General features: G+C 59.0%; 57 protein-coding genes (1 of these 57 only partly in view). 24 read left to right on the top strand and 33 right to left on the bottom strand.

Annotated elements, in window-relative coordinates; all coding sequences use genetic code 11:
- The 4 genes from pyrC to AB1A64_RS12315 form a co-directional block, all read left to right on the top strand.
- On the top strand, window positions 1-513 hold the end of the coding sequence (gene pyrC, locus AB1A64_RS12330) for a dihydroorotase (protein ID WP_366551683.1). 768 nt of this gene lie to the left of the window's left edge; only the last 513 of its 1,281 coding nucleotides appear in the window; its start codon lies beyond the left edge, outside the window; it ends in the stop codon at window positions 511-513.
- Window positions 513-1,118: a glycerol-3-phosphate 1-O-acyltransferase PlsY gene (plsY, locus tag AB1A64_RS12325; RefSeq protein ID WP_366551682.1), complete on the top strand. Its 606-nt coding sequence runs from the start codon at window positions 513-515 to the stop codon at window positions 1,116-1,118. Before pyrC ends, plsY begins: the two co-directional genes overlap by 1 nt.
- Entirely contained in the window at window positions 1,115-1,384 is a 270-nt protein-coding gene (locus tag AB1A64_RS12320; RefSeq protein ID WP_366551681.1) for a hypothetical protein, read from the top strand. Before plsY ends, AB1A64_RS12320 begins: the two co-directional genes overlap by 4 nt.
- A gap of 179 nt (window positions 1,385-1,563) precedes the next feature.
- Window positions 1,564-2,043 (top strand): YHS domain-containing (seleno)protein, encoded by a 480-nt coding sequence (locus AB1A64_RS12315; RefSeq protein ID WP_366551680.1) that lies wholly within the window; start codon window positions 1,564-1,566, stop codon window positions 2,041-2,043.
- Between the two features lie 66 nt (window positions 2,044-2,109).
- Here the strand turns inward: AB1A64_RS12315 and AB1A64_RS12310 are convergent, their stop codons facing one another.
- The gene (locus AB1A64_RS12310; protein WP_366551679.1) at window positions 2,110-3,093 is read right to left on the bottom strand and encodes a quinone oxidoreductase; all 984 of its coding nucleotides are present in this window, start codon (window positions 3,091-3,093) and stop codon (window positions 2,110-2,112) included.
- A 191-nt stretch (window positions 3,094-3,284) separates the two neighbouring features.
- Here AB1A64_RS12310 and AB1A64_RS12305 point away from each other — a divergent pair, with 191 nt between their 5' ends.
- On the top strand, window positions 3,285-4,142 hold the full coding sequence (locus AB1A64_RS12305; RefSeq protein WP_366551678.1) for a DUF2189 domain-containing protein: 858 nt from the start codon (window positions 3,285-3,287) through the stop codon (window positions 4,140-4,142).
- Between the two features lie 31 nt (window positions 4,143-4,173).
- On the opposite strand, the gene AB1A64_RS12300 is transcribed toward AB1A64_RS12305, so the two are convergent.
- Window positions 4,174-5,160 (bottom strand): NAD(P)H-quinone oxidoreductase, encoded by a 987-nt coding sequence (locus AB1A64_RS12300; RefSeq protein ID WP_366551677.1) that lies wholly within the window; start codon window positions 5,158-5,160, stop codon window positions 4,174-4,176.
- A 55-nt stretch (window positions 5,161-5,215) separates the two neighbouring features.
- Window positions 5,216-5,908: a COQ9 family protein gene (locus AB1A64_RS12295; protein WP_366551676.1), complete on the bottom strand. Its 693-nt coding sequence runs from the start codon at window positions 5,906-5,908 to the stop codon at window positions 5,216-5,218.
- 111 nt (window positions 5,909-6,019) lie between these two features.
- Between AB1A64_RS12295 and rpsU the strand changes: the two genes are divergently transcribed.
- The 3 genes from rpsU to AB1A64_RS12280 all read left to right on the top strand — a co-directional run bounded on the left by rpsU (window position 6,020) and on the right by AB1A64_RS12280 (window position 9,148).
- The gene (gene rpsU / locus AB1A64_RS12290) at window positions 6,020-6,226 is read left to right on the top strand and encodes a 30S ribosomal protein S21 (RefSeq protein ID WP_005614280.1); all 207 of its coding nucleotides are present in this window, start codon (window positions 6,020-6,022) and stop codon (window positions 6,224-6,226) included.
- Between the two features lie 295 nt (window positions 6,227-6,521).
- Window positions 6,522-7,805 carry a CAP domain-containing protein gene (locus AB1A64_RS12285; protein ID WP_366551675.1) on the top strand — a complete coding sequence of 428 codons (1,284 nt, stop codon included), beginning with the start codon at window positions 6,522-6,524 and terminating at the stop codon, window positions 7,803-7,805.
- Window positions 7,806-8,008: 203 nt separating this feature from the next.
- On the top strand, window positions 8,009-9,148 hold the full coding sequence (locus AB1A64_RS12280; RefSeq protein WP_366551674.1) for a CAP domain-containing protein: 1,140 nt from the start codon (window positions 8,009-8,011) through the stop codon (window positions 9,146-9,148).
- A gap of 56 nt (window positions 9,149-9,204) precedes the next feature.
- Here AB1A64_RS12280 and ppk2 read toward each other — a convergent pair whose 3' ends face one another.
- Complete coding sequence (gene ppk2, locus AB1A64_RS12275; protein WP_170350719.1) at window positions 9,205-10,122, bottom strand: polyphosphate kinase 2; 918 nt, start codon at window positions 10,120-10,122, stop codon at window positions 9,205-9,207.
- 291 nt (window positions 10,123-10,413) lie between these two features.
- Between ppk2 and AB1A64_RS12270 the strand changes: the two genes are divergently transcribed.
- A complete protein-coding gene (locus tag AB1A64_RS12270) occupies window positions 10,414-11,253 on the top strand; it encodes a CPBP family intramembrane glutamic endopeptidase (RefSeq protein WP_366551673.1) in 840 nt (279 codons plus the stop codon).
- Between the two features lie 3 nt (window positions 11,254-11,256).
- Here AB1A64_RS12270 and AB1A64_RS12265 read toward each other — a convergent pair whose 3' ends face one another.
- The gene (locus tag AB1A64_RS12265) at window positions 11,257-11,715 is read right to left on the bottom strand and encodes an Lrp/AsnC family transcriptional regulator (protein ID WP_366551672.1); all 459 of its coding nucleotides are present in this window, start codon (window positions 11,713-11,715) and stop codon (window positions 11,257-11,259) included.
- Window positions 11,716-11,853: 138 nt separating this feature from the next.
- Here AB1A64_RS12265 and ald point away from each other — a divergent pair, with 138 nt between their 5' ends.
- Entirely contained in the window at window positions 11,854-12,972 is a 1,119-nt protein-coding gene (ald, locus tag AB1A64_RS12260) for an alanine dehydrogenase (RefSeq protein WP_226689294.1), read from the top strand.
- Window positions 12,973-13,143: 171 nt separating this feature from the next.
- Here the strand turns inward: ald and AB1A64_RS12255 are convergent, their stop codons facing one another.
- Window positions 13,144-13,950 (bottom strand): mechanosensitive ion channel domain-containing protein, encoded by an 807-nt coding sequence (locus tag AB1A64_RS12255; RefSeq protein ID WP_366551671.1) that lies wholly within the window; start codon window positions 13,948-13,950, stop codon window positions 13,144-13,146.
- Window positions 13,951-14,164: 214 nt separating this feature from the next.
- Here AB1A64_RS12255 and AB1A64_RS12250 point away from each other — a divergent pair, with 214 nt between their 5' ends.
- Window positions 14,165-14,863, top strand: coding sequence for a glutathione S-transferase N-terminal domain-containing protein (locus tag AB1A64_RS12250; RefSeq protein ID WP_366551670.1), 699 nt, complete (start codon window positions 14,165-14,167; stop codon window positions 14,861-14,863).
- Window positions 14,864-14,933: 70 nt separating this feature from the next.
- Here AB1A64_RS12250 and AB1A64_RS12245 read toward each other — a convergent pair whose 3' ends face one another.
- The 9 genes from AB1A64_RS12245 to AB1A64_RS12205 all read right to left on the bottom strand — a co-directional run bounded on the left by AB1A64_RS12245 (window position 14,934) and on the right by AB1A64_RS12205 (window position 24,524).
- Window positions 14,934-15,383, bottom strand: a complete 450-nt coding sequence (locus AB1A64_RS12245; RefSeq protein WP_366551669.1) for a YtoQ family protein — start codon at window positions 15,381-15,383, stop codon at window positions 14,934-14,936.
- A gap of 158 nt (window positions 15,384-15,541) precedes the next feature.
- Window positions 15,542-17,938 carry a phenylalanine--tRNA ligase subunit beta gene (pheT, locus tag AB1A64_RS12240; RefSeq protein ID WP_366551668.1) on the bottom strand — a complete coding sequence of 799 codons (2,397 nt, stop codon included), beginning with the start codon at window positions 17,936-17,938 and terminating at the stop codon, window positions 15,542-15,544.
- An 88-nt stretch (window positions 17,939-18,026) separates the two neighbouring features.
- Entirely contained in the window at window positions 18,027-18,434 is a 408-nt protein-coding gene (locus AB1A64_RS12235) for a cupin domain-containing protein (protein ID WP_366551667.1), read from the bottom strand.
- A 69-nt stretch (window positions 18,435-18,503) separates the two neighbouring features.
- Window positions 18,504-19,298 carry a polyhydroxybutyrate depolymerase gene (locus tag AB1A64_RS12230; protein WP_366551666.1) on the bottom strand — a complete coding sequence of 265 codons (795 nt, stop codon included), beginning with the start codon at window positions 19,296-19,298 and terminating at the stop codon, window positions 18,504-18,506.
- A gap of 539 nt (window positions 19,299-19,837) precedes the next feature.
- On the bottom strand, window positions 19,838-20,911 hold the full coding sequence (gene pheS / locus AB1A64_RS12225) for a phenylalanine--tRNA ligase subunit alpha (protein ID WP_366551665.1): 1,074 nt from the start codon (window positions 20,909-20,911) through the stop codon (window positions 19,838-19,840).
- An 83-nt stretch (window positions 20,912-20,994) separates the two neighbouring features.
- On the bottom strand, window positions 20,995-22,365 hold the full coding sequence (locus AB1A64_RS12220) for a glutamate--cysteine ligase (RefSeq protein WP_366551664.1): 1,371 nt from the start codon (window positions 22,363-22,365) through the stop codon (window positions 20,995-20,997).
- Between the two features lie 64 nt (window positions 22,366-22,429).
- A complete protein-coding gene (locus AB1A64_RS12215; RefSeq protein ID WP_366551663.1) occupies window positions 22,430-22,957 on the bottom strand; it encodes a hypothetical protein in 528 nt (175 codons plus the stop codon).
- Entirely contained in the window at window positions 22,954-23,802 is an 849-nt protein-coding gene (locus AB1A64_RS12210; protein ID WP_366551662.1) for a GNAT family N-acetyltransferase, read from the bottom strand. The genes AB1A64_RS12215 and AB1A64_RS12210 overlap by 4 nt, the downstream gene beginning before the upstream one ends.
- Window positions 23,799-24,524 carry a 16S rRNA (uracil(1498)-N(3))-methyltransferase gene (locus tag AB1A64_RS12205; protein ID WP_366551661.1) on the bottom strand — a complete coding sequence of 242 codons (726 nt, stop codon included), beginning with the start codon at window positions 24,522-24,524 and terminating at the stop codon, window positions 23,799-23,801. The genes AB1A64_RS12210 and AB1A64_RS12205 overlap by 4 nt, the downstream gene beginning before the upstream one ends.
- Window positions 24,525-24,536: 12 nt before the next feature.
- On the opposite strand from AB1A64_RS12205, the gene ubiA reads away from it, so the two are divergent.
- From ubiA to AB1A64_RS12185, 4 genes are all read left to right on the top strand, one after another.
- Window positions 24,537-25,499: a 4-hydroxybenzoate octaprenyltransferase gene (gene ubiA / locus AB1A64_RS12200; RefSeq protein ID WP_366551660.1), complete on the top strand. Its 963-nt coding sequence runs from the start codon at window positions 24,537-24,539 to the stop codon at window positions 25,497-25,499.
- 64 nt (window positions 25,500-25,563) lie between these two features.
- Window positions 25,564-27,480 (top strand): OmpA family protein, encoded by a 1,917-nt coding sequence (locus AB1A64_RS12195; RefSeq protein WP_366551659.1) that lies wholly within the window; start codon window positions 25,564-25,566, stop codon window positions 27,478-27,480.
- Between the two features lies 1 nt (window position 27,481).
- Window positions 27,482-27,802 (top strand): hypothetical protein, encoded by a 321-nt coding sequence (locus AB1A64_RS12190; protein ID WP_366551658.1) that lies wholly within the window; start codon window positions 27,482-27,484, stop codon window positions 27,800-27,802.
- A gap of 68 nt (window positions 27,803-27,870) precedes the next feature.
- A complete protein-coding gene (locus AB1A64_RS12185) occupies window positions 27,871-28,689 on the top strand; it encodes an isocitrate lyase/phosphoenolpyruvate mutase family protein (RefSeq protein WP_366551657.1) in 819 nt (272 codons plus the stop codon).
- A gap of 36 nt (window positions 28,690-28,725) precedes the next feature.
- Here AB1A64_RS12185 and AB1A64_RS12180 read toward each other — a convergent pair whose 3' ends face one another.
- From AB1A64_RS12180 to pgsA, 3 genes are read right to left on the bottom strand one after another with little or no spacing between them, the layout of a single operon-like run.
- Entirely contained in the window at window positions 28,726-29,169 is a 444-nt protein-coding gene (locus tag AB1A64_RS12180; RefSeq protein ID WP_366551656.1) for a molybdenum cofactor biosynthesis protein MoaE, read from the bottom strand.
- Window position 29,170: 1 nt separating this feature from the next.
- Window positions 29,171-29,416 (bottom strand): molybdopterin converting factor subunit 1, encoded by a 246-nt coding sequence (gene moaD / locus AB1A64_RS12175; RefSeq protein ID WP_366551655.1) that lies wholly within the window; start codon window positions 29,414-29,416, stop codon window positions 29,171-29,173.
- 3 nt (window positions 29,417-29,419) lie between these two features.
- Window positions 29,420-30,088, bottom strand: coding sequence for a CDP-diacylglycerol--glycerol-3-phosphate 3-phosphatidyltransferase (gene pgsA / locus AB1A64_RS12170; protein ID WP_366551654.1), 669 nt, complete (start codon window positions 30,086-30,088; stop codon window positions 29,420-29,422).
- Between the two features lie 181 nt (window positions 30,089-30,269).
- Between pgsA and AB1A64_RS12165 the strand changes: the two genes are divergently transcribed.
- On the top strand, window positions 30,270-31,154 hold the full coding sequence (locus AB1A64_RS12165; RefSeq protein ID WP_366551653.1) for a DMT family transporter: 885 nt from the start codon (window positions 30,270-30,272) through the stop codon (window positions 31,152-31,154).
- Here AB1A64_RS12165 and uvrC read toward each other — a convergent pair.
- The 6 genes from uvrC to AB1A64_RS12135 all read right to left on the bottom strand — a co-directional run bounded on the left by uvrC (window position 31,151) and on the right by AB1A64_RS12135 (window position 37,847).
- Window positions 31,151-33,025, bottom strand: a complete 1,875-nt coding sequence (uvrC, locus tag AB1A64_RS12160) for an excinuclease ABC subunit UvrC (RefSeq protein WP_366551652.1) — start codon at window positions 33,023-33,025, stop codon at window positions 31,151-31,153. The genes AB1A64_RS12165 and uvrC overlap by 4 nt on opposite strands.
- Before the next feature lie 290 nt (window positions 33,026-33,315).
- A complete protein-coding gene (locus AB1A64_RS12155) occupies window positions 33,316-34,095 on the bottom strand; it encodes an SDR family oxidoreductase (RefSeq protein ID WP_366551651.1) in 780 nt (259 codons plus the stop codon).
- A 21-nt stretch (window positions 34,096-34,116) separates the two neighbouring features.
- On the bottom strand, window positions 34,117-35,079 hold the full coding sequence (locus AB1A64_RS12150; protein WP_366551650.1) for a calcium/sodium antiporter: 963 nt from the start codon (window positions 35,077-35,079) through the stop codon (window positions 34,117-34,119).
- A gap of 168 nt (window positions 35,080-35,247) precedes the next feature.
- A complete protein-coding gene (locus AB1A64_RS12145; protein ID WP_170412557.1) occupies window positions 35,248-36,045 on the bottom strand; it encodes a S49 family peptidase in 798 nt (265 codons plus the stop codon).
- Window positions 36,046-36,159: 114 nt separating this feature from the next.
- Complete coding sequence (locus tag AB1A64_RS12140) at window positions 36,160-36,921, bottom strand: ABC transporter permease (RefSeq protein WP_170377866.1); 762 nt, start codon at window positions 36,919-36,921, stop codon at window positions 36,160-36,162.
- A complete protein-coding gene (locus AB1A64_RS12135) occupies window positions 36,918-37,847 on the bottom strand; it encodes an ABC transporter ATP-binding protein (protein WP_366551649.1) in 930 nt (309 codons plus the stop codon). The genes AB1A64_RS12140 and AB1A64_RS12135 overlap by 4 nt, the downstream gene beginning before the upstream one ends.
- A gap of 171 nt (window positions 37,848-38,018) precedes the next feature.
- Between AB1A64_RS12135 and AB1A64_RS12130 the strand changes: the two genes are divergently transcribed.
- Window positions 38,019-39,146: a CaiB/BaiF CoA-transferase family protein gene (locus AB1A64_RS12130; protein WP_366551648.1), complete on the top strand. Its 1,128-nt coding sequence runs from the start codon at window positions 38,019-38,021 to the stop codon at window positions 39,144-39,146.
- Window positions 39,147-39,186: 40 nt separating this feature from the next.
- Here the strand turns inward: AB1A64_RS12130 and hemE are convergent, their stop codons facing one another.
- Window positions 39,187-40,221: a uroporphyrinogen decarboxylase gene (gene hemE / locus AB1A64_RS12125; protein WP_366551647.1), complete on the bottom strand. Its 1,035-nt coding sequence runs from the start codon at window positions 40,219-40,221 to the stop codon at window positions 39,187-39,189.
- A gap of 107 nt (window positions 40,222-40,328) precedes the next feature.
- Here hemE and hemC point away from each other — a divergent pair, with 107 nt between their 5' ends.
- Window positions 40,329-41,288, top strand: a complete 960-nt coding sequence (hemC, locus tag AB1A64_RS12120) for a hydroxymethylbilane synthase (RefSeq protein ID WP_366551646.1) — start codon at window positions 40,329-40,331, stop codon at window positions 41,286-41,288.
- Window positions 41,289-41,510: 222 nt separating this feature from the next.
- Here the strand turns inward: hemC and AB1A64_RS12115 are convergent, their stop codons facing one another.
- From AB1A64_RS12115 to AB1A64_RS12080, 8 genes are read right to left on the bottom strand one after another with little or no spacing between them, the layout of a single operon-like run.
- The gene (locus AB1A64_RS12115; RefSeq protein WP_366551645.1) at window positions 41,511-42,788 is read right to left on the bottom strand and encodes an aminotransferase class III-fold pyridoxal phosphate-dependent enzyme; all 1,278 of its coding nucleotides are present in this window, start codon (window positions 42,786-42,788) and stop codon (window positions 41,511-41,513) included.
- A 1-nt stretch (window position 42,789) separates the two neighbouring features.
- Window positions 42,790-43,893, bottom strand: coding sequence for an enolase C-terminal domain-like protein (locus AB1A64_RS12110; protein WP_366551644.1), 1,104 nt, complete (start codon window positions 43,891-43,893; stop codon window positions 42,790-42,792).
- On the bottom strand, window positions 43,890-44,996 hold the full coding sequence (locus AB1A64_RS12105; RefSeq protein ID WP_366551643.1) for an enolase C-terminal domain-like protein: 1,107 nt from the start codon (window positions 44,994-44,996) through the stop codon (window positions 43,890-43,892). The genes AB1A64_RS12110 and AB1A64_RS12105 overlap by 4 nt, the downstream gene beginning before the upstream one ends.
- On the bottom strand, window positions 44,993-45,277 hold the full coding sequence (locus tag AB1A64_RS12100) for a cupin domain-containing protein (RefSeq protein ID WP_366551642.1): 285 nt from the start codon (window positions 45,275-45,277) through the stop codon (window positions 44,993-44,995). Before AB1A64_RS12100 ends, AB1A64_RS12105 begins: the two co-directional genes overlap by 4 nt.
- Window positions 45,274-46,380 carry an enolase C-terminal domain-like protein gene (locus AB1A64_RS12095; RefSeq protein WP_366551641.1) on the bottom strand — a complete coding sequence of 369 codons (1,107 nt, stop codon included), beginning with the start codon at window positions 46,378-46,380 and terminating at the stop codon, window positions 45,274-45,276. Before AB1A64_RS12095 ends, AB1A64_RS12100 begins: the two co-directional genes overlap by 4 nt.
- The gene (locus AB1A64_RS12090; protein WP_366551640.1) at window positions 46,377-46,949 is read right to left on the bottom strand and encodes a dimethylsulfonioproprionate lyase family protein; all 573 of its coding nucleotides are present in this window, start codon (window positions 46,947-46,949) and stop codon (window positions 46,377-46,379) included. Before AB1A64_RS12090 ends, AB1A64_RS12095 begins: the two co-directional genes overlap by 4 nt.
- A gap of 2 nt (window positions 46,950-46,951) precedes the next feature.
- On the bottom strand, window positions 46,952-48,034 hold the full coding sequence (locus tag AB1A64_RS12085; RefSeq protein WP_366551639.1) for an alcohol dehydrogenase family protein: 1,083 nt from the start codon (window positions 48,032-48,034) through the stop codon (window positions 46,952-46,954).
- On the bottom strand, window positions 48,031-50,487 hold the full coding sequence (locus tag AB1A64_RS12080; protein WP_366551638.1) for an FAD-dependent oxidoreductase: 2,457 nt from the start codon (window positions 50,485-50,487) through the stop codon (window positions 48,031-48,033). The genes AB1A64_RS12085 and AB1A64_RS12080 overlap by 4 nt, the downstream gene beginning before the upstream one ends.
- Before the next feature lie 68 nt (window positions 50,488-50,555).
- On the opposite strand from AB1A64_RS12080, the gene AB1A64_RS12075 reads away from it, so the two are divergent.
- The 6 genes from AB1A64_RS12075 to AB1A64_RS12050 all read left to right on the top strand — a co-directional run bounded on the left by AB1A64_RS12075 (window position 50,556) and on the right by AB1A64_RS12050 (window position 55,424).
- Window positions 50,556-51,443, top strand: a complete 888-nt coding sequence (locus AB1A64_RS12075) for a MurR/RpiR family transcriptional regulator (RefSeq protein WP_366551637.1) — start codon at window positions 50,556-50,558, stop codon at window positions 51,441-51,443.
- On the top strand, window positions 51,440-52,528 hold the full coding sequence (locus AB1A64_RS12070) for an aromatic ring-hydroxylating dioxygenase subunit alpha (RefSeq protein WP_366551636.1): 1,089 nt from the start codon (window positions 51,440-51,442) through the stop codon (window positions 52,526-52,528). Before AB1A64_RS12075 ends, AB1A64_RS12070 begins: the two co-directional genes overlap by 4 nt.
- A gap of 19 nt (window positions 52,529-52,547) precedes the next feature.
- Complete coding sequence (locus tag AB1A64_RS12065; RefSeq protein WP_366551635.1) at window positions 52,548-53,366, top strand: hypothetical protein; 819 nt, start codon at window positions 52,548-52,550, stop codon at window positions 53,364-53,366.
- A 20-nt stretch (window positions 53,367-53,386) separates the two neighbouring features.
- A complete protein-coding gene (locus tag AB1A64_RS12060; protein WP_366551634.1) occupies window positions 53,387-54,127 on the top strand; it encodes a sulfotransferase family protein in 741 nt (246 codons plus the stop codon).
- A 17-nt stretch (window positions 54,128-54,144) separates the two neighbouring features.
- Window positions 54,145-54,528, top strand: coding sequence for a carboxymuconolactone decarboxylase family protein (locus AB1A64_RS12055; RefSeq protein ID WP_170350759.1), 384 nt, complete (start codon window positions 54,145-54,147; stop codon window positions 54,526-54,528).
- A 425-nt stretch (window positions 54,529-54,953) separates the two neighbouring features.
- On the top strand, window positions 54,954-55,424 hold the full coding sequence (locus tag AB1A64_RS12050) for a YbaK/EbsC family protein (RefSeq protein ID WP_366551633.1): 471 nt from the start codon (window positions 54,954-54,956) through the stop codon (window positions 55,422-55,424).
- The last annotated feature ends 292 nt before the right edge of the window (window positions 55,425-55,716 follow it).

The raw sequence follows: 55,716 nt of genomic DNA, 5'->3' as shown, positions 1-55,716 counted from the left end.
GGCACCTCGATCCACCATCTGACGCTGAATGAGCTGGACGTGGCCGACTATCGCACCTTCTTCAAGGTTAAGCCGCCGCTGCGGTCCGAGGATGACCGGCAGGCGGTGATCGAGGCCGTGCGCAGCGGCTTGATCGACATCATCAGCTCGATGCACACACCTCAGGACGAGGAAAGCAAACGCCTGCCGTTTGAAGAAGCCGCCTCGGGTGCCGTTGCGCTGGAAACGCTGCTGCCCGCAGCCCTGCGCCTGTATCATTCGGAACAGTTGGACCTGCCTACCTTGTTCCGGGCCATGGCGCTGAACCCGGCAAAACGGCTGGGGCTGGACAGCGGCCGGCTGTCGATCAGCGCGCCCGCCGATCTGGTGCTGTTCGACCCGGATGTGCCCTTTGTGCTGGACCGGTTCTCGCTGAAATCAAAATCGCAGAACACACCGTTTGACGACCAGCGGATGCAAGGTAAGGTCACCGCAACCTACGTGGCTGGACAAGAAGTTTACCGGAGACCCTGATGCCGCCATTTGACAGTTCGATGACCCAGCTAATCCTCTGGGCTGTGCTTGGTTATCTGATGGGGTCTGTTCCCTTTGGCATGATCATCGCCAAGGTCATGGGGCTGGGCAACCTGCGCAATATCGGGTCGGGCAATATCGGAGCCACCAATGTACTGCGCACCGGCAACAAGGCCGCCGCCGCGCTGACGCTGATCTTTGACGCTGCTAAGGGCGCGGTGGCCGTTCTGTTGGCCCGCGCGTTAGCTGGGGAAGACGCCGCCCAGATCGCGGCGCTGACCGCGTTTCTGGGCCATTGCTTTCCGGTCTGGCTGGGCTTTAACGGCGGCAAGGGCGTGGCCACCTTTCTGGGCCTGTGGCTGGCGCTGGACTGGCGCGTAGGTGTGGCCTGCTGCCTGACATGGCTGGTAGCCGCCGCGATCTGGCGGATCTCATCGCTGGGCGCGTTGGTGGCGGCGGCAATGTCGGTTGTCTGGGTGCTGGTGCTGACAGACAGTTCGACCTTTGCGCTGAGCATCGTCCTGACCCTGTTGGTCTATTGGCGCCACAGCGCCAATCTGGCGCGGATCAAGGCCGGGACCGAGCCGAAAATCGGCAAGTCGTGACCGCACCAACCGACTTTCTGAACCGCTATTTCGCCCTGCCCGAGGGCACGTTTACCGGCCACACCAACGGGCGGCGCTATATTGTCAGCCGCTCGGTTTTTGGTGCGGGGAAATCCCATAAGCTGGTGGCCCATGAACTTGGCGGTTCGGACTACATCAGCCTGAACCTGTATCTGACGCAGAGCAGTGGCGCCCTTCTGCGCCCCTGCGAAATGCCTGCCGCCAAGGTTGTGTCTTTCGTCACGGCTCTGGTCCCGGAAGCGTAATTAAAATCACCAAAACTTGAGTTACCGCACCTTCACAATTGATTGTCTTGAACGTGATCAGGGTGCTGCCCAACTGAGGTCCTGTGACGGCCAATTAGAGGCGTCGCAAAAACAAAATCCGGTTTGCCCGGGCAAAATTCAGGTGCTCTTGAGCGAGCCTATTCACGAAAGGTGAAACCATGAACAAGTTCAAATCCATTCTGGGCGGCGTTGCGCTGTCCGTTGCAATCGCAAGCTCGGCGCTGGCCGCTGGTGTTGAGATCAACGCAAGCTCGACCGGTCTGGCCATGCAGGGCTATGATCCGGTTGCATACTTCACCGTAGGCGAGCCGACCAAAGGCGATTACCGCATCTCGACCCTGCACAACGACGCGCTGTACCGTTTTGCTTCGGAAGAAAACAAAGCTGCCTTTGAAGAAAACCCAGAAGCGTACTTGCCCGCATATGGCGGTTACTGCGCATTCGGCACCGCGATGGGTTTCAAGTTTGACGGCGACCCGACCTATTGGAAAATCGTTGACAACAAACTGTACCTGAACCTGTCGAAAGACATTCAGGAACGCTGGGAAGGCGACATCCCGGGCTTCAACGAGCGCGCTGACGCAAACTGGAAAGATATTGCTGAAAAAACTCCGGCTGAGCTTCAGGCCGATCAGTAATCATCTAAGCCAGACTTGGATGAGTGGCGACGGGGAAACCCGTCGCCATTTTGCTTTGAGCATGGGTCAAAGTTCCAGCACCGTGCTGCCAGTAGTCTGCCGTGCCTCAAGCGCACGATGCGCATCGTCCACCTGATCCAACGGAAAGCGCTGGTCGATGTGGATTTTAACCTCTCCGCCCTCGACCTTACCGAACAACCGTCGGGCCATTGCCTGGCAAACCGTGTGATCAGCAATATGGGTAAACAAGGTCGGGCGGGTAATCTTCAGCGAGCCCTTCTTGGCCAGCATCCCAATATCGATCAGTGGCACAGACCCCGATGCATTGCCGAAGGAAATCATCATCCCCAGCGGCTTGAGACAATCAAGCGACCCGGTGAACGTATCCGCCCCGATGGAATCCATCACCACATCCACCCCCTTACCGCCGGTGATTTCGGCCACGCGTTCGACAAAGTTTTCGGTGCGGTAATTGATGCAATGCGCAGCTCCGTTGAATTTGGCAAGGCTGCATTTTTCGTCGGTCCCGGCGGTTCCGATCAGGGTAATCCCCTCGGATTTGGCCCATTGGCACGCGATCAGCCCCACGCCCCCGGCGGCCGCGTGAAACAAAACGGTATCGCCACGTTTCAACGGCGTCGTGCGTTGAAACAGATATTCGACCGTCATCCCCTTTAGCATCATCGCCGCCGCCGCATCATAGGGGATTCCGTCAGGCAGCGGACAAACCTGCGCTGCGGGCATCACCCGGGCTTCGGAATAGGCGCCTGCCGGTGCCGCCGCATAAGCTGCGCGCTGACCGGGTTCCAGATGGGTCACACCTTCGCCAACGGCTTCGATCACGCCTGCGGCCTCCATCCCCAGAGCGTGCGGTAGATCCATCGGATACAGCCCGATCCGCTGGTAGATGTCGATAAAATTCAATCCGCAGGCATGATGGCGGATACGCACCTCGCCGGGGCCGGGGTCCCCGACGGGGCGGTCTTCGATCCTCAGAACTTCGGGGCCGCCGTGTTCGTGAATGACGACGGTTCTTGCCGTTTGCTGCATGCTGACCTCCTGTTGCCTGCGACCAAGCTAACACGCCTGAAAATCAGGGCAATCGGCACATTTCCGCGTCACGCAACCGTAACGTGAAAAAATGTGCTATACTGCTATCTGGGCGTTGCCGGCTGGTCCGGCCTCAGGCAATCGATGCCGGATCCACCCTGCTGCGCGATACGCAAAGGGAGGGGAAATCAATGGCTAAAACGATTGGAAATCCGATTAGCTGGGCCGCCCAGAATATCGGTGCGACCGGTGATCACATAGCTGAAAGCGTCAACCATATCGGCAGCGCAGATACGCGGCATCTGCCGGTGGTGCAGAACCTGACGATGCAGGACATAAGGGCTTGTTTGCAGGCAGGGTACAGTGACTTTCTTGAAACGCGGGCGGATGCCATATTCATCGTGCTGATCTACCCGATCGCGGGATTGTTGATGTTCGGGTTCGGGCTGAACCGCAACATGGTGCCGCTGCTGGCGCCGCTGATCATGGGGTTTGCTTTGATCGGCCCAATCGCCGCAGTGGGTCTGTACGAGATCAGCCGCAAACGCGAACAAGGGGGCGAGGTACATTGGCTGGATGCGTTCGGCGTGTTCCGATCGCCATCTTTCGGTGCCATTTTGATGTTGGGTTTCTATCTGGTCATGCTGTTGCTTGTGTGGCTGATGGTAGCGCAGAGCATCTATGTCCACACGCTGGGCCCTGATCTGCCCACATCCTTAGGCGCCTTTGTCACGCAGGTGTTCACCACTGGTGCGGGCTGGACAATGATCATCTTTGGCAACGCGGTAGGATTCCTGTTTGCTCTGGTCGCGCTGGCCATCAGCGTGGTCAGCTTTCCGTTATTGCTGGACCGCAAAGTGGGTCTACCAGTGGCGGTTGTGACCTCGGTCCGGGTGTTGCGGCAAAACCCCGGAGTTATCCTGACATGGGGTTTCATTGTCGCCGCCTTGCTGGTGATTGGCGCAATCCCAATGCTGCTGGGGTTAATTGTGGTGATGCCAGTACTGGGCCACGCCACATGGCACCTGTATCGCCGGGCCGTCGCCTAAAGCGCGCGGCCTGAACCGCGCGCTGGTCAGCTTATCCGGCGACGTTCAAAACGATCTTGCCGATGTGATTTGAACTTTCCATACGTGCATGCGCAGCGGCGGCATCAGCCAGCGCGAACTCGCTGTCCATCACGGGCGCCACCCTTCCGGCGTCCAACAATGGCCAGACCGCCTCGCGCAGATCCTGCGCAATTTTTGCCTTGGCCAGATCACTTTGTGGGCGCAAGGTGCTGCCGGTCAGGGTCAACCGTTTGACCATCATCAGGGCAAAGTTCAGTTCGACCTTTGGCCCCTGCAAAAAGGCGATCTGCACCAGGCGCCCGTCTTCAGCCAGTGTCTTGACGTTGCGCGGGATATAATCGCCCCCAACCATGTCGAGGATCAGGTTCGCCCCACCTTCGGCGCGCAGGACACCCACGAAATCCTCATCGCGGTAATTGATCGCCTTTTCGGCCCCCAGTTTGACGCAAGCCTCGCATTTATCGGCCGAACCGGCGGTTGCAAAGACCCGTGCGCCAAACGCATTGGCCAGTTGGATGGCCGTCGTGCCAATACCACTGGAACCGCCATGAACCAGAAAACGCTCACCCGCTTTCAACCCACCGCGCATGAAGACGTTGGACCAGACGGTAAAGAAGGTCTCGGGCAGGCAGGCGGCCTCTTTCATCCCCATACCTGTGGGAACCGGCAGGCAATGTGCAGCGGGTGTGGCGACATATTCGGCATAGCCGCCACCCGGCAACAACGCACAGACCTTGTCGCCAACCGACAGACCGTCGACACCCGCGCCAATGGCCGCGACCTCGCCCGACGCCTCCAGACCAGGCAGGTCGCTGGCACCCGGAGGGGGATCATAAGCCCCTGCGCGCTGCAACGCGTCCGGGCGGTTTACACCGGCATATGCCACTTTGAGGATCACTTGACCGGCTTGGGGTTCCGGCACGGGACGGTCGGACAGTTGCAAAACCTCCGGTCCGCCGGGTTTGGTGATCTCAACGGCGCGCATTGTCTGGGTCATGGGCAAATCTCCTTTGCCCAATGCCTAGCAGGCAATTTCTGGAAGGCCCAGATGCTTACTTGCGCGGATTCAGCATCCCGGGCAGGTCGACCCGCATTTTCACTGGCGGTTTCACCTGGCTGGCAAACCAGTTCGGCACTGCCAGAAACGGTTTGAACAGCGGATTGCCATTCACCTGCGCCTTGAGCTTTTCGAATTGCATGACGTTGTCGATGCGACGGTCCAGAAACTCCCACGTTTTCTGATGGTCCGGCGAATCATCCCCCAACCAGAACAGCAGGGTCGAGGAATAGACCCCAGACAAGGTCGCGCGCTTGGTGTACCAGTTCACATCGTCCGAGGTATCGCCCAGCGTGTCCCAGATCAGATCGCAGGTCTGCCACAGCGCCTTGGCCCCATCCGCCGCATGGGTTGGCAGCGAAAATAGCGTCATGCCCCGACGCACCAATTCCTTGTCAGGCACAGCCTCAAGCCGGAACCGAACGGCGGCGGCCACACGCTCGCGGAATTTCAGCTCGCTCAGGTCGGTGGATTTCAGACGCTCTACCATGGCCGCATCTCCGCGAGCATGAAAAGCCAGCGCCAGATCAACCGCCCCTCGGGGGCAAATCGCGCGCGCCAAACCGTCATCCAAATCGCAATCAATGATCGCGGCGCGAAAGCTGGTTTCAGACCAACCGTCAAAGGGCACGTGGGTCAGCATTGCGTCCAAAAGCTGTTGTTTTGCATCTTCATAGGTAACGGTCATGGCGGTTCTCCGGTTCTCGGGGCCAGTACTAGACAAGATAGACCGGCTTTGCTATACGGCCAACTCCTGCAATTTCCTTGCAACTCTATCTAGAAAGGTGGTGACAACCACATGCAGGTTAGTGTTCGCGACAATAACGTCGATCAGGCGCTTCGTGCCCTGAAGAAAAAGCTGCAGCGCGAAGGCGTGTTCCGTGAAATGAAGCTGAAGCAACATTTCGAGAAACCGTCCGAGAAAAAAGCGCGCGAGAAGGCTGAAGCGATCCGTCGTGCCCGTAAACTGGCACGTAAGAAAGCACAGCGCGAAGGTTTGCTCTAAGCACCTCGCTCGTCCAGCTTTGGATGACACTATTTGACGACCCCCGAGGCATCGCCCGGGGGTTTGTCGTTTCTATCACCGGTTGCAATTCGCCGAGTCCGCCACACCCCTAGGCGACAACCTGCTAAATCGGGCCAAGCAACATTTTGCCCGGCATTTTGCAGCGCAGCGAATCCCGTACCGGTAGCATGCCCCTGCTGAAATTCGCCTGAAATCTGAACCGCTCTGTCCGTCCGTTCAACGCCCCCTGTAACTGGCCTCGTCTACTCAGACGACCACTTAAACGGAGGCTACCATGTCGACTGCAAGTACAATCGAGCAAGAAATGCTGGCGCTGATCAATGATGAGCGCACATCCCGCGGGCTAACCCCGCTGCAACTGGAAACCCGCCTAAACGCATCGGCCGAGGATCACAGCACCTGGATGCTGAACGCGGATATATTCAGCCACACCGGTTCGGGCGGCTCAAGCGCGACCGAGCGCATGGAAGATGCCGGGTTCGACTTCACCGGCGGCTGGCGGTCGGGTGAGAACATCGCCTGGCAATCGGAACGCGGTGCCGCGGGCATCAGTGATGATGTCGAACAACTGCACGAGAGCCTGATGAACAGCCCCGGCCACCGCGCCAACATCCTGAACCCTGACTACGAATACATCGGAATTGGGGTTGAGGAAGGTGACTACAATGGGTGGGACGCCGTCATGGTGACCCAGAACTTTGCCACCACCGACGCCGCGGTGGTGCTAGACAACGGAGCCGCCCCGACACCGCCTTCGGACGACGTGGCAATGCCCGATGACCCTGTGACTGAAACCCAAGACCCTGTCGAAGATACGCCAGACAACGACGTCACCGAAACCGAGGACCCGGTTGAGGAAACACCGGACACCGACGTCACCGATACCGACAACCCGGGAGAAGAAACGCCAGACACTGACGTCACCGAGACCGACGACCCGGATGAGGAAACGCCAGACAACGACGTCACCGAAACCGAAGACCCGAGCGAGGAAACACCGGACACCGATGTCACCGAGACCGACGACCCGGTTGAGGAAACGCCAGACACCGATGTCACCGAGACCGAGGACCCGGGCGAGGAAACGCCAGACAACGACGTCACCGAGACCGACGACCCGGTTGAGGAAACGCCAGACACCGATGTCACCGAGACCGAGGACCCAGGCGAGGAAACGCCAGACACCGATGTCACCGAGACCGAGGACCCGGGCGAGGATACGCCAGACACCGACGTCACCGAAACCGAGGACCCGGAAACACCTGAACCGGATGTCACCGATACGACTGCAGGCGTTTGCTTCGACGTGGAAGAATTCCTGGCAGCAATCGAGGATTTCGTGAACGACCTGTTGGCGCTGGTCGACGATTTCAGAATGAACGACGACCCGATGGTGACCGATGCGGACACCACCGAGGACGATTTCATGCTGACCCTGGATATGTGCGACGACACTCCGGCGGCGAATGACGATGCCCCGGTCATGGAGGCGGACGCACCGGATGATTTCTTTATCCTGATACCGGCCGACAGCGGATGCATGATGGACTTTGTCTAAGGTTCGACGCCGCGTGTGAGGCACTGAAACGGTGCCTCACACCGCTTTCACAGCGCACTTGCGCAGTTTTTCGCACAAACAATGCGAATCAGGCGGTGGCAATTCGCCGAACGGGTCGGGGTGTCCAGATTGTGTCTGTATCCCGTCAAATTCTCGCCATTAATGTCACGCCAAAATAACTCAATTCAATTGGAGGCAGAATCATGTCAACGGCCAGCAATCTAGAACGGCAGATGCTTGCATTGATCAATGACGAACGCACAAGTCGGGGGCTGCAACCCCTCAAGCTTGAGCTTCAGCTGAACGACTCGGCCGAAGATCACAGCGAATGGATGCTGCAGACAGATATCTTCAGCCACACTGGTCAGGGCGGCTCGAGCGCGACCCAGCGGATGAGAGATGCCGGTTTCGATTTCACCGGCAGCTGGAGATCGGGTGAAAACATCGCCTGGCAATCCGAACGCGGGCCCAATGGTGCCAGCGATGATGTGGTACAGCTTCACCAAAGCCTGATGAACAGCCCCGGTCACCGGGCCAACATACTGAACCCCGATTTCGAATATATCGGGATCGGCATTGAAGAGGGCAATTTCAACGGTTGGGATGCCGTGATCGTGACCCAGAATTTTGCCACGACCTCGGCACCGGTTCAGTTGGACACCGGCGGGTCAGGTGGCGGTTCAGGCGGTGGTTCGGGTGGTGGCACACCTACCCAGCCCGGCCAACAGGCCGTGGACGCAGGCACAGTCGGCGATGCATCAGATAACTGGTTCATTCTGAAGGCCGGTCAGGCTGGCGCGTTGAACGGCGGCGACGGCGATGACATTCTTGGTGGCGGCAACGGCCGCGATACGCTGACCGGCGGCACCGGCGATGACACGCTGAGCGGCTTTGGCGGCAATGACGTCCTTCTGGGTGGTCAAGGCGTCGATTTGTTGATGGGTGCGACCGGGAATGACTGGCTGCAATCGGGCATGGGTGCCGACAGGTTGCAAGGCGGCTCTGGCGACGACGTGCTTAGAGGTGGCCGTGGCCGCGACACCCTGATCGGAGGCGACGACGACGATACTCTGATCGGTGCCCGCGGCATTGACACCATGACCGGCGGCAACGGGGCGGATACGTTCGTTTTCACCATCGGGCCGGACACCGTCACGGATTTCACCTCTGAGGACTTCATCGACCTCAGCCTGAATGGCGCGATCACCGGATATAACGATCTGATGAACAACCACATTTCGCAATCCGGCAATGATGTGATCATCGATGACAATGCGGGCAATACTCTGACCCTGCAAAACACGCAGATCGCAGACCTGGCAAACGAACATTTCATGTTCTGAGACCCCAGGTTTTCCAAATTTATAACGCCCCCGATTTTGGGGGCGTTTTCTTTTGATCAATAGATTTTAGGAACGTGCAGCTCATCCGGCAGGACGCGCCGTTCATATTCCGGGTTGTATCTTCGATCCGGTAATTCGACCTTTTCCTGTGGAACATCCGTATAGGGAATCTTGGTCAGAAGATGCTCGATACAGTTCAGGCGCTCGCGTTTCTTGTCATTGCCTTCGACGATATACCAGGGCGCCTCGGGAATGTTTGTGCGGAACAACATGTCTTCTTTGGCCTTGGTATAGGCCTCCCAGCGGATGCGGGATTCCAGATCCATCGGCGACAGCTTCCACTGCTTCATCGGGTCGTGAATGCGCATGAGGAACCGCAACTGCTGTTCTTCATCGGTGATTGAGAACCAGTATTTCAGCAAAATGATCCCCGACCGCACCAGCATCCGTTCGAATTCGGGAACGTCCTGAAAGAACTGTTCGACCTGATCCTCGGACGCAAACCCCATCACCCGCTCGACCCCAGCACGGTTGTACCAGGACCGGTCGAACAACACGATTTCGCCGGCCGCTGGCAAGTGTGGAACATAGCGCTGAAAATACCACTGGCTTTGTTCCCGACGGCTGGGCGCAGGCAAGGCGACCACGCGTGCGACCCGCGGGTTCAGCCGCTGGGTGATCCGCTTGATCACGCCGCCCTTGCCGGCGCTGTCGCGCCCTTCGAACAGGATGCACACTTTGGCCCCGGTATGCTGTACCCAGTCCTGAACCTTGATCAATTCGGCCTGCAAGCGCAGCAGATTGCGGAAATAGACTTTGCGATCCAGCATGTCGGGATGCTGGTCCTTATAGATCTTGCGGACTTCCATCGAGAGCATGGGTTCGCTGAACTCGATCTCGAAATCTTCGTCCAGCGTGTCTTCCAACTCGGCTTCCAGCCAATCTTTGGGGGCATCGTTATGTTCGTAAGCCAAGGTCTTATCCTTATCGTCTATCAGGTCCGGACCATACAACACGCGTGTAACCGCCTGATGTCATCAGAAGAATTGAAAAAGCCCTTCTCCAAGCGAAACCGCTTATGGCAGCAAGGTCAAGGCGATGCGAAAAGAGGTTTGGTCCTTTTTTAAATCTGAACCTACACACCCAGGGATACAAGCGGCAGATTTGCCGCATTACCAACAGGTTGGCATAAATCCGCCCCAAACCTACTTGCCAGACGGATTATTCTGTCGGCACAAGTACCCTTCAACCCCCCTGAGGTGAATGTGGCGCATTTCATTTCCCTACTGCCTGCGATCTGGCCCTGGTTCATCCTGATTGCCGCACAAATAAGCATGGTATCAGGCCGACAAGGGCTGGGGCTGGCCCTGTTGGCAGTGTTCATGGGTTCAACAACAGTGCTTGGCCTGCTGACCCCGCTGGCCTTGGCAATTACGGCAGCCGGCCTGCTGGGCGCGGCTGGGTTGCGCCGTCTGACCGGTGTGCCCGCCGTTTTCGGGCATCTGGTGTTGATCCTATGGTGTCTGGCTCTGGGGGCGCATCTGGTCCCCGGGTTTCACAATCTATTGGTTCTGGATCAGGTACAGGCAGGCCCGGGCAGCGCTGCGTTCACAATGTATCTCAACCTGGACAAACCAATGGTCTTGTTTGCCGTCCTGCTGGCTTGGCCGGGCATGATCCATGGCGCGCGGCCGGTCAGAACCGGGCCTTTGCTGATCGGGTTGGCGGCGCTGCCCGCCCTGTTTGCGTTGGGGCTTTCCTTGGGTGCTGTGCGGCCCGAGATCGGCTTGCCCGCATGGTGGCTGATTTTTGCGCTTTCAAACCTGTTCCTGACCTGCCTGACTGAAGAGGCTTTTTTCCGCGGCTATCTGCAATCGGTCCTGACGTCGAAAATCGGCGCGGCGCTCGGGATCGCAGCTGCCAGCCTGTTGTTCGGTCTGGCCCATGCGGGTGGCGGTCCGGCACTGGTTGTCTTCGCTTCGATCCTCGGGGCCGCCTGCGGATTGGGATACTACGCAACCGGGCGTCTTTGGGTACCGGTTCTGATGCATTTCGGCTTTAACGCCCTGCACTTGGCCCTGTTCACCTATCCCGGCCCGGGCTGAACGTCACACCGGCAGCGCCGTGGTCTTAAACACCGTACGCAGCGCGAAGGAACTTTGCATCTGCGCCACCCCCGGCAACCGCGACAAATACTGGCGATGGATACGGGCAAAATCCTCGGTGTTCTCAGCGACGACCTTCAGGATATAGTCCGCCGTACCGGCCATGAGATGGCATTCAAGCACATCAGGAATGCGCGCCACGGATTTTTCGAACGCATTCAAAAGCTCTTCGGCCTGCCCTTGCAGCGTGATCTCGACAAACACCGTCGTGGGCACATTCATCTTGCGCGCATCCAGCAGCGCCACATAATTGCGGATATAGCCGTCAGCTTCTAGCCGCTGAACGCGCCGGTGACAGGCCGAAGGCGACAGATTCACCTGCTCGGACAGTTCCGCATTTGACATACGGCCATCCCGCTGAAGGGCAGCCAGAATCTTTTTATCCGTCGCGTCCAAGCTCATTCGCGCAAATCCTTTGCGAGTTTCCGACTATATAACGAAGAATCTCCTGAAAAAAAGCAATTTCGCAGGCAGAGTTTCACAGAAATTGCGCTCTGGATCGCCCATTATTTAGGCAGTTTATGAATGGAGGAGCGAAAAATGAAGATCGGTTGCCCCAAGGAAATCAAACCACAGGAATTCCGCGTCGGCATGACGCCCAACGCGGCACAAGAAGCCGTCGCGCGCGGACACGAAGTTGTAATCGAAACCGGTGCCGGGATCGGTTCGGGCTTTGACAACGAATCCTACATCGCTGCTGGCGCCCAGATCCTGGACACCGCAGAAGAGGTGTTCGCCACTGCCGACATGATCGTCAAGGTCAAGGAACCCCAGGCGGTCGAGCGCAAGATGCTGCGTGAAGGCCAGTTGCTGTTCACTTACCTGCACCTGGCACCCGATCCAGATCAGACCCACGACTTGCTGGCATCGGGCTGCACCGCGATTGCCTACGAAACCGTCACCGCACCTGGCGGTGGTTTGCCGCTGCTGGCCCCGATGTCCGAAGTTGCCGGTCGTCTGGCGCCGCAGGTTGGCTCGTGGACCCTGCAAAAGGCAAATGGCGGTCGTGGCGTTCTGATGGGCGGTGTTCCCGGCGTTGGACCGGCCAAGGTCGTTGTGATCGGTGGCGGCGTAGTTGGTACGCATGCCGCGAAGATCGCGGCGGGCATGGGCGCGGATGTTACCATCCTTGACCGCTCTCTGCCGCGTCTGCGTTACCTCGATGACGTGTATGGCGGAACCTTCAAGAACCAGTACTCGACCGCTGGTGCCACTGCGGAACTGATCCAGGATGCCGACATGGTTATCGGCGCCGTTCTGATCCCGGGCGCGGCTGCTCCTAAATTGGTGACACGCGAACAGCTTTCGACCATGAAGCCCGGCGCGGTTCTGGTTGACGTTGCGATCGACCAGGGTGGCTGCTTTGAAACTTCCAAAGCAACAACCCATGCTGATCCGATCTACGAAGTCGACGGCATCATGCACTACTGCGTTGCCAACATGCCGGGTGCCGTTGCGCGCACCTCGACCATCGCTTTGGGCAACGCGACCATGCCGTTCATGCTGTCGCTGGCCGACAAGGGCTGGAAAAAGGCTTGCCAGGACGACCCTCATCTATTGGCCGGGCTGAATGTTCACGCTGGTCAACTCACCTATGAGGCCGTTGGTGTAGCACTGGGTCTGGACGTTGTATCGCCCAGCGACATCGTCAACGCCTAAGGCAGACACATAGAAATCGTTAGGCGCCCTTTTCTGAAGGGCGCCTTTTTTTTGTCGCTACGCAAAGGTTCATCGACCCGCGCGCGACATAGAAAAACGCCGCGCGATCAGCGCGGCGCCGGGCCCAACCGGAGGAGGGCAATTCAATTCCCGATCGACGGGCGGGAGCCTTCAGGCCTGTTTGTGAATCTCTACCGAATGCGGATACGGGATCGACACGCCTTTTGCGTCGAACGCCTCTTTCACCGCTTTTGTGATCTCAAACTTCACATCCCAATAATCCGCCGCCGCGCACCACAGGCGGGCCGTTAGGTCGACCGAACTGTCGCCCAGGTTGGTCACGCGCACCCAGGGTTCGGGATCGCTGTGAATACGCTCATCTGACTTGGCGACATCCAGAATGATCTTCATCGCTTCGTCCGCGTTGTCGCCATAGTCGATACCAAACACCAGATCGACACGCCTTGTGTCATGCGCCGAATAGTTGGTGATGATCGACCCCCAGGATTGCCCGTTAGGGACGATGATCTGCACATTGTCCGGCGTCACCAGTTCGGTGGTGAACAGGTTCAGGTCTTTCACCGTTCCGGCCGTGCCGCCGATATCCACGTATTGACCCAGCTTATAGGGGCGAAACACCACCAGCATGACACCGGCCGCCAGATCGCTGAGTGTCCCTTGCAGTGCCAGACCAATGGCCAGTGACGCGGCACCCAGAATGGCAACGATACTTGTGGCTTCGATCCCGAAGATCCCCAGAACGGCCACCAGAACCATCGCCAGGATGACCCATTTCACCAGGCTGGCCGAGAAGTTGCCCAACGTCGGATCAATCTGCGGGGTCGAGTTGATCCGGCGGCGCACCAGGCCGCCTACGGCCCCGGCCACGATCCAGCCAAGGATCAGAACGATCAGCGCCTTGACCGCGTTCATGATCAGCGGGGCAAACGCGCCCACCTGTGTTACGACCTCATCCACGGCCATCTCCTTTCAACAACAAGAAACCCGCGGCTTTCGCGCGGGAATTGCCAAAGTCTGAGGCAAAAACACGCTTTGGTCTAGGTGCCAGTTCCACCAGATTTCCCCGTTGTTCGCCAGCAAACACGCGCTGACCGGTCGCGCACAGCATTGGGGGCTTACAAGATGGCCCCTTGCCCCCTACGTTCTGGGGGTATCCACTCAGGAGCCCCCAATGCTGGACACCAAACCACACCCGATCATGAATCGCTGGCCTGCGCAGTTCCCGGACCGGATTCAACTGTATTCCTTCCCCACGCCAAACGGGGTCAAAGCCTCGATCATGCTGGAAGAAACCGGTCTGCCGTATGAGGCGCACAAAGTCACCCTGTCGGACGCGGATGTCAAAAGTCCCGAGTTCCTGTCGCTGAACCCCAACAACAAGATCCCCGCAATCATTGACCCCAATGGCCCGGACGGTGAGCCCATCGGATTGTTCGAAAGCGGTGCCATCTTGCTGTATCTGGCCGAAAAGTCGGGCAAGTTTATTGGCAAGACCCAGGCAGACAAGCACCAGATCACCCAATGGCTGATGTTCCAGATGGGCGGCATTGGTCCTATGTTCGGCCAGCTTGGCTTTTTCCACAAATTTGCTGGCAGCGAGATCGAAGACCCCCGCCCCCGCGAGCGATATGTGAACGAGGTCAAACGACTGCTGAACGTGCTCAACCAGCAGCTTGAAGGACAGGACTGGGTCGCCGGAGAGTATTCGATCGCCGATATAGCCATCGCGCCCTGGCTGCGCGGGCTGGATTTCTATGGTGCCAAGGACGTGGTCGGATGGGATGACCACACCAATGTAACAGCGTATCTGGACCGCTTTCTGGAACGCCCCGCCGTTCAGAAAGGTCTTGTGACACCGCCGCGGGACTGACCGCCGACCCCTCGAGCCTGATCGGGCTTGCGGCCACACTATGCTGCAAGCCCAATTTCAATGGGTTAATTCAGCCCGGCAACTTGCCGGTCAGCACATAGCGCAGAACCTCAACCACTTGCGAGGGTTGTTCGGCCACGGCCAGAGCAGCGGCATCCACTTCTTTCAGTGCGTGCTGGTGATCGGGGCCGTGTAGCACAATCAGCGACTTGCCCAGCGCTGCCGCATAGCCCGCATCAAAGGCGGCGTTCCACTGTTTGTATTTCTCACCGAACCGGACGACGACCACATCCGCATCCGCGATCCCTTTGCGCGTCCGGATCGCGTTGACCATCGCGCCTTTGTGGTCGTGCCAGTATTTGTTCGGCTCTTCGCCCAAAATAGCCACACCGCAATCGTCGCTTGCATCATGATCGGTCACGGGGCCGTTGAATGTGATGTCCAACCCCTGTGCGCCGTCGATAATTTGCTCACGCCAATCGGTGTGAATTTCCCCTGATAGGTATACGTTCAAGCCCATGTCGACCTCCGGTATTGATTTAGAACCTACTTAAAGCGCCTTTGCGGGAAGCCCAATCAAGAAAAACCAGAAACACTTATCCCAAACACGCCTTAATCCCCGTAGGTGAAACGAAAAACGCGCCCGGAGGCGCGTTTTTGAAGTCTTATGGCAGGCCCCTATCCGCGCAACACTCCGCCCGTCGCCTTGGAGACCTTGGCGATGATCTTCTCGGCCACCGCCTCGATGTCTTTTTCCTTCAACGTGGCGTCGGTTGGCTGCAGGCGCACGGTGATGGCCAGCGATTTCTTTCCTTCGCCCAGACTGCCTCCGATGAATTCATCAAAGACACGCACATCCTCGATCAGCGCCTTGTCAGCACCGGCTGCGGCATTCACCAGCGTCAGCGCCTCGACCCCTTCGTCGACAACAAAGGCAAAGTCGCGTTCAACCGCTTGCAGGTCACGCAGTTCCAGCGCAGCACGGGTGGCACCGGATTTACGCGGCAGAGGCACCTCGTCCGGCCAGATCGTAAAGGCCATCGCCGGGCCTTTGATGTCCAGCGCCTGCAACACGCGTGGGTGCAGCTCACCGAAGACACCCAGCACCTTTTTCGGGCCAAGGCAGATCTTGCCGTGACGGCCCGGATGCCACCAGGCATCGCCGTCACGCAGGATCTGCACCTTGGCGGGTGCGCCAATGGCAGCCAGAACAGCCTCGGCATCCGCTTTGGCATCGAATATGTCGACCGGGCGCGAGGCCCCGTGGACGTCCTTGGGACCATTACGACCAACCAGCAGACCGGTGATCTGAATTTTCTGATGGCCCGGTTCGCCATCGTGGAACACCGGGCCGACCTCGAACAGGGCCACGTCGGCATAACCGCGCGCCTGATTGCGGGCGGCGGCCTGCAACAGACCGGGCAACAGATCGGGCCGCATGTGGCTCATCTCGGTCGAGATCGGGTTTTCCAACTGGGTCGCTTCGTCCCCGCCACCAAACAATGCTGCCGAGGCCTGATCGATGAAAGTATAGGACACGCATTCATTGTACCCCAGCGCCGCACAAGTGCGCCGCGCCATCGATTGACGGCGTTGTGTCGGGGTCATCACCGGTTTTGGGATGCCATCGGTGATACGCGGCAACGGTTTACCCTGCAGCTTGGTCAAGGATGCAATCCGCGCGACCTCTTCCACCAGATCGGCCTCACCCATGATATCGGGGCGCCAGCTGGGAACATGCGCCATCTCGCCCTCCAGACGGAAACCCAGACGAGTCAGGGTCTGGCGTTGTTCGCTTTCGGGGATGTCCATTCCGACCAGAGACTGCACCCGCTCGGCATCCAGTTTGAAGGCGCGCGAATGATCCGGCGCTTTGCCAGCCTCCACGACCTTGGACACTTCGCCGCCGCAGATATCCAATATCATCTGCGTTGCCTGCTCCAACCCTTCCAGTGTGTATTCCGGGTCTACCCCACGCTCGAACCGATAGCGCGCGTCCGAGTTGATCTTCAACGCACGCCCCGTCAACGCGATCTGCACATGGTCCCAGAACGCGCTTTCCAGGAAAACATTCACGGTCTCATCCGTACAGCCGGTTTCCGCGCCCCCCATAATACCGGCAATGGATTCCGGGCCTTTGTCGTCGGAAATCACCATCATGCCGGGCTGCAGCGTGTATTCTTTCTCATCCAGCGCAACCAGCTTTTCACCGCCCTTGGCGCGATGTACCCGCAGATTGCCCTGCACCTTGTCCGCATCGAAGACGTGCAGCGGTCGATTGTGGTCGAAAGTCATATAGTTGGTGATATCCACCAACGCCGAAATCGGACGCAGACCGATCGCCTTCAGCTGATCCTGCAACCATTGCGGGCTGGGTCCGTTTTTAACACCCTTGATCAGCCGTCCGGTGAAATGGGGCGCACCGTCCAGCGTATCCTCGTCAATCGTCACCTTGATTGGGCTGTCAAAATCACCCGGAACCGGCGAGTAGTCACGCTGTTTCAACTTACCAATGCCACGCGCGGCCAGATCACGAGCGATCCCTTCGACGCCCAGCGCATCGGGGCGGTTCGGAGTGATCGCGATTTCGATCATCGGGTCAACCTTCGACGGCTCATTCTCGGCCAACCAGTCGATGAATTTGTCGCCCACCGCGCCCGAGGGCAGCTCGATAATGCCGTCATGCTCGTCCGACAGCTCCAGCTCGCGCTCGGATGCCATCATGCCAAAGCTTTCGACGCCGCGGATCTTGCCGACGCTGATGGTCAGGTCCAGACCGGGGATATACATGCCCGGTTTGCACACCACGACGGTGATGCCGTCGCGCGCGTTGGGGGCACCGCAGATGATCTGCAGCTCACCCTCATCGGTGTCCACCCTGCAGACGCGCAGCTTGTCGGCGTCGGGATGCTTCTCGGCGTGTTTCACATACCCAAGAGTAAAGTCCTTCAGCCGGTCCGCCGGGTTCACGATCTCTTCGACCTCAAGGCCCAGATCAGTCAGCGCCTCAGCAATCTCATCCACCGAAGCGTTGGTGTCGAGGTGGTCTTTCAACCAGGAAAGAGTGAATTTCATCGGTCGGTTTCCGCCAGTAAATCTCGGGTCAGACCGCGTTTACCGGATAATGCGCAGAGGGGAAAGAGGGCGCGTAAGGCCGCCGCGCCTACTTCGCGGTCACTGTGTTGCTAACGCTGTCCGATCCGGCAAACACCGCCAGAATCCGCGCGATCCCCTCGCCGGTATTCTCACCCGCATGGGGTGACCGGAACGCCTCGACCAGCGCATCACCTTCCTTATAGGTCCGGCTGCCTGCATCGCCGTAGTCCACAGTAATCTCACCTTCGAGGATATAGGCCGCCAGCGGCGCGTCATGCCGGTGCAGGCCGGTTTTCTGACCGGGCTGCATGGTGACGATGGCCATGGTGATCTGCGGGGTGCCGTCGGGATATTCCAACGCCTCACCAATGACCGAGGTTTCGGTCTGCAACAGCACTTCGACCGGCGGATAGGTGTCACGTGCAAAGACCGGTGCGGCGGCAAGGATCAGAGCGAAAGGCAAAAGCAATTTCATGCGGCAAGGACTCCCGTGTCAGATCGTTTCGCCTAACAGGAGGGTCACCGTGCGGCGATGTCAAACAGTTCAGGGATAGCTCGGGACGCGGCCCAGCAATTCATCCAACTGCCGCCCGATCCAGCCGTGGGGGATGAAATGCCCGCCCGGATGCGTATCCAGCACCACTTGCCCCTGCGCGCAATCGGTCCACTCCATCCGGCTGAGCGTCAGGATCGGCACCACGCTCCAATCCCCACGCGGGGTGGCGTCGTGACAGCCGTATTTCTGCCGCCACAGCGCCACCGGATAAGTAGTGTCACCATCCTTGCCATAGGGGAAATCCATCACCGTATCGCTCAGGCCATGCACATGGCGCACCTGACGCGGGGCCTGTGGGCAATCCTCGGTCTGGCGGATACTGCCGGCAACGGCAAGCAGCGCCGCCGTGTCATTGCCCGACTGGCAGACATAGCGCCACGCCATCGCGCCACCAAAGGAATAGCCCGAGACATAGATGCGCTCCGGGTTAATCGGATAGCGTCTGGCCACATCCTCTAACACCCGATCAGCAAAAGGCACGTCACCCGTGTCCGAGGTCCAGAAATCCCAGCTTTTGCCCAACCCGTTTGGGGCCACCAGCAACACACCGCGCAGCTTCGTGGCACCGGCGATGCGTTCATGATTCACCACTACGGTCCCCTGCCGCGCCCAACCGTGGAAATGCAGCAACACCGGCAGAGGCGTTTCGCCATCCCACCCGTCCGGTTCCAGCACATGATACGAGCGGTCACCAACCTGACAGGCGGTATCGCCGTGGCAGGTATCGATAGCGATGGCTTGAGTGGCGGTCAGCAGGAAGAGGCAGAGCAGTCGGTAAATCATCCGTTGAACCCTAGCGAGCCTGCGCCCGCTGTCACGTCACAACCCCGTGGGCGCATGTAACAAGCCGCGCCATCGCCAGGCCGCGGGATGGCGATCCTCGGGGAGTGACGGGCACTTTATGGCAACCAAATCCGTGTACTTTTCGAGCGTTGCGCTGGTGGAGACAAATCGCCAGCCCGTGCGGGCGGTCTGGCGATGGCGCGGCGGCCTATCGGCCTTTGCTCCGCGCCCAGAAAACGCAGACCCAACCCCAATCAACTAACGGTAGTTGTAGTTTTGCACGGCGCTCTCCCAATCGCTCTGCAATCGCTCAGCTTCAAAAATCGCATCATCATGCTCGTTCTCTAAGCACTTTAGGTAGTCCGACATATCACGAAGATACCTCTGTACGTCATCTTGAGCACTTTCCATTTCCCAATGATCTTCATAGTGACCTGAAGGTAAACGAGGCTGATTTGGTCGATCACAGTAGTAAAATTGTGCGAAGAGGGGCGCAGGGAACACGACGCCAATCAAAACAAGCACAAATCTTTGAAAACTCACCGAGACAAACCACCATGCAGGTTCGGCATATCCAGCGCCGCAAACCCGTAGTGGCGCAGCCAGCGCAGGTCGGAATCGAAGAACGCCCGCAGGTCAGGGATGCCGTACTTCAGCATCGCCAGACGGTCGATGCCGATGCCAAAGGCAAAGCCCTGATAGACCTCGGGGTCGATGCCACCGGCGGCGATCACCTTGGGGTGGACCATGCCGGAACCCAGAATCTCCATCCAGTCGTCGCCCTCACCGATTTTCAGCTGACCGTTATCCCAGGAACAGCGGATATCGACCTCGGCCGACGGCTCGGTGAAGGGGAAGTGAGAGGCGCGGAAGCGCAGTTCGACATCCTCGACCTCGAAGAAGGCCTTCACGAACTCTTCCAGAACCCATTTCAGGTTCGCCATCGAGATGTCCTTGTCGATGGCCAGCCCCTCGACCTGATGGAACATCGGCGTGTGGGTCTGGTCATAGTCGGCACGGTACACGCCGCCGGGACAGATCACGCGGATCGGCGCGCCTTGTTTCTCCATCGAGCGGATTTGCACCGGTGAAGTATGGGTCCGCAGCACATGCGGCGGGCGGTTGTCGCCCTCGGCGCGGTGCATATAGAACGTGTCCATCTCGGCCCGCGCGGGGTGGTGGCCGGGGATGTTCAGGGCGTCAAAGTTATACCAGTCGTCTTCGATCCGCGGCCCTTCTGCCACCGAGAAACCCAGTTCAGCAAAGATCGCGGTCAGTTCCTCGGTCGCCTGGCTGATCGGGTGGATCGAGCCCTGACGGCGCGCACGGGTCGGCAGAGTAACGTCCAGCCATTCGGTACGCAGACGTTCATCCAGCGCGGCATCGGCCAAAGCGGATTTCTTGGCAGAGAGGGCCGAGTTGATCTCGTCCTTCAGGGCGTTCAGCGCGGGACCTGCGACTTGGCGTTCCTCGGGCGTCATCTTGCCCAGCTCGCGCATCTTCAGCGCGACCTCGCCTTTTTTGCCCACGGCGGCGACGCGGATCGCCTCAAGCGCGTTTTCGTCGCCTGCTTCGGCAATCTGCCCCAGATATTTTGACTTAAGATCGTCCATGACGCTTTCCGAAACTGGCCCCTGAATTTGGTCCAGAACCTGCTATCGGCCAATCCCGGTGAATGCAAGCCGCACGGCGCGGATCAATAGCTGTATTCCGGGAACACCCGCGTCAGATCGCCATTCCAGTCGCCATTGTAGTGGTCCAGCAACTCATCCGCCGGCACCTTGCCGGTTTCGATACTGTCCTTCAGCGCGTTGAGGAAATGCGTTTCATCCGGGACCAGACCGCCTGCACCGGGGAAGGCGCGGGATTTCAGACCAGCCTCAGAGATCGCAACCACCTCGCGCGCCAGATCGTGCATGTTAATGTTGCCGACCTGCGCCTGCAGCCCGTCTTTTGCGGCCTCGACCCGCAGTGCCTCGCGGGTTTCCGCATCCCAGCCTTTGACCAGATCCCAGGCCGCATCCAAAGCCCCCTGATCATAGGTCAGGCCAACCCAGAACGCAGGCAACGCGCACAGACGACGCCACGGGCCACCATCGGCGCCGCGCATCTCCATGAACTTCTTGATCCGCGCTTCGGGGAAGGCGGTGGTCAAGTGGTCGGCCCAATCCGACAGTGTCGGCGTTTCGCCCGGCAGCGCGGGCAGTTTGCCCTGCAGAAAATCCCGGAAAGACTGGCCCAGCGCGTCGATATACTGACCGTCGCGATAGACGAAATACATTGGCACATCCAACGCGTATTGGACCCAGCGTTCGAACCCGAACCCGTCCTCGAACACGAAAGGCAGCATCCCAGTACGCGCATCATCCAGATGCTGCCAGATATAGCTGCGCCAGCTTTTCTGGCCGTTGGGTTTGCCATCGAAGAACGGAGAGTTGGCGAACAGTGCCGTCGCCACCGGCTGCAAGGCCAGCGCGACGCGCAATTTCTGCACCATGTCGGCCTCGGACCCAAAGTCGATATTCACCTGAACCGTACAGGTCCGGCGCATCATCGACCGACCCATGGTGCCGACTTTCTCCATGTAGTCGTTCATCAGCTTGTAGCGGCCCTTGGGCATCAGGGGCATATCGTCGTGCGACCATGTCGGCGCGGCACCAAGACCGATGAAGCCGACGCCGATCTTGTCAGCAATATCCTTCACGTCGCGCAGATGCGCGTTCACCTCGTCACAGGTCTCATGGATGGTTTCCAAAGGCGCACCCGACAGTTCCAACTGTCCACCGGGTTCCAGCGAGACATTGGCGCCATCTTTTTGCAGACCGATCAGCTTGCCGTTTTCTTCCAGCGGCTCCCATTCGTGCAGGTCGCGCAGGCCCTTGAGCACGGCCAGAATCGAGCGCTCACCCTCATAGGGCAGCGGTTTCAGCGTGTCCTTGCAATAGCCGAACTTTTCATGCTCGGTCCCGATGCGCCAATCCTGTTTGGGCTTACAGCCCGATTCCAGATATTCGGCCAGTTGCTCATGGCGTTCGATCGGTCCGCCGCCGGACTGAGGGATGGACATGAGTCGCGCTCCGATCCTGATGTGTCTATCTTTTGGTCAGTCGTGGGGGCAAACCGCGCCAGTGTCAATGCAGCCTGAGATGCGCCGGGCGCGAGGGCGTTCGTTCCCAGATGACCACCTGATGTGCCGTGCCACTGTTAAGTTCCGCCAGCATTTGTTCGGTTTTCAGCCCCGGCAGCGCCGAGAAGACATCGAACAGCGCCTCCGCCCCTTCGGCATTCACAGGAATGTGAAGCACCGGCTGACCCGGTTGTTCCAGCACCCAATGCGCAGGCGACGACGTCGGGTCCAGCGCCAGACGCTCAATTTCCCGCGCGGCAACCATGCCGCCGTCCAGCGGGCCCAGATAAGTGATCTGGCCTTCGTCAATGGTTACCACGCCCGGCCCACCGGCCCCGGTGCGAAAGCGGGCACGCTGAATGCCGATGACGGCAAGCGCGACTGAGACCAGAACCAGCACCCAACCGAGCCAGCCCAGCAACCCACCGGGGCCGCCGATCCAGCTGAGGCCCACAAGCAGGACAGCCCCGGCCACCAACACTTCGCGCCAGCGCCACAGGGTCAGTTTGGCTTCAGGTCGGATGAAACTCATGCCGTGTCCTCGGGGTTTGTGAACAGGATCAGTGAATACTGCCCCGCCGGTTGAAATCCGATTCCGATATAGGCACGCGCGGCGGAATCGGAAGCCGCGAACAGAACTGCACGGGTCGCTCCGGCGTTGCGCGCCTCAAGCAGGTGCAGCGCAACCGCTAAGCGGGCGTAGCCACGGCCGCGCAAATCGGGCGGAGTATAGACGCCACCGATTTGCACGATCTCGGGCAGGCGGGCGTTGAATCCAGTCATGGCCACTGGCTGCCCGTCGATCAAAAGAACTCGGTGAGAATCGCGCGATGTATAGGCCAGATAATCTTCGCCCGCCTGTTTCTGCGCCCGGCCTGGGGCGAAATCCATTGCCTCGATCAGATAGCTTTCGCGCCAGCCTTCGGTGATCGCTCTGGCAACTTCGCCCAAGGGCACAAGTTCGGCGCCCTCGGCATTAGGCAGCACAAGCTGGTCCAAATCCAGCGAGAAACCCGGCTCATCACTGTTCAGCGTCGCGGGGCGACCTTCCCACCCGGCCAGCCGCATGATCCTGCGTGCCTGCACCGCCTCGGCAGCCAGCCCAAACAGCTTGCGGCCACGGATCAGAGCAATCGCGTCTGCAAGTTCCTGATCGGAACAGTCGGGACATTGCGGCAGGACCATGCCTTCGTTGGTGATGCCAAACACGGCCCGTGGTTCATTCCCCAGAACCCAGAAATTCACGGCACGCGGGTGAGACCCACACAAACCATGATCCCGCAGATTGGCCAGCGGGAACATCGAGGTCTGCATATACCCGGACAGAAATGCGTCGATCTTTGGCGCATCAGCGGCTTGCGCCAATCGCCATGTCACGACCAATCCCCCAGCGCCTGCTGCCACATGGTCAGCGCCGCAACAGCCGCCGTGTCGGCGCGCAGGATACGAGGGCCCAGACTGACCACATGGGCAAAGGGCAGGCCAACAAGACGCGCGCGCTCACGATCCGAAAAACCGCCCTCGGGGCCGATCAGTATGGCCCAGGGCTGCCCCTTCTCCTGTGCCGCCAACCGCAGAGCCGACCCAACTTCGGCCTCGTTGCAAAACATCAGCTGGCGACCCTTTGGCCATGCGTCCAGAACGCGGTCCAGCCGTTGTAGATCGGCGACCTCGGGCACGAAGGTGCCGCCGCATTGCTCGGCGGCCTCAACCGCGTGGGCTTGCAGGCGGTCCTGTCGGATACGTTCGGAATTGGTGAACTCGGTTTGCACGGGCAGAATGCGGGCAGCGCCCATTTCCGCCGCTTTTTCAACGATGAAATCGGTACGCGCCTTTTTGATCGGCGCGAACAGGAACCACAGATCGGGCGGCATTTCCAGCGGTCTGGTTTGTTCCACACAGTTCAGAACGCCGCCGCGCTTGCCTGCCTCGGCGACCTCGGCCAGCCACTCTCCGTCCCGGCCATTGAACAGGGCCACATGACCGCCCACAGCCAGACGCATGACACCGAACAGGTAATGTGCCTGCTCGCGCGTCAAATCAACGGATTGCCCCTGACCCAGAGGGTGCTCTACATACAGTCTGATCTTTGCACTCATGAGGCCTTACATATGCAAGGCAACGCCCCAACACCAGACGGTCAGGTCGCCGATGCCGTATCCGGCAACTGGGTCGACACCCACGCGCCTGAATTCACCCGCCCCTATCTGCGCCTCAGCCGCGCGGACCGGCCCATTGGCACGTGGCTGCTGCTGATTCCATGCTGGTGGGGTCTGGCGCTGGCGATCCTTAGCGACGGTAATCCCAGGTGGGAGGATCTGTGGATTGCAATCGGCTGTGCCCTCGGCGCATTCCTGATGCGCGGTGCAGGCTGCACATGGAACGACATCACCGACCGCGAGTTTGACGGGCAGGTGGAACGCACCCGGTCACGCCCGATCCCGTCGGGTCAGGTCAGTGTGCGGCAGGCGGTGATCTGGATGGGCCTGCAATGCCTGCTGGCGCTGGGGATTCTACTGACCTTCAATCAGGCCGCCATCGCAATGGGTGTGCTGTCGCTGCTGCCGGTGACGATCTATCCCTTTGCCAAACGGTTCACATGGTGGCCGCAGGTGTTTCTGGGGCTTGCCTTCAACTGGGGCATCCTGTTGGCCTGGGCCGCGCATACCGGCACGGTCGGCCTGCCCGCGATCATACTGTACGTCGCGGGCATCGCCTGGACGCTGTTTTATGACACGATCTATGCCCATCAAGATGCCGAGGATGATGAACTGATCGGCATCAAATCCACCGCCCGGCTTTTTGGTGCCGATACAGGGCGCTGGCTGAAATACTTTCTGGTGGCAACGGTTTTCCTGATGGGGCTGGCCATTATCGACGGGGCACTGGCGCAGGCTTCGATCCTAGCTCTTGTCGTGGCCTTGGCCGGGCCGTGGGCGATGGGCTGGCACATGGCATGGCAACTGCGCGGGTTGGATCTTGAGAACAACGCGAAGCTGCTGCAATTGTTCCGCGCCAACCGCGACACCGGCCTTATTCCGCTGATCTTCCTCTGCGTCGCGCTGTTGCTCTGATTGCACCTTGGCGCAGGGCTAGGTAAGAGTTCGCACATTCGCCTGAGGAGTCGTTAACCCGCACATGCGTTTGCCCTATATCTTAGCCGTTGCCTTTATCTTCCTCGTTTCGGCTGGCCTTTGCCTGTTGGCGGCCAGCTTTGCGGTGACCAAGGTCGAAGAGTCCTCTGAATTTGCCGTGCGCCGTGCGCTGGACCTAAAGGGGCACGATTGGGCCGAGGTGTATTCCGACGGGTTGCGCGTTGTGCTAACGGGCACTGCCACGGATGAGGCCACCCGCTTTAACGCCCTGACCGCAGCAGGCACCGAGGTCGATACCTCGCGTGTGATCGACGAGATGAACGTGGCGCCGACTTCGCAACTGGCCGCCCCCCGGTTTTCCGCCGAGATTTTGCGCAATGACAGTGGGATTTCCGTGATCGGCCTGATCCCGGTCAGCCAGGACCGCGAGGCGCTGGTGAACCAGTTGCGCGATCTGGGCGATGGCAACCAGGTCTCGGACCTGTTGGAAACCGCCGACTATCCCAAACCCAAGGGGTGGGATGACGCGATCACCTATGCCGTCGAGGCGCTGACCCGCCTGCCCCGCGCCAAGATCTCGGCCAGTCCAGGTCTGGTCAAGATCACCGCAATTGCCGACAGCCAGCAGGAAAAGGAACGGCTGGAACAAAGCCTTACCCGTGCCGCGCCGCCCAGCCTGCGGATCGGCCTGGCGATCTCGGCCCCGCGTCCGGTGATCACGCCTTTTACCTTACGGTTTTTGATCGACGAAAACGGCGGCCAGTTCGACGCCTGTTCGGCGCAAGACGAAAAAGCCCGCGATGCCATCATTGCAGCGGCGAAAGAGGCTGGTCTTAGCGCCACCTACTCCTGCACCATCGGGCTGGGCGTGCCCTCGCCACGCTGGTCTGACGCCGCCACTCTAAGCATTCAGGCGCTGGCGGATCTGGGTGGCGGATCGGTTACGATGTCGGATGCGGATATCACGCTGGCGGCAGCGCAGGGCACTGATGCCGGGACCTTTGATCGCGTGGTGGGCGAGCTTGAAAATGCGCTTCCTCCGGTCTTTGCCTTGCACGCGATCCTGCCGCCCCCGGAAACCGATGCCGTGTCTGGCCCCCCCGAATTCACCGCCACACGCAGCCCCGAGGGGTTGGTGCAGATACGCGGACGGCTGGGCGACGATACCCAGCGCGATATGGTCGACAGTTATGCACGCGCTGCCTTTGGGTCGGAACAGGTCCACACCGCAACCCGCATTGCGCCCGAAGGGCTGCCGACGGGCTGGCCCGTGCGCATTCTGACCGGACTTGAGGCGCTGGCCCAACTGCATAACGGAGCTTTGACGGTGACGCCGGATGATCTTGAGTTGTCCGGTGTCAGCCATGACCCCGACACAAAGGCGCAGATCGCGGGTCTGTTGTCCGAGAAACTGGGCGACGCACAGGAATTCACCCTGTCGATCACCTATCAAGAACCCCCCGAACCTGCCGACAAACTGCCTGATCCCGAAGTTTGCGAGGAACGCATCGCCGAAGTTCAGGCGGGCACCAAAATCGCCTTTGAACCGGGCTCGGCCACTGTTGCGACCGACTCGCGCGATACGGTGAACCAGATTGCTGACATCTTGCGCGAATGCGGCCCCATCAGGCTTGAGATTCAGGGCCACACCGACAGTCAAGGCCGAGAAGAGATGAACCAACAGCTTAGCCAATCGCGGGCGCAGTCAATCCTGAACGAGCTGCGCGCGCGCCGGGTGCCCACGGCCAGTTTCACTGCCATGGGATACGGGGAAACGCAGCCCATTGCCGATAACGACACCGAAGAAGGCCGCGAAGTAAACCGCCGGATCGAGTTCCGCCTGATCCGGCCCGAACCGGTTGAGAACCCGGAAACCGGGCTGGACGCAATCGAGGCGGAAAAGATCGAGGGCGAACAGACGGACAATACCGCCTCAGACGCGGATGCAGGGGACCAGTAAGTTGAACCGAATCGAATTCATTATCGCCACCGCCATTATCCTGTTCTTGGCCTTCTGCATGGGCTGGTTCGCCAATTGGCTGGCCCATCGCCTGTCACGCGTGCGCCAAAGCGACGTGGCCGATCTGGACCGCATGAGCCAAGAGCTGCACGAGGCCGAAGAAACCCGCGATCAGGCGATCACCTACCTGCAACAGCGCGAGGCTGAGCTGACCAATCAACTGACTCAGGCCGAGGCTGAACTGGCCGCCGCCATGGACGGCCTGCGCGCCGCCCGGCAAGAAGCCGAAGAACTGCGCGGGCGTATCAACAACGCGGATTGAGGAACCGGATTTTTCGCTCTGATTCCGGTTACATTGCTGTAGGGTCGTCCCAAACATGAGGGCGATCCATGTCAAATCAAACAGTCAAATTCGAACAGTTCAGAGACCTGCACTTTGGGCCCAAGGCTTTTGTCATGCCCAACCCCTGGGATGCGGGATCGGCCCGGTTGCTGTCCAATTTGGGCTTTGAAGCCTTGGCGACAACCAGTGCAGGCTATGCGTTCACAAAAGGCAAACGCGACTCTTTTGCTGACCTGAGCAGGGATGAGTTGCTGGACAATGCCTCAGACATCGTCAAGGCGGTTCCTCTGGCCGTTTCGGCCGACCTTGAGGCAGGGTTTGGGGATGCACCCGAAGCTTGTGCCGAAACTATTCGCATGGCAGCGGACATCGGTTTGGTGGGCGGATCGATAGAAGACGCAACAGGCAATCCTGACGCCCCGATCTATGATCTGCACCAATCGGTCGACCGCATTCAAGCTGCCGCAGAAGCCGCGGTGGATTTGCCATTCCTGTTGACCGCACGGGCAGAAAACTACCTTTGGGGCCGCGCGGATCTGGGCGATACGATCAAACGGTTGCAAATGTTTTCCGAAGCGGGCGCTGCTGTGTTGTACGCACCTGGTCTGCCGGATTTGGACGCGATCAGAACCGTGTGCCGCGAAGTCGACAAACCGGTAAATATTGTGATGGGGCTCAGCGGTCCTGTCTATTCCGTATCAGAACTGTCCGACGCAGGCGTTCGACGGATCAGCGTTGGCGGGTCATTTGCACGCGCTGCGTTTGGCGCGTTGAAGCGGGCGGCTGACGAAGTGAAATCGAAAGGCACCTTCAGCTATTCGGCGGATGCGATCCCCGGCGAAGAACTTAACAGGCTTTTGAGTTGAGATTGGACGGTCACATTCTGTGTCCGGATGGCAATGTCACCAGCGGGTCAGCGCGTCTTCGTCCTCGTCTTTGGCATCGACCCATTGCGCGCCGGAATTGGTGATTTCCTTCTTCCAGAACGGTGCGCGGGATTTCAGATAGTCCATCAGGTACTCCGCCGCCTCAAACGCATCCTTACGGTGCCGCGCGGCCGTGGCGACCATCATGATCCGGTCCCCCGGTGCCAGCCGCCCGTGGCGGTGGATCACCAGCACATCCCTTAAAGACCAGCGCTGCTGCGCTTCTTCGGCAATCTTGGTCAGGGCGCGTTCGGTCATACCGGGGTAATGCTCGATCTCCATCACATCCAAATCGCCCGAGGCCAGATCGCGCACAACACCGGTGAAGGTCACAATCGCCCCGATGGCGTCGTCACCCGCGGCAAAGGCGTTGGCCTCGGCTCCCAGATCGAACTCTTCTTCCTGAACCGCAATGCGCATCTTAGCCGCCTGTCATGGGCGGGAAAAACGCCACCTCGCGCACGCCGACCAGCGAAGCGTCAAAGTCCGACAGTTCCTGATCCAGCGCCACCCGCAGCGCGGACAGGTCGGCGAAAGCTGCGGCATAGCGGTCCTCGCGCGCGCTTAGTTCGGCAACCAGATCGAAAACCGTCGCGGCTTCGGTCTCGACCCGCTCTTTCGGCAGACCGATTCGTTCGCGGACCCAGGCGAAATACAGCACGTCCATCGGTTAGCTCTCCTTCAGATGGGGCATGGCTTTACGTAGGTAGTCATAGCCGGTGATCAATGTCAGCGTCGCGGCAATCCACAACAGCCACAGCCCAACGCGGCCCGACCAGAACATGCCTTCCAGATGCCAGCGCAGGTGGTTCACATCCTCGATCTGCCCGGTCAGAGCCTGATCAATCAATTCCGGGTTCATCCCTAATGAGCCCATCACAAAATTATGTTCAAAGATACCTTGCGAAAACAGAACCGCAATCGCCACCATCTGCGCCGTGGTTTTCCACTTCGCCAGCTTCGTCACCTTCAGCGTTCCGGCCGTATCGCCCAGATATTCGCGCAAGCCCGACACGAACACCTCGCGAAACAGGATCACAGTGGCGGGCAGTACCAGCCACGGCGTCCAGTGTTCAGCGGAATAGCCAACCAAAATCATCAGCGCGATCACCACCATCGCCTTGTCGGCGATGGGATCCAGCATAGCCCCGATCTTGGTTTCCTGTTTCCACGCGCGCGCCAGATAGCCATCAAACCAGTCGGTGATCGCCGCAGATAAAAACAGGATCAGCGCGAACCAATCCGCATAAGGACGGGTAAAATACAGAAACATCACGGCCAGACCGGGGGCTGCAATAAGGCGTAGTACGGTCAGGATATTGGGCAGGTTCCACTTCATGGTTTGGACATTACATCGCTGGTTGCAGACATAAAAGGCGGCACCGCAAAAAACGGACCCGATCACAGGCAGTTGCGGCACAGTTGGTCAAAGGGTCGCAAGCGGGAACTCTCAGCCAGATACCCCCTTGGCGCGCGATCCCTTTACGGTCAGATTGGCGCGGTTTCTACGTGGCAGAGCAATGACAACACATATTCAAACCGATCCCCGATCAAATCTGATCGGCAGCGCCTGGATGATCTCGGCCATGGCACTGTTCGCGTTAGAGGACGCGCTGCTCAAGGGGGCCTCGGCCACGTTACCCATATGGCAGATTCTGCTGTTGTTCGGCGCGGGCGGAACCGTGGTTTTTGCGATTGTCGCGATAATGCGCGGAACACGGTTGTTTCACCCCGATGTGCTGTCGCGCCCAATGAAAGTGCGCGTGCTATTCGAAATCTTCGGGCGGCTGTTCTATGTGCTGGCGATCACGCTGACGCCTTTGTCGGCGGCCACGGTGATCTTGCAGGCCACGCCGCTGGTCGTGGTCGCCGGAGCGGCCTTGTTCTTTGGCGAAACGGTCGGCTGGCGACGGTGGAGCGCCATCCTGATCGGCCTGATCGGCGTGGTGGTGATCATCCAACCAACCGGAGCCAGTTTCTCGGCCCTGTCTATTTTGGCCGTGTTGGGGATGCTGGGTTTCGCCGGGCGCGACCTGGCCAGCCGGGCCGCACCGGCCACACTCGGAACCGAGGTGCTGGGGTTTTATGGCTTTCTCTGCATCATCGTCGCCGGGCTGGCCTATCGGTTCTGGGAAGGTGCGCCACTGGCACCTGTGGACCTGCACACCAGCCTGCATGTCGGCGGAGCCGTCCTGATGGGAACCGCCGCCTATGCGTCATTGATGAAAGCGATGCGGACGGGCGAAGTTTCAGCCGTCACGCCGTTCCGCTATTCCCGCCTGCTGTTTGGTGTCGGCCTGGGCGTGGTGATGTTTGGCGAAAGGCTGGATCAGACCATGTGGATTGGTAGCGGGCTGATCGTGGCCTCGGGGCTCTACATCCTGTGGCGCGGACGGCAGGTTTAGCCCTTGTCGTGGAAGAAGTCATAAACCTTCTGCGCCAACCCGGCTGAGATACCGTCCACCGCCTTGAGATCGGCCAAGTTGGCGCGGCTGACCGCCTTGGCGCTGCCAAAATGAGCCAGCAAAGCGCGTTTGCGTGCCGCGCCCACACCGGGGATTTCGTCCAACGGGGTCGCCCCCACGGCTTTGGCGCGCTTCGCGCGGTGGGTGCCAATGGCGAACCTGTGCGCCTCATCCCTCAGACGCTGAATGAAATACAACACCGGATCGTTGCGTTTCAGGGCAAATGGGCGTTGGCCGATGCGATGAAATTCTTCCTTGCCGTGATCCCGGTCGACACCCTTGGCGACGCCCACCATCGGGATGTCCTCGACGCCGTGGGTTTGCATAATCTCATGCACGGCACTGACCTGCCCCGCACCGCCGTCGATCAGCAACAGATCAGGCCACAGCCCCTTGTCGCGGTCCGGGTCCTCTTTTTGCAGGCGGGTGAAGCGGCGATTCAGAACCTCTTTCATCATGCCAAAATCGTCGCCGGGGGTCAGATCATCACCGCGAATGTTGAACTTGCGGTAAGCGTTTTTCATGAACCCTTCGGGGCCAGCCACAATCATGCCGCCCACAGCATTGGTTCCCTGTATGTGGCTGTTGTCGTAAACCTCGATACGGTCAGGCGGAGTGTCCAGATCGAACGCCTCGGCCACGCCACGCAATAGCTTGGCCTGCGTGGCGCTTTCCGACATGCGGCGGGCCAGCGATTCACGCGCATTGCGCAAGGCACCAGCGACCAGTTCTTGCTTTTCGCCGCGTTGCGGCACTAGGATTTCCACCTTGCGCCCAGCCTTCTCGGTCAATGCTTCTTGCATCAGATCGGCGTTTTCGATGGCGTCGGACAGGATCAACTGCCGGGGCGGTTCCTTGTTGTCATAGAACTGGCCAAGGAACGCCTCCATCACCTCGGCCGAGGACACGTCCGGACCGACACGGGGATAGAAATCCTTGTTGCCCCAGTTCTGATTAGCTCGAATGAAAAACACCTGAACGCAGGCTTGGCCGCTGTCCATGTACAGGCCGATCACATCCGCTTCGGCCACGCCACGCGGGTTGATGCCCTGAGAGGTCTGCACCTGCGTCAGAGCCCGGATGCGGTCGCGCAGGCTGGCGGCACGCTCGAACTCCATCGCCTCGGACGCGGCCATCATCTGTTTGGCCAGTTCTTCTTGCACCCTGGTGGACCGGCCCGACAGAAAACGTTCGGCATCCTTGACGCTTTCGCGATAGTCGTCTTCCGAGATCAACCCGACACAAGGCCCCGAACAGCGCTTGATCTGATACAGCAGGCAGGGCCGCGTGCGGCTATCGAACATGGAATCCGAACAGTTGCGCAGCAGGAAGGCCTTTTGCAGCTGGTTCAACGTCCGGTTCACCGCCCCGGCATTGGCAAAGGGGCCGAAGTAAGCACCCTTTTCCTTCTTCGCACCGCGATGTTTCTTGATCTGGGGAAAGGCGTGGTCCTTGGCGACCAGAATATTCGGGAAGCTTTTGTCATCCCGGAGCAGCACGTTGTACTTGGGCTTGAGCTGCTTGATCAGGTTCTGTTCCAGCAGCAGCGCCTCGGTCTCGGTCCGCGTGGTCAGGAACATCATCGAAGCGGTCGCTGCGATCATCCGCTCGATCCGCCCGGAATGGCCGGGGCGCGCATAATTCGACACCCGCGCCTTCAGGTTCCGCGCCTTGCCCACGTACAAAACCCGGCTGTCGCCATCCAACATCCGATACACACCGGGCGAGCTGTCCAGCGTTTTTACATAACGCTGAATGCAGACATAGCCGGTGGGCTGAGCGTTCGATGTCGGGTCGTCTTGGATGGTCATGGGCCTGAGATATGATTCTCTGACCATGGCTGCAATCTTGTGCCCCTCAGATCAAGAGAAAACAAATCCACGGTTTCTGTGGATAACTGTGGAGATAAGTTTCCGGGCACCGCGAATTTCCCTTGTTTCATTAAGGATTCCTTGATCTGCACAAAAAATAGGCAGCATTTTAACCTTTTGTTTTTAAACAAAACTATTTCGTACACATGACAAGTGTATGAAAAAAAAGACATTTTTGTAACGTGCAGGTAACAGGAACGCGAGCGGTGCAAAACTTACGGCAGAATTACTTATTCTACGCCCAGAACATCCGGTGTCTGCCAGCCCAGATGTTGCCCGCCATCCACGCATAACAGCTGTCCAGTCACCGCATGCGCATCCAGAAAATAGCCCAGCGCGGCGGTGATATCCGACGGGTTCGCGCCCCGCTCGAGAACCGTGTTGGCGCGCTGTGCTTTGAAGTGGTCTTCGCTCTGGCGATGACCCTGCATGGTGGGGCCCGGCCCGATGGCGTTGACGCGGATCGCAGGGGTCAGCGCCTGCGCGGCGGTACGGGTCAGTGCCCACAGGCCCATTTTGGCAATGGTGTAGGACATGAACTCGGGGGTCAGCTTGCGCACGCGCATGTCGACCATGTTGATGATCAGCCCGGTGGCAACGGGTTCACCGTCGTCGTCCATGTCGGGCGTCAGGCCCTGATCAGACATCGCCTGCGTCAACACAAAAGGCGCGCGCAGGTTGCTGTCCAAGTGACGGTCCCAGCTTTGCCGCGTGGCCGTGTGAATGTTGTCGTATTCAAAGATCGAGGCATTGTTGACCAGACAGGTGATCGGTCCACCCAGCGCCTTGGCTGCGCGGGGCAGCAGGGAGCTGACATGTGCCTCATCCAGCAAATCGGCCTGCAAGGCGACCGCCTTGCGCCCCAGCGCCTGAACCTCAGCCACAGTTTCCAGCGCGGGTTGTTCAGAGGTGGCATAGTGTACCGCTACATCATATCCCCGGCGCGCCAGGTACAGCGCCATGGCCCGGCCAAGGCGAATTCCGGCACCGGTCACTAAGGCTCGTGTCATGCAGGGTCCCTCTTTGTCACGTCACGCCAACAAAACGATGACATAGACCGCGTAAAGCAGAGTCAACACAATGCCCCAGGTGCGCGTGATATCCCTCTTGAAGAAGACAAACGGGATCAGCAACAGCGACGCGCCCAACATGACCCACAAGTCAAACTCAAGGAATTCTGGATCGACGGGAATGGGGCCAACAAACGTGGCAATCCCAACAATGGCAAGCAGGTTGAACATGTTCGACCCGATCACGTTGCCCAGCGCCACATCTGCTTGCCGCCGCAACGCCGCCATCACCGTGGTTGCCAGTTCAGGCAGGGAAGTTCCCACCGCAACCAGCGTTAAGCCGATCACCGTTTCGCTGACCCCATAGGTGCGCGCAATGACGGTCGCGTTGTCGACCAAAAGATGCGCGCCCATGGGCAGGCCGATCAGGCCCAGCACCAGATAGATCGAAACCTTCCAGTAGGCCATGTTGGGATCGGCCTCTTCCAGACCTTCCAACTCATCATCATCGGAACAAGCCTCACCGCAGGCCTTGCGGTGCGCATAGGCCTCGCGGAACGCATTCCACAAAACAAGAGCCAGCGCAGCCAGCAGAATGGCCCCGCTGAGCATGTTGAACACGCCACAGAACGCCAGCCCGATGAACAGAACCGAAGCGAGCAGCATGAAAACATAGTTCTTGCGACTGTCGCATTCGCTGGTGTGCAACGTGGCCAGCAAAGCAGGCAGGCCCAGAACCAGCAAGATATTCGCCGTGTTCGACCCGACCACGTTGCCCAGCGCAATCCCCGGCGCGTTCTCCTTGATCGCGCTGATCGCAATCAAAAGCTCGGGCGCGGATGTGCCAAAGGCTACGATGGTCAGGCTAACGATCAATGCAGGCACGCCCATGCGCAGGCTCAGGTTCACCGCACCGCGCACCAGCGCATCACCCGCCAGCAGCAGGATCAGCAATCCAAGGCCGGATAACAGCCACGCCGTCATGTACGACCTCCTTTTTCGCAGGCGCAGGGGCCTTTACCGATCCTGAACCGCCCGCAGCGCGGACATCTTGACGATTGCAGCCTCTTTTGCCCCGGAAAGCGCAGCTTTCCGAACATCGCCAGCACACCCATGGCGATCAGAAACAGGGTGACAATCTTGATAATCACGTCACAAACCGAAACGCGCGTAGGCTGCACGCTCCTCAAGGCCGGCAACGGCATCCTGTGCCAGCGAAGCCCCAAAGCGCGACCAGAGAGGTTTGCGCAGCCCATAGCGGCGGAACTTGACCTTGTCGCCAAAGCGTTCCTGCAACTTGGGCTTCAGATGCGCGATGCCATCGATCAGTCCCAGTTCTTGCGCGCGCCGGGCCAGCCAGACCTCGCCTGTGAACAGGTCCTGGCTTTCGTCCAACTTGCCGCCGCGCCGGGTTTTGACATGGGTGATGAAATTTTCGTGAATGTCAGCCAACAGCACTTCCAGCCGAGCGACGTCTTCTTTTTTCTCGGGTGCAAACGGGTCCAGCATAGACTTCGATTTGCCGGCGGTATGCACGCGGCGCTCGATACCCTGTTTTCGCAACAGGACATGCGCTCCGAATCCCGAAGAGATCACCCCGATCGACCCCAGAACCGAACTGTCATCGGCGTAGATCTCATCCGCGGCTGCTGCCAGCCAATATCCGCCCGAGGCTGCCACGTCTTCGACAAAAGCAATGACAGGAACATTCAATTCCTCAGATAACCGTCGAATACGCGCTCCGATCAGAGAGCTTTGGACCGGCGATCCACCGGGCGAGTTGACTTCAAGCGCGACGGCGGCAGGTTTTCCCTTGCGAAAGGCTTTCTCAAGCACGGGTGCCAGCGCAGTGTCGGACATCGATCCACGACCGGCCATTCCAATTGCACCGGACAGGCGCACAACGGCCACGCAGGGTTGCTTTTTAATAAACGGCAGGCTGAGTTTCATGGGTGCCGATGTAGAGTGCCCCCAACCGGTAAACAAGGGACCGATTTACCGATAGACGTGACGTGAACACATTTCCTGAGGCCAGAGGGCAAAAATGCAACGCCTCTCTGTGGCTTAGCTACGAATGCGCCAACCGGTTTTAAAGATCCACCAGATGATGCCAAGGCAAAGGCCGGTAAAGGCCAGAATGGCCAACAGGCTAAGCCCGATCGGAACATCCGCCAGCCCATAAAACGACCAGCGAAACCCCGAAATCAGATAGACCACCGGGTTGAACAAGGTGACCGTCTGCCAAAGCGGCGGCAGCATCGAAATGGAATAGAACGTGCCACCCAGAAAGATCAGCGGCGTCACGACAAGCTGCGGCACCAGCGACATCTGCTCGAAATTACTGGCCCAGATACCGATGATGAACCCCAACAGGGAAAAGCTGAGGCAGGTTAGGATCAGAAATGCAGCCATCGCAATCGGGTGTTCGATGCGCAAATCCACAAAGAAAGAGGCCGTAACCAGGATGACCAACCCAACGAAAAGTGCCTTGGTCGCGGCTGCCCCGACATAGCCGATCACAATCTCGATAAAATTCACCGGCGCCGAGAGAAGTTCATATATCGTGCCCAGAAACTTGGGGAAATAGATGCCGAAAGACGCATTGGATATCGCCAGCATCACCACCGACAGCATGATCAGCCCCGGCACGATGAAGGCACCGTAGGACACGCCTTCGATCTCTTGAATACGGCTGCCGATGGCGGTGCCAAAGACCACGAAATACAGCGAGGTTGATAGGACCGGCGACAGAAAGCTTTGCGCCAGGGTGCGGAAGAACCGGGCCATTTCGAACCGGTAGATGGCGGCAATGGCGGACCAGTTCATGCGGGCTCTCCGGACACCAGATTGACAAAGATTTCCTCAAGACTCGACTGCCGGGTTTGCACATCGCGCAACACCAACCCCGCCTGCGCCACATCATTCAACAATGTGGTGATCCCGGTACGATCAGCATGCGTGTCATAGGTATAGATCAGCGCATCACCGTTACCATTCATCGTCAGGTTATGCGCCGCCAGGCTGTCGGGAATGGTCTGGATCGGCTCGGTCAGCATCACCTCGATCTGCTTCTTGCCCATCTGCGCCATCAGCGTGTCTTTGTCCTGCACCAGTAACAACTCGCCTTTGTCGATAACACCGATGCGGTCGGCAATGGCCTCGGCCTCTTCGATGTAATGCGTGGTCAGGATGATGGTGACGCCGGCCTGTTTCAGCTCGGCCACGATCTCCCACATATCCTTGCGTAGTTCGACATCAACGCCGGCGGTGGGTTCATCCAGAAACAGCACGCGCGGTTCATGCGACAGTGCCTTGGCGATCAGCACGCGACGCTTCATACCGCCGGACAATTCCTTGATCGCATTCTTGCGTTTGTCCCACAGGGATAGTTTGCGCAGAATATCCTCGACCTTTGCATCATCGCGACCCAAACCGAACAGGCCGCGCGACAGGCGGACAGTATTTATTACCTTCTCAAACGGCTCCAACGCTATCTCTTGCGGCACCAACCCGATCATCCGGCGCGCGTCACGAAAATCGTTTTGGATATCGTGACCGCCTACTGCAACCGAACCCGAGGTCGGTGTAGTGATGCCGCAAATGGTCGAAATCAGCGTCGTCTTACCTGCCCCGTTCGGGCCCAGCAGCGCCAGGATCTCACCCTGCTCGATATCCAGCGAGACGCCTTTCAGCGCTTCAAACCCACCGGCATAGGATTTGCGCAGATCCTTGATCGAAAGAATGGTTGTCATGCAGGTTCCTCGTTCTGGCGGCGACCCTACCCCGCCCGCCCGACACAGAACAGGTCAATTCCGCACACCGCACTGCGCTTTTTTGCGGTTGGGAAAGGCGCCATTACAGGTGACTCCGGCCTTGCAATTCACGAGGCAAGGCGAAACCCTGCGCCGAAACGGAGGGGCGCAATGCTGAACGGTATTCGGATTATCGAGATCGAAGGGCTGGGCCCTGCTCCCTTTGCCGCCATGCTGCTGGCAGATATGGGCGCGGACGTCATCACCATCCACCGCAAAGGGCAGGCGGCAACACCCGGCATGCCGGAACGCTCGGTTCTGGATCGCGGAAAACGGTCGATTGATCTGAACCTGAAAGACCCGAGCGATCTGGAGATCGCCAAACGCCTGATCGCCACGGCCGACGCGCTGGTCGAAGGGTTTCGCCCCGGCGTGATGGAGAAACTCGGCCTTGGTCCCGAACCCTGTCACGAAATGAACCCCAAACTGGTATACGGCCGGATGACAGGCTGGGGTCAGGACAGCCCCTTGTCGGACACGGCTGGGCATGACCTGAACTATATCGCCCTATCCGGCGCGCTCTGGTACGGATCACCCCCCGATCAACCGCCGCAAACCCCCGCCACACTGGTCGGTGATATAGGCGGAGGAGCGATGTATCTGGTCGCTGGCCTTCTGGCCGGGTTGCTGAACGCACAGAGCACGGACCAAGGCACCATCGTCGACGCCGCCATTTATGATGGCTCGGCACATATGATGAACCTGCTAATGAGCCTGAACCAATCCGGTAACCTGTCAAACGCTCGCGGTCGAAGCCTACTGGATGGTCCCCATTGGAGTCGCACCTACACCTGTGCGGACGGCGGGTTTGTGACGGTTCAATGCCTCGAACCCAAATTCTATGCGCTGTTCCTGCAAAAGATGGGCCTGTCCGACGACAAGATTTTTCAACCCCAGTTCGACCCGTCGCTCTGGCCCGCGCAAACCCGCAGCCTTGCCGCCATATTCGCAGCGAAGCCGCGCGACCATTGGGCAAACTTGTTCGCAGGATCAGATGCCTGTGTCGCCCCGGTTCTCAGCCCGGCTGAGGCACAGGCCCATGAGATGAACTCCGCCCGAAACACATGGCTGCGTATCGACGGTGACCTCCAAGCCGCCGCCGCCCCCAGGTTTTCCAACCGTACCTGGGCCCCGAAACCAAGCCCGACACGCGGCGAACAGCGCTTGGAAATTCTCTCCGAACTCGAAACTCTTCGCCGATCCGCCCCCTCATCTGGCAAAAAATATCTCGGGGGATGAATTGGCCACAGGCCAAAAAGGGGGCTGGCCCCCTTCCCGATTACCGTCCGCGCACCGTGTCGATCATCAGCTGCACATTCGCAGGATCCGCATCCGGCGTAATTCCGTGCCCCAGATTGAAAATATGCGGCCCTTTGGAAAACGCCTCGACAATCCGGCGCGTCTCATCCACCAAAGCCTGGCCCCCGGTCACCATATGGGACGATGCCAGATTGCCCTGCACACAACCATCCACCTGCACATGCTCGGCCCCCCATTCAGGCGAGACCGAGTTGTCCAGCGCCACACAGTCTACACCCGTTGCCTTGGCAAAACCGATATAGCCATCCCCGGCCTCACGCGGGAAACCAATCACCGGAACGCCAGGATGGCGTTCCTTGATGGCCTGCGTGATCACCCGACAAGGCTCAAGCGCATATTTCTGGAACGCTTCGCCCTTCAGTGACCCGGCCCAGCTGTCAAAGATCTTGACCACTTCAGCCCCGGCCTCGATCTGCGCCGAGAGGTATTCGATTGTCGCCAGCGTAATCCGATCCAACAGTGCCTCGAACAGGGCGGTGTTTTCCTCGCGCAGCGCATGCGCGGGCCCCTGATCCGGCGTGCCACGCCCGGCGATCATGTAGGTCGCCACGGTCCAGGGCGCGCCTGCAAACCCGATCAGAGTGGTCTCGGATGGCAATTCGCGCGACAAGATGCGCACCGTCTCATAAACCGGTGACAGGGTTTCGTGGATATCCTCGACTGGCTTCAGCGCATCGAATTCCGAGGCTTGCGTGATGGTCGACAGACGCGGGCCTTCACCCGTGACAAACCACAAATCCGCGCCCAGCGCCTGTGGCACCAACAGGATATCGGCAAACAGGATTGCCGCGTCGAACCCATATCGGCGGATCGGTTGTAGCGTCACCTCAGCGGCCAGTTCGGGATTGTAGCACAGCGACAGAAAATCCCCCGCCTGCGCGCGGGTTGCGCGGTATTCGGGCAGATACCGCCCGGCCTGACGCATCATCCAGATCGGCGGCACATCCTGTACCTCACCCGCCAGTGCCCGCAGCAGTTTCTTTGTCTCGGCCATCTTTGCCCCCAATCGTCTGGTTTGTCGCAACGGGTCGGCCCTCAGTGGCAATTTGTCAAGCCATGCCCCCATTGTCAGGGCAATGTGACGCGACTAAAGCTGTCGCCATGACACTGACCTTGCCTTCCCCCGACTCACCGCTGAAGATTGGCACCCGTGGTTCGCCTCTGGCGCTGGCGCAAGCATATGAAACCCGGCAACGGCTGGGCACCGCATTTGACTTGCCGGACGAGACGTTCGAGATCGTGGTGATCAAGACCACCGGCGACAACCGCGCTATGATCGACGCGGACCGCCCGTTGAAAGAGATCGGCAACAAGGGCCTGTTCACCAAAGAAATTGAAGAGGCGATGCTACGCGGCGATATCGACATCGCAGTGCATTCCACCAAAGACATGCCGGTGGAACAGCCCGCAGGTCTAGTGCTGGACACGTTCCTGCCGCGCGAAGATGTGCGTGACGCGTTTATTTCACCCAGCCTGACCTCGATCCACGATCTGCCGCAGGGTGCCGTGGTCGGCACCTCATCGCTCCGCCGCAGGGCGCAATTGCTGAACCGACGGCCTGATCTGAACGTGGTTGAGTTTCGCGGCAATGTGCAGACACGCCTGAAGAAACTGGCTGACGGCGTGGCGGACTGCACCTTTCTGGCCATGGCAGGCATCCGCCGCCTGAACATGGCCGAGGTTCCCGCCACGGCCATCGCCCCCGAGGACATGCTGCCCGCAATTGCTCAGGGCACCATCGGTATCGAGCGTCGTAGCGACGATTCCCGTGCAGCGGGTATGCTCGAAGCGATCCACCATACCGAGACGGGTCAGCGCCTGGCCGCTGAACGCGCCCTGCTGGCGGCCCTGGACGGGTCCTGCGAAACCCCCATCGCGGGTCTTGCCGAAGTGCAAGGCGGACAACTGCGCCTGCGCGGCGAAGTGCTGCGCCCCGACGGGTCCGAGGCGATTGCCGAAGACCAAACCGGTGCAATTTCCGACGGCCCCGAGATGGGCCGCGTCATGGCACAAACACTGTTGAAACAAGCAGGTCCGGGCTTCTTCGATTGGAGAAGTTGAGAAAAATTTGAGTAATGTGAATTACTTCACTGTAGGTTGCATTCCGATCTGGCATCAAGGTGTCATACCGATGTGGTGAAGGGGCGATCTCGATAAAGTCGAAAGTTTTTTCAGTTTATTCGCTTAAGTGGTATTCGAGGGGGCGAGACTGCACCAAATCACTAATCGGTTAGGGCCGCTGTCATATTTCGACAGCGGCCCATTTCTTTTCAGATCACTCAATCAGACCGCACTGATCGCCTGTACGGCCGTTTCAACAGCCGCCCGGGTCTGTTCCAGATCAGCTCCGGTGACAGCTAGTGACGGATAGAGCTTGCCCGGAGATTTGAATATCCCATTTGCGCGCAACGTATCGTTGTAGAGGGTATTTCGTTGTGGATCATCATGTCTGGCGCTGCGGTAATCGCGACAGGCCCTATCGGTAAAATAGATATCGAACAGCGTTTCATCTCCGACGACCTGATGTGGAATACCCGCCCTGGTCAGCGCGTCGACCTGCATCTGCTGCAATGCCACCCCAGTTGCCCGCAGCTGGTCATAAACGCCGTCGCGCCGTAAAACCTCGAGGGTTTTCAAACCTGCAACCGAAGCCACTGGATTGCCCGACAAGGTGCCCAGCTGCATCAGCCAGCCTTCTTCGCCGACCTGCGCCTTGTTGAAATGCTTCATGATCTCGGCGCTGGCACCCAGCGCGGCCAGAGGGAAGCCGCCGCCTGTAGCTTTACCCAAAGTGCAGATATCGGGCGTCACACCGTATTTTTCCTGCGCGCCACCATAGGCGAGACGGAACCCGGTGACGATCTCGTCAAAGATCAGCAGAACGTGGTGCTTGTCGCACAGATCGCGCAGGCCCTGCAGGTAACCGGGGTCGGGCGGCACGATCCGTTGCAACGGCTCAACCATGATTGCAGCGACGTCATTGTGTTCGTCCAGCAGGGCGGCCACTGCCTCAAGGTCATTAAATGGCGCGACCAGCACCTGTTCGGCCACGCTGTCGGGGATACCGGCACTGTCTGGCACGGCTTGTGGAAAGTTGACTTGCCGGCTGGGCGCAAGACTCATCTGTGCCTCGGCGCTCATGCCGTGATAGCCGCCTTCGAATTTCAGAATCTTGCTGCGCCCCGTATAGGCGCGGGCCAGACGGATCGCGTACATGTCCGCCTCTCCTCCCGAGGCGACAAAGCGCACCTGTTCGCAACAGGGCACCGCATCGATGATCGCCTCGGCCAGTTCAATGCCTTTGGCGTTGTTGGCAAAGAAGGTCATGCCTTTGGGCAATTGCTCCAGTACGGCCTCCATCACCTCGGGGTGGCCATGACCCAACAGCATGGGGCCCGACCCGATCAGATAGTCGATATATTCATTGCCGTCTTCATCCCAGACACGGCTGCCTTCGCCGCGGGCAATGATGATGCCTGGGTCGAAATTGCCGAACCCTCCGGCGGGCAGAACTGCATTGGCGCGGTCGATCCATTCGGATTGTGTGCCTATCTTCAGCATCTCAAACGATCTCCAATATCGGGTAACCAAGAACTTCCGGGTCAGGTGAAACACCTAATCCTGAACCTTCGGGCGGAGCAATCCGGCCGTTTTCACGATTTGGTGCATCCTGGCAAAGGCGAGGGGCCACATAGGACGACAGGTCACAGGTATTCAGCAATGACCCGTGCGGCGTCGACGCCGCAAAGTGCAACGAAGCGGCCGTAACGATGTCCGACCCCCATGTGCATTCGGCGCAAACCTCGGCCCCCAGATGCACGGTCAGGTCCCGCGCGCGACGCATCGCCGATAAGCCGCCGAATTTTGACAATTTCAACGCCACTGCATCCATGCACCCCAGTTCATGCGCCCTCATGAGCGAGGCCAGATCAAAGGCGTTTTCGTCAATCTTCATCGGCAAGCCGGTGGCCTGCCGCACAGCGGCGCAGTCTTCCAGCGTTTTACACGGCTGCTCCAACATCACGTCCAGATGCGCCACGGCCCGTCCTGTGCGCGTGGCTTGCAATCGCGACGCGCCACAGTTCCAGTCGCCATAAACCAGTGGGCCCGGCCCAACGGCCTCACGCACTTTGATCAGACGTTCCGCATCGGCCTGCCAGTCGCCTTCAACCCCCAGCTTGACCTGAAACTGGCGAATGCCGGTTTGATAAGTGGCTGTAGCAATCCGCGCCATGTCGTCTGGCGCGACACAGGTGATCGAATGATAGAGCGGCATATTCTTTCGTGTCCGCCCGCCCAGCAAAGCATAGACCGGTTGGCCCGTGGCCTGACCAAACAGGTCCCACAGGGCGAGGTCGACAATGGACTTGGCATAAAGATGCCCTTGCAGGAATCCGTCCAGTTTACGCATCGGTGCGTCGACGCCAAACGGGGAAACCCCTATGATCTGCGGCCCCATTTCCGCCACCGCCCCCGGCACGCCATCAGCATAGGCCGGAAGGTAATGGGGGATCGGGCAGACCTCGCCCCAGCCTCTCAGGCCGGTATCCGTTTCCAGACACAGGACGTGTGTTTTAACCGTGGCGCAGGTCTTACCCTCGGCCATGTGGTAGGTCTCGTGACTGGTCAGGTCGACGGACCAAAGCGTTATCTTGGTGACCTTCATTCGTAGACTCCAATCGGATCGCCAAGCGCCTCTTCGTCGGGATGCACGCCAAGTCCCGGTGTTTCCGGCAGGTGCAGGTGGCCGTCGATGTTACGTGGCCCACGGCCACCCGCGATATCGACAGTGATCATATCCTGACAAGCCCAGACCGCGTGGCAATTGTCATCCGGGATGGTGGCGGCAAGATGCAGCGCCTCGGTATCGGCCAGAACCGAGCCGCCGGTGGCCATCACAAACATGTCGATCCCATGCGCCAGCGCGATATCGCGCATTCGCGCCGCTTTGGTCAGACCGCCGACGCGGTTCAGCTTAATCCCGAACACCTCGGCCAGCCCCTCGCGGGCAATCCGCGCGGCGTCCTGCAAGGTGACCAGGCTTTCATCTACTGACACGGGTGAGGCATGACGTCCCGAGATCGCGGCAATATCATCCAGCGTCTCACCGGGTTGTTCAAAAATGACGTTCAGATCCTCGCAGGCGCTCATCACTTGCAGGGCCTGTTGCCGGGTCCAGCCCCGGTTGACATCATATAGGACAATCTCACCGGGTCGCCGAATGCTTTCCACGTCGCGCACACGGGCAATGTCACGCTCGACGTCACCGCCGATCTTTACCGAATGGGCAACGTAACCGCGGTTGCGATACCGCTCCATGACCTCGCGGGTTTCGTCCACGGTCTTGGCCCCGACCGAGGACGCAATCGGACGGGGCGTACGCAACCCGCCACCCATCAGGTCCGCTATCGGTAGGCCCGCCGCCTGACCGGCGATATCCCAGCACGCCATGTCGATCGGGCTTTTGGCATAGAGATGTCCGGGCAGCGCATTATCCATTGCGCGTTCGACCTCAAGTACTTTGCGCGGATCAAGGCCTAGAATGAACGGTGCCATCGTCTGAATGCCCCCGCGAATGCCCGGCCCATGCGCGGGCACATAGGTGTGACCCCATGGAGTGCCCTCACCCCAGCCGATCAGCCCGGCATCAGTTTCCACCTTAACCAGCGTCGCATCAAGCACATCGAATTTCAGCCGCCCACCAGACAGCCAATAGGGATGCTCTAACGGCAAATCGACGTGATAGACCGAAAGGCGGGTGATCTTCATTTCAACTCCACTTCGACAAAGGACATGGGGGCATCCCCGGCGTTTATGACGTTATGTTCCACCCCTTCGTCGCGGCGATAAGCAGTACCGGCGGGAACCATCACTTCGTTGACCGTTCCTTCGGGCAACTCCAGACGCATCTGGCAATCGGTGACGGCCATGATGACGTAGTCCATCGCGTGACGATGCCAGCCAGTTTCAGCGTCGGGGACAAAGTCAAAGCGCGTCACCCGCACACGCGCGTCATCAATCATTTGGGTTGCAACAGCTTGCGGTCTCATAATCTAAACTCCTCAACCGGCGCACCGAGGCTTTCGAAATCGGGCACTACGCCCATTCCTGGTGCATCCGAGGCGTAGAGCTTGCCATTCCGCGACATTGGTCCGCCGATTCCGGTAGATCGCGTGTTGTAGTTCATCAGGTCGGTCGTGTTTTGCAGGTATTCAGACGGGGTCGAGGTGGCAAAATGGGCAACGGCGGCGGTAGCAATCTCACCGCCCCAGGTATCCTCGCTGACCACCGGAATGCGGTTTTCGACCAGATAGTCCCGCACCCGCCGCGCCTTGCTTAGCCCACCAAGGTTCGAGATTTTGAGGCAGCAGATCTCGGCCCCGCGATCTGCGACGATGCGCTGCGCCATGTGCATACCAGTCAGGCATTCATCCAGCTTCATCGGTTGCTCGGCCACGCGGCGTACCTGCTGGCATTCTTCATAGGTGCGGCAGGGCTGTTCCAGAATGTAATCCAGATCGCGCGTTGCGCGCGCCACCCGGATCGCGTTGTCAACGCGCCAGCCCTGATTGGCATCGGCCATCGCCTTTTCGCTCGGTTCCAGCAGTGGCACCGTGGTTCGAATCCGATCAATGTCCGTGACCCAGTCGCTGCCGACCTTAATCTGAAACTGCCGGTATCCCTGCTCGCGGTACCGGTTCATTTCGACGACCGTCTCATCCACCGCTTTCTGAGGCGCGACCCGGTACATCGGCGCTCCGTCTGTCAGCTTTCCACCCAGCAACATCCAGACGGGCTGATCACAGGCCTTGCCCAGGATATCCCAACATGCCGCATCGAACGGAGCCTTGGCGTATCCGTGCCCCTGCACCATATGGTCCATCTGCTGTTCGACCCACCCTACCTGTCGCGGGTCTTCGCCCAGCAACTTTGGCGCGACCAATCGGGCCAGCGCCGCCACGCCTTCGGAATGCGCAACCATGTAGTTTTCACCACAAGGCGTGAATTCTCCGCACCCCTGCAGACCCGCATCTGTGTCGATGACGACGACTGACGCAGTTGCGGTTTCAATCGCGTTGCCCGCGCCCCAAACGTAAGCACCGCCCACATAAGGCAGACCGGTCTGAAACACTCGCACACGGGTAATCTTCATGCGGCATCCATTCGTGGCAAATCACCCATTCCCTCGCCACGCCAAAGAACGAAGGTCAGGATCGGCTCATCCATTGTGGTCATCGCATGGCTTTGCCAACTGAGGTGATGGCGTGTCTGGTTTGGGCCGACATAGGTATCGTTTCCCTCGACAAGAAACCTCGCTCCGCCCCCTACAACCAAATAGAGTTCCTCAGCTTGGTGGCTGTGCCAATCATAATTCAGCCCCGCGCCCCAATAGGCAACGTAGCCGCGTAGCTGGGTCGAATGGAAATGCCCCGTTGGCCCGAACAATTCATAATAGCCGTAGCGGTTTAGGAAATCGGCCCCGACCTCTTCTTCGGTATAGGTGTGCTTCCATTGCGCCAGATGTGCGGTTGCCCTGATCGCATCGGACAGGGATTGCGTGGCGCCCCCGGTCGGGAATTCAGTTTGCTGAACCAACTCCACTGCCGGGATTTTGTTTGGCTCCAATTCTGTCGCCACAAGATCGTCAGGCCAGGCGCCAAAACCCGAAAGATCAGGGTGGGATTGATGCAGCTGCCGGGCGGCTTCTAGAACGTCGTCCATTGTCACGGGATCACCACAATGTTGCCTGTGTGTTGTTTGGCGATAAAGGCCGCCTGTGCCTCACGCAATTCTTCCAATGGATAGGTAGCCGCCAACGCAGGCTTGATCTCTCCGGCCTCGATGTATTTCACGAGGTTCTGCATGACCTGCGGGTCGATCACGGTCGAGCCTGTGAAGGTCAAATCGCGCAGGTAGAAAGTACGCAGATCAAACTCGACCATCGGCCCCGCGATCGCACCCGAGCACGTATAGCGCCCGCCGCGTTCCAGACTGTCGATCAGGTTCGGCCAATAAGGGCCTCCGACCACATCGGCCACTACGGTGATCTTTTCTGCACCCAGAGCTGCGCGAAGGTTTTCCGGCGCACGGGGCAAAATCCTGTCGGGGCCTAATTTGGCGACGTCTGCATGCTTGGTCTCGGACGCCATTGCGATCACACGCGCGCCGCGCCGTTTGGCCAATTGCACCAGTGCGCCCCCAACGCCACCCGAGGCCCCTGGCACCAACACGGTGTCCTTGTCGGTCACATTTGCACGGGTCAGCATGCCTTCGGCGGTCGAATACGAGCATGAAAAAGTGGCCAGTTCCGCATCCGTGAGGTTCGAGTTGATCGGTACCGCGTTCACCGCAAGCGTCGTGGCATATTCGGCAAATCCGCCATCCCGTTCGGACCCAAAATAGCCGGTCTTGTCCATATTGCCCGGATCGTCCGGATCGCGCAGCCAGCCATCGGTGATGACGCGCTGACCAATGCGGGCGCTGTCCACCCCCTCGCCCACGGCAACGATTTCACCACAGATATCGGCCCCCTGAATGCGCGGGAAGGTGATCGGGTTGCCGCCCCAGGTGGGGTCCTCTTCGCCGACCTCTTCGAACGCACCACCGGTCGTCGCATCGGTGACTGTCTTCGAATACCAGCCAGACCGTGTGTTCACGTCTGTATTGTTCAAACCGCAGGCCGCGACCTTAATCAGTACTTCCCCAGCGGCAGGTTCCGGGCGCGGCCAGTCCTCATGCAACACCATCTGTTCAAGGCCACCATGGCCCATCGTGACCATAGCTTTCATTGTATCGGGCAGGCTCATTGTACAGTCTCCAGTATGGTGTCAGTTCGGGGCAGCAAGCTGTCGGGGTCATAGGCCGGTTCACCCAACACGCGGGCCGCGCGGGGTTTGCCGTGGATCACCACCTGCAACGCGGAACCGGGGGTTGCAGCCTCGGGCTTGATATAGGCAAAGGCCAGAATCTTGCCGACCGTATGACCATAAGCCACCGAGGCCGTCGAACCCACGACGCGACCATCCAGCATGACCGCTTCGCCGCCATGGCCGTCGATCTCTCCGTCGGGTTCGATCTCAAGATAGGCGCAGATCCAGGGCAGGTCAGAATTCAGGGTTTTGTCTTTGCCCAGATACTCCTTGTCTGTGCGCGCAAAGCGCAGCACATCAGCCTCGGCCAGAGTGACCTCATTGGTCAACTCACCCGCACCTTTGAAGCCCTTTTCCATCCGCATCACGTTCATGGCAAAGCTGCCATAGTCGGTGATGCCATGTGCCTCACCCGCGGCCCAAAGCGCGTTGTAGACGTCAAGACAGGCGGCATTGGGCATGTGAAGTTCCCATCCCAGCTCACCTGCATAGGACATGCGGAAGGCCCAGACCTTGTGGCCTGCGATGGTGATCTCCTGCGCGGACAGCCAGCGGAACCCGGCATTGGTCAGATTGGCATCGGTGCAGCGGGACAGTACGTCGCGTGACCGGGGACCGTTCAGCGACAAGGCCGACCAGTCGGCAGACAGAGCGGTAATCTGTACATCCTCACCGGCGCGCTGGTGTGCCAGATGATCCAGTAGGCGCTGTTCAAAGAAAGCTGCACAGACCAGATAGAAGCGGTCCTCGGCCATTCGGACAATCGTCGTTTCCAATTCGATCCGCCCGCGTCGGTTCAACATATGGGTCAGCGTGATCGAGCCCACCTTTTGCGGCATCCGATTGGCGGTCAACCGGTCCAGCAGGGCGCGGGCGTCCGGGCCCGAAACCTCGACCTTGGTGAAAGCGGTGACATCCATGATGCCGACCCGTTCGCGCACCGCATTGACTTCAGCTGCGACCATGTCGTCTGCCGGTGTGCGGCGGAAGGAGTAGTGATCGTGCTGCTCAACCCCATCCCGCGCGAACCAGCGGGGGCGTTCGAACCCATAGACCTCTTCATGCACCGCGCCTTTGGAGTTCAGCAGCTCATACAGCGGCGATGGCTTGATCGGGCGGCCTCCCAGACGATTGAAATGCGGGAAAGGGATTTCATGGCGCAGGCAGTAGTCTTCCTCAGCCTTGATCACCTGCCAGTTCTTGTTGGCATACGCCCCAAACCGGCGCGGGTCGAATTCGCGCATCGAGATATCGGCCGCCCCATGCACCATCCAGCGCGCCAGTTCGCGGGTCAGGCCCGGCCCCCAGCCGATGCCGATCTGCGTCCCGCAACAACACCAATAGTTCCGAACACCCGGTGCGGGGCCGATCAACGGGTTGCCATCGGGGGGATGCGAGATCGCACCATGCACATCGCGCTGAATGCCCAACTCAGCAAAGACCGGCATCCTGTTCAGGCTTTCTTCAAGCCACGGTATCACACGGTCGTAGTCCGCATCGAACAGCCAGTTCTCGTATTCCCAAGGGCAGTGATCATGCCAGACCGAGTTCGGGTTCTCTTTTTCGTAAATCCCGATCAGCCCGCGCTGCTGCTCCATCCGGATATAGCCCGAGACTTTGCGATCATCGCGGATCACCGGCAGTTCCGTATCTAGGTTCTGGAACTCCGGCACCGGCTCGGTCACGAAGTAATGGTGGGTCATCGAAGTCATGGGCAGTTGTAGCCCCGACCATTCGCCCATCTGACGGGCATAGGTGCCGCCAGCGTTCACCACATGCTCGCAGGTGATGGTGCCCTGCTCGGTCTCAACCACCCATTCGCCATTGTCGGCCTGCGTAATGTTGGTGGCCCGGCAGTTGCGGAAGATGCGCACACCCTTTTGGCGCGCGCCAGTTGCCATCGCCATGGTGACGTTGGTCGGGTCTACATGTCCATCATCCGGCGTGTATAGCGCGCCCAATACACCGTCGAGATTGTAGAACGGGTGCAGTTCCGCCACCTTCTCGGGCCCCACGAGTTCAATATTGAATCCCAGCGAGCGGCCCACCGACAGGGTGTGACGTAACCAGTCCATCTCATCCTCGGTATAGGCCAGACGGAACGATCCGCAGCCATGCCATGTCACCGGCTGGCCGGTCTCTGCCTCAAGCGCACCTGAATACAAACCGATGTTGTAGTCGACGCATTTGCCCAGACCAAAGCTTGAGGTCGAATGCGTGATCTGGCCCGCCGCATGCCAGGTGCTGCCGCTGGTCAGTTCAGCCTTTTCCAGCAGGACGGTATCATCGCCCCACCCCTCGTGCGCCAGATGATAGGCCAGACCGACCCCCATGACGCCGCCTCCGACGATCACCACGCGGGCATGTGACGGCAGATTCTTCTCGGACATGATTTTTCCTCTTCCCGAGTCGCGTTTCTGCTCGACAGGCTAATTCCACAAATGTACCATCGTCAATCATGAATGACACAAATGTATCATCAATCGTTCTCGACCGCCTCACCGAAGAGTGGGACGCCCTGACGCCCGAGGCACAGAAAGCCGCGCGTTACGTGCTGGAAAACCCCACGGATGTTGGGGTTTCGACCGTGCGCGAGATCGCTGAGGCCGCCAATGTGAAACCCAACACCTTTGTGCGGATGGCCCGGCAGGTGGGCTTCGACGGCTACGAGGATTTTCGCGCCCCATTCCGCGATGCGATTCGGCAGGGCACCGTGTCGTTTCCAGATCGCGCCCGCTGGTTGCAGACCATAGGCAAGTCGGGTGAATTGGGCGGCCTTTATGCCGATATGATCGGCGCCGCGATCCGCAACATCGAAGACACCTTTGCCGGAATCGACGCCGACCGACTGAAAGCCGCTGCCGAGGATATCTGGAATTGTCGCCAGATCTTCACGCTGGGCGTAGGCGTCAATAACGCGAACGCACGCAACTTTACCTATCTGGCCTCTACGGGCATGAAGCAATTTCACGCCATCCCCCGCCCGGGCTCGACCCCGGTCGACGATCTGGCCTGGGCCGACGAAAAGGATGTGCTGATCGCCATTACCTGCCACCCCTACCGGACCGAAGTAATCGACGCGATCAAACTGGCGCGGCAGCAGGGCCTGACTGTCATCGGCCTGTCCGACAGCCCCGCCAGCCCGGTGATCCTGAATGCGCAACACGGATTTGTCGTCGCTGCTGACACGCCACAATTCTTCCCGTCCTCCGTTTCGACCATCGCTTTGTTGGAAACGCTGCTGTCCTTCGTGATTGCGGTTTCCAGCGATGAGATCGTCGAAAGGGTGGAGCGGTTTCATCAACGCAGGCACCAGCTTGGCCTTTACGCAGAGGAGCCCGAATGAACGCCCCGCTGACACGTTCGCTTGATGCGCGATACTACACCGACCCTGCGATTTTCACGCAAGAGATGCAGGGCCTTCTGGCCCGAACATGGCAATTCGCCGGACACGTGGCGCAAGTCCGCGAAACAGGGGACTACTTTGCCTTCACGATTGCCGGGCAGAACCTGTTCTGCATTCGGGGTCGCGACGGAGAAATCCGCACCTTTTACAATGTTTGTCAGCATCGGGCGCACGAGATGGTCACCGGCGCCGGCAACACCCGCGTTGTCGTCTGCCCCTACCATGCGTGGACATATGAATTGTCCGGCCAGCTGCGCGCAGGACCTAACATCAAATCCGTCCCCGGCTTTGACCGTAGCACCATCTGCCTGACTTCTGTCCGGACCGAAGTGTTCAACGGCTTCATCTTCGTCAATCTCGACGATGACGCCGCGCCAATGGATGAATGGTTCCCAGGCGTCCGCGAGGAAATCCGCGCCTTCGTCCCCCACATCGACGATTTGGAGCCGTTGGAGTGGGTCGAGATACCCGAGAACTGCAACTGGAAGGTTAGCATCGAGAATTACTCGGAATGCTATCACTGCCCGACCAACCACCCGACTTTTGCCGAAGGCGTGGTCAAACCCGAGACCTATGACATTCAACCCGATCCAAGCGGCGGCTACGTGCTGCGCCACACGACGGAATGCCAGAGCCTCGACAAGATGACCTATCCCATCGACATGTCGGTGCCTCATGCGGGTGATTATCAGTCGTGGTTCCTGTGGCCGATGTTTTCATTCCAATGCTACCCGGGCAATGTGCTGAACACCTATCACTGGCGCGCGGTCGACGCTGACCACTGCACCGTCTGGCGCGGCTGGTATACCGAAGGCGGGTCGGAAAGTGCGGTGATCCGGCAACTGGCCGTGCAGGATCGTGAAACCACTGTCGAAGAAGATATCCATCTGGTCGAAAGCGTCCACCGGGGCCTGAAATCCCGTGGTTATCGCCCTGGTCCACTGGTGCTGGACCCCGGATGCGGAGTGATGTCGGAACACTCGATTGCCCGGTTGCAACAATGGATGCGCGAGGCAGTAGATTGATGATGAAGGTGAATCCCCCATGCTGATGCCCGAAGACTGGCAACCGGAACACAAGCTATTTCCGCATCAGGTGGGTTTTACCTCTCCACCATTCGACTTCGATGCGGCTCCGTCCGATTTCCTGCGCATCAGCCCGGACACCGTAGGGGTACATGGCTGGATGCTGCATGTTCCAGACTATGTGCATGGGCTGGATCAGCGAAAACAGAATTTCGGGATGCTTGAGGATTTTGTTCACTGCATGTCCCGAAACGGCGTCGATGTGTGCGGTCAGGTCGGGTCGAACTGGGTGCATGCCTGCGGGCTGGGCGTTGAAGGCGTACGACAGCATTGCGCGGATCTGTCCGACAAATACGGCACGCAGTTTCATATGGCAGGATACGCCATGATTGAAGCGCTGCGAGAGATGAATGTGGAGAAGGTGGCGTTGAACGCTGCCTATCATTGGCCGGAATGGTGGCAAGGCACAGTCGGGTTCCTGCAAGAAGCCGGGTTCGACGTTTTGTATGCCGGCAATTTCCATGATCAGGGATGGTTTGCCAGTCAAGAAGATGTGAACAGCTATCGTTGGGTCTTTGAAGGCGATCTGGCGCTCAAAAGCTTTGAATACGTTGCCGAGCAAGCCCCGAATGCCGATGCGATCCTAATCAACGGCATGTGTAATTTCCGCACCGGTCCGAACGGTCTGCCACAACGGCCTCTGCATTTGGTTGAAGATCTTGAGGCCGTCTTGGGTAAACCTGTGATCGGCCACGACATCGCGCTCTATTGGCGCATCTTCAGATCCCTTGACTTGCGGCCCGCAACACCACTGGGTCAGCTTCTGAAAAGCCTGTAGATCAAAGAGGGCTGAAACCCATGCACAAAATACTCGCGCTCTGGGCGGTGCCCCGGTCCACTTCAACGGCCTTTGAATGGATGATGCGCCAGCGCGGCGATCTGGATTGCCTGCACGAACCCTTCGGCGAGGCATGGTATCAGGGAGAAGACCCACTGTGGCACCGGTTCAAACCGGGGGATGTCACAACGCCCGGCCTGACACTTGGGAAAGTGTGGCAGGACATAAAGTCCCGCGCCGAAAAAGCACCGGTCTTCATCAAGGACTTTCCGCACTACATCAACCATATGTGGGATGCCGAGTTCCTGTCCCACTTCAATCATGCCTTCCTGATCCGCGACCCGGCCAAAACGATCACCTCGATGTTCAAGCGCTGGCCAGATTTTGCAGAAGGAGAGGTTGGCTTCCCCGAACAGCGCGCGTTATTCGACCTTCTAACTGCCCTGAACGGCACCCCTCCGCCTGTGATTGACAGCGATGATCTGCTGGAAGACCCCCGTGCCATGACAGAGAAATTCTGTGACGCAGTGGGCATTCCTTTTATCGAAGACGCCTTGACCTGGGAGGCGGGTGGCGATCCTTCAGCCCATAGCTGGTGGGATGGCGGATCGTTTCACGCCAATCTCGCGAACTCGACCGGCTTGGCGCCGCAACCTCGCAAATATTTGTCAATCGAAGAGGCGCCTGATCGGGTCAAACAGGTGCATCGCCGGATGAAGCCGCATTATGATCACCTCTACAAACATCGTCTGACGCGCTAAAGAACCGGAGACACCAAATGGCAGACATTTTCGACGAAGACCTGTTCCTCAAAGGGTTGGAACAACGCAAAGGCACGCTCGGGGCCGAATACGTAGAAAAGAACCTGGCGTCCGCGGATGACTTTACGCGCCCGTTTCAGGAGGCCATGACAGCCTGGTGCTGGGGTTTTGGCTGGGGCGACAGCGTAATCGACGCCAAGACGCGATCGATGATGAACCTGTCGATGATCGGCGCGCTGGGGAAAATGCACGAATGGGAAATCCACTGCAAAGGCGCGATTAACAATGGTGTCTCGAAAGAGGAAATCAGGGCCATCATCCACGTGATCGGCATCTATTGCGGCGTGCCCCAGGCGCTGGAATGCTTCCGCGTGGCGCGAAAGGTGCTGGAAGCCAAATAAATGCCCAAACTAGTCAAATTTAGGCAGGCATGACTGGCTCAGTATCAGGCTTCGGACCCTAAGTTTGTAAGTATATCGACAATCTCGCCGCGCCTCGTACCGATTAAGGCGTGTCGGGCAGAGCGAGGGGCGGACTGCATGAGTCTTTTGACACGCCTTGTCGTCTCATACGATCAGGACGCCAAGAGCCATGTGTTAGATATGCATGGCAACCTCATCACTGTAACAAACAAGCCAAGCAGAGTCCTCCCAACCTTTTTTCAATACTTGAACAGCCTACATCAGGGTTGATCATTGCGACTGTACCCCCCTTGCCCGATCGACTCAATGGGCGCACAATATGAGCTCATACACAAATTTGCGCCCTGGGTGCGCACCGTGACACGCTTCGCGTCCGGGACGCCTTCTATGAAATGGAGGGCACCATGACTATTGCATCTCGTCTGAAACACCATTTGGACTCCCAAGGGCTTCCCTTTGATACTGTCCCGCATCCCTACGCCGCCACTGCAAGTGAATGCGCAGAAGCGGCACATGTTCCGGGCGACCACCTTGCAAAGTCCGTCTTAATACACATGGAAGAGGGTCCGATTCTTGCAGTTCTGCCCAGTAACCATCAGGTCGACCTCACAGCTCTGCAATCGATGATGGATCGGCGCCTTGGTTTAGCTCCTGAATCCGAAATGCGCGAGTTGTTTGATGATTGCGCTCTTGGCGCGATACCACCTGTAGGTGATGCCTATGATCTGCCGACCGTTGTGGACAATAGTCTCACTGGCCTCGACAGGGTTTGGTTCGAAGCCGGAGACCACCAAACTTTGATTGAAATGCTCGGGAAGGATTTCGACACGATGATGAAAGACGTTAAGCACGGCGCTTTCTGCTGCATGCATTAAGCTCTGGCGTGTTTTTTCGCTGGTTTACCCCGCTCCGCGGGTTTTTCTCAGCTACGGGAGTATGATTTGCCCCTGTGCTCTTTGTGTTATGGTTCTGACGGGTTGAGGGTGTTAAGCGATTGATCTTTGGGGATCAATTTTAGTTTGAACGGGGAGGTTTGAGTTATTCCGACGCTGGTTGCGGGATTAGGATTTGAAGCTACGGTCCAGCGCTTTGCGCGTTCGTCAGGTAATCGATCCACTGGATCGATTTCTGTTCTTCCTCACCCTTCAGGTTATGAGCCTGCCGAGG

The sequence above is a fragment of the Ruegeria sp. ANG10 genome, assembly GCF_040705255.1.
GTDB lineage: Bacteria > Pseudomonadota > Alphaproteobacteria > Rhodobacterales > Rhodobacteraceae > Ruegeria.
This window is presented reverse-complemented; position numbering and strand designations above follow the sequence as displayed.

What these genes read in the sequence shown, in the direction of transcription:
- plsY (WP_366551682.1), top strand. Translation starts at nt 513, where the DNA reads ATGCCGCCATTTGACAGTTCGATGACCCAGCTAATCCTCTGGGCTGTG.
- AB1A64_RS12315 (WP_366551680.1), top strand. Translation starts at nt 1,564, where the DNA reads ATGAACAAGTTCAAATCCATTCTGGGCGGCGTTGCGCTGTCCGTTGCA.
- AB1A64_RS12310 (WP_366551679.1), bottom strand. Translation starts at nt 3,093, where the DNA reads ATGCAGCAAACGGCAAGAACCGTCGTCATTCACGAACACGGCGGCCCC.
- AB1A64_RS12305 (WP_366551678.1), top strand. Translation starts at nt 3,285, where the DNA reads ATGGCTAAAACGATTGGAAATCCGATTAGCTGGGCCGCCCAGAATATC.
- AB1A64_RS12300 (WP_366551677.1), bottom strand. Translation starts at nt 5,160, where the DNA reads ATGACCCAGACAATGCGCGCCGTTGAGATCACCAAACCCGGCGGACCG.
- AB1A64_RS12295 (WP_366551676.1), bottom strand. Translation starts at nt 5,908, where the DNA reads ATGACCGTTACCTATGAAGATGCAAAACAACAGCTTTTGGACGCAATG.
- rpsU (WP_005614280.1), top strand. Translation starts at nt 6,020, where the DNA reads ATGCAGGTTAGTGTTCGCGACAATAACGTCGATCAGGCGCTTCGTGCC.
- AB1A64_RS12285 (WP_366551675.1), top strand. Translation starts at nt 6,522, where the DNA reads ATGTCGACTGCAAGTACAATCGAGCAAGAAATGCTGGCGCTGATCAAT.
- AB1A64_RS12280 (WP_366551674.1), top strand. Translation starts at nt 8,009, where the DNA reads ATGTCAACGGCCAGCAATCTAGAACGGCAGATGCTTGCATTGATCAAT.
- AB1A64_RS12265 (WP_366551672.1), bottom strand. Translation starts at nt 11,715, where the DNA reads ATGAGCTTGGACGCGACGGATAAAAAGATTCTGGCTGCCCTTCAGCGG.
- ald (WP_226689294.1), top strand. Translation starts at nt 11,854, where the DNA reads ATGAAGATCGGTTGCCCCAAGGAAATCAAACCACAGGAATTCCGCGTC.
- AB1A64_RS12250 (WP_366551670.1), top strand. Translation starts at nt 14,165, where the DNA reads ATGCTGGACACCAAACCACACCCGATCATGAATCGCTGGCCTGCGCAG.
- AB1A64_RS12245 (WP_366551669.1), bottom strand. Translation starts at nt 15,383, where the DNA reads ATGGGCTTGAACGTATACCTATCAGGGGAAATTCACACCGATTGGCGT.
- pheT (WP_366551668.1), bottom strand. Translation starts at nt 17,938, where the DNA reads ATGAAATTCACTCTTTCCTGGTTGAAAGACCACCTCGACACCAACGCT.
- AB1A64_RS12235 (WP_366551667.1), bottom strand. Translation starts at nt 18,434, where the DNA reads ATGAAATTGCTTTTGCCTTTCGCTCTGATCCTTGCCGCCGCACCGGTC.
- AB1A64_RS12230 (WP_366551666.1), bottom strand. Translation starts at nt 19,298, where the DNA reads ATGATTTACCGACTGCTCTGCCTCTTCCTGCTGACCGCCACTCAAGCC.
- pheS (WP_366551665.1), bottom strand. Translation starts at nt 20,911, where the DNA reads ATGGACGATCTTAAGTCAAAATATCTGGGGCAGATTGCCGAAGCAGGC.
- AB1A64_RS12220 (WP_366551664.1), bottom strand. Translation starts at nt 22,365, where the DNA reads ATGTCCATCCCTCAGTCCGGCGGCGGACCGATCGAACGCCATGAGCAA.
- AB1A64_RS12215 (WP_366551663.1), bottom strand. Translation starts at nt 22,957, where the DNA reads ATGAGTTTCATCCGACCTGAAGCCAAACTGACCCTGTGGCGCTGGCGC.
- AB1A64_RS12205 (WP_366551661.1), bottom strand. Translation starts at nt 24,524, where the DNA reads ATGAGTGCAAAGATCAGACTGTATGTAGAGCACCCTCTGGGTCAGGGG.
- ubiA (WP_366551660.1), top strand. Translation starts at nt 24,537, where the DNA reads ATGCAAGGCAACGCCCCAACACCAGACGGTCAGGTCGCCGATGCCGTA.
- AB1A64_RS12195 (WP_366551659.1), top strand. Translation starts at nt 25,564, where the DNA reads ATGCGTTTGCCCTATATCTTAGCCGTTGCCTTTATCTTCCTCGTTTCG.
- AB1A64_RS12185 (WP_366551657.1), top strand. Translation starts at nt 27,871, where the DNA reads ATGTCAAATCAAACAGTCAAATTCGAACAGTTCAGAGACCTGCACTTT.
- AB1A64_RS12180 (WP_366551656.1), bottom strand. Translation starts at nt 29,169, where the DNA reads ATGCGCATTGCGGTTCAGGAAGAAGAGTTCGATCTGGGAGCCGAGGCC.
- moaD (WP_366551655.1), bottom strand. Translation starts at nt 29,416, where the DNA reads ATGGACGTGCTGTATTTCGCCTGGGTCCGCGAACGAATCGGTCTGCCG.
- pgsA (WP_366551654.1), bottom strand. Translation starts at nt 30,088, where the DNA reads ATGAAGTGGAACCTGCCCAATATCCTGACCGTACTACGCCTTATTGCA.
- AB1A64_RS12165 (WP_366551653.1), top strand. Translation starts at nt 30,270, where the DNA reads ATGACAACACATATTCAAACCGATCCCCGATCAAATCTGATCGGCAGC.
- uvrC (WP_366551652.1), bottom strand. Translation starts at nt 33,025, where the DNA reads ATGACCATCCAAGACGACCCGACATCGAACGCTCAGCCCACCGGCTAT.
- AB1A64_RS12155 (WP_366551651.1), bottom strand. Translation starts at nt 34,095, where the DNA reads ATGACACGAGCCTTAGTGACCGGTGCCGGAATTCGCCTTGGCCGGGCC.
- AB1A64_RS12150 (WP_366551650.1), bottom strand. Translation starts at nt 35,079, where the DNA reads ATGACGGCGTGGCTGTTATCCGGCCTTGGATTGCTGATCCTGCTGCTG.
- AB1A64_RS12145 (WP_170412557.1), bottom strand. Translation starts at nt 36,045, where the DNA reads ATGAAACTCAGCCTGCCGTTTATTAAAAAGCAACCCTGCGTGGCCGTT.
- AB1A64_RS12140 (WP_170377866.1), bottom strand. Translation starts at nt 36,921, where the DNA reads ATGAACTGGTCCGCCATTGCCGCCATCTACCGGTTCGAAATGGCCCGG.
- AB1A64_RS12135 (WP_366551649.1), bottom strand. Translation starts at nt 37,847, where the DNA reads ATGACAACCATTCTTTCGATCAAGGATCTGCGCAAATCCTATGCCGGT.
- AB1A64_RS12130 (WP_366551648.1), top strand. Translation starts at nt 38,019, where the DNA reads ATGCTGAACGGTATTCGGATTATCGAGATCGAAGGGCTGGGCCCTGCT.
- hemE (WP_366551647.1), bottom strand. Translation starts at nt 40,221, where the DNA reads ATGGCCGAGACAAAGAAACTGCTGCGGGCACTGGCGGGTGAGGTACAG.
- hemC (WP_366551646.1), top strand. Translation starts at nt 40,329, where the DNA reads ATGACACTGACCTTGCCTTCCCCCGACTCACCGCTGAAGATTGGCACC.
- AB1A64_RS12115 (WP_366551645.1), bottom strand. Translation starts at nt 42,788, where the DNA reads ATGCTGAAGATAGGCACACAATCCGAATGGATCGACCGCGCCAATGCA.
- AB1A64_RS12110 (WP_366551644.1), bottom strand. Translation starts at nt 43,893, where the DNA reads ATGAAGGTCACCAAGATAACGCTTTGGTCCGTCGACCTGACCAGTCAC.
- AB1A64_RS12105 (WP_366551643.1), bottom strand. Translation starts at nt 44,996, where the DNA reads ATGAAGATCACCCGCCTTTCGGTCTATCACGTCGATTTGCCGTTAGAG.
- AB1A64_RS12100 (WP_366551642.1), bottom strand. Translation starts at nt 45,277, where the DNA reads ATGAGACCGCAAGCTGTTGCAACCCAAATGATTGATGACGCGCGTGTG.
- AB1A64_RS12095 (WP_366551641.1), bottom strand. Translation starts at nt 46,380, where the DNA reads ATGAAGATTACCCGTGTGCGAGTGTTTCAGACCGGTCTGCCTTATGTG.
- AB1A64_RS12090 (WP_366551640.1), bottom strand. Translation starts at nt 46,949, where the DNA reads ATGGACGACGTTCTAGAAGCCGCCCGGCAGCTGCATCAATCCCACCCT.
- AB1A64_RS12085 (WP_366551639.1), bottom strand. Translation starts at nt 48,034, where the DNA reads ATGAGCCTGCCCGATACAATGAAAGCTATGGTCACGATGGGCCATGGT.
- AB1A64_RS12080 (WP_366551638.1), bottom strand. Translation starts at nt 50,487, where the DNA reads ATGTCCGAGAAGAATCTGCCGTCACATGCCCGCGTGGTGATCGTCGGA.
- AB1A64_RS12075 (WP_366551637.1), top strand. Translation starts at nt 50,556, where the DNA reads ATGAATGACACAAATGTATCATCAATCGTTCTCGACCGCCTCACCGAA.
- AB1A64_RS12070 (WP_366551636.1), top strand. Translation starts at nt 51,440, where the DNA reads ATGAACGCCCCGCTGACACGTTCGCTTGATGCGCGATACTACACCGAC.
- AB1A64_RS12065 (WP_366551635.1), top strand. Translation starts at nt 52,548, where the DNA reads ATGCTGATGCCCGAAGACTGGCAACCGGAACACAAGCTATTTCCGCAT.
- AB1A64_RS12060 (WP_366551634.1), top strand. Translation starts at nt 53,387, where the DNA reads ATGCACAAAATACTCGCGCTCTGGGCGGTGCCCCGGTCCACTTCAACG.
- AB1A64_RS12055 (WP_170350759.1), top strand. Translation starts at nt 54,145, where the DNA reads ATGGCAGACATTTTCGACGAAGACCTGTTCCTCAAAGGGTTGGAACAA.
- AB1A64_RS12050 (WP_366551633.1), top strand. Translation starts at nt 54,954, where the DNA reads ATGACTATTGCATCTCGTCTGAAACACCATTTGGACTCCCAAGGGCTT.